The 57,671-nt window shown below is 43.3% G+C and carries 43 protein-coding genes and 1 pseudogene (2 of these 44 cut by a window edge); 22 read left to right on the top strand and 22 right to left on the bottom strand.

Features of this window, described 5'->3' with window-relative positions; all coding sequences use genetic code 11:
- From lpxH to GKR61_RS02840, 4 genes are all read left to right on the top strand, one after another.
- Positions 1–560: the 3' portion of a UDP-2,3-diacylglucosamine diphosphatase gene (lpxH, locus tag GKR61_RS02855; RefSeq protein WP_036952138.1), read on the top strand. 163 nt of this gene lie to the left of the window's left edge; 560 of the gene's 723 nt are visible here — the last part of the coding sequence; its start codon lies beyond the left edge, outside the window; the stop codon is at positions 558–560.
- Between the two features lie 169 nt (positions 561–729).
- On the top strand, positions 730–1,245 hold the full coding sequence (gene purE, locus GKR61_RS02850) for a 5-(carboxyamino)imidazole ribonucleotide mutase (protein ID WP_036952140.1): 516 nt from the start codon (positions 730–732) through the stop codon (positions 1,243–1,245).
- On the top strand, positions 1,245–2,330 hold the full coding sequence (gene purK, locus GKR61_RS02845) for a 5-(carboxyamino)imidazole ribonucleotide synthase (protein WP_154639533.1): 1,086 nt from the start codon (positions 1,245–1,247) through the stop codon (positions 2,328–2,330). Before purE ends, purK begins: the two co-directional genes overlap by 1 nt.
- Before the next feature lie 120 nt (positions 2,331–2,450).
- Positions 2,451–3,704, top strand: coding sequence for an MFS transporter (locus GKR61_RS02840; protein WP_036952144.1), 1,254 nt, complete (start codon positions 2,451–2,453; stop codon positions 3,702–3,704).
- Positions 3,705–3,812: 108 nt separating this feature from the next.
- Here the strand turns inward: GKR61_RS02840 and GKR61_RS02835 are convergent, their stop codons facing one another.
- The 3 genes from GKR61_RS02835 to ybbA all read right to left on the bottom strand — a co-directional run bounded on the left by GKR61_RS02835 (position 3,813) and on the right by ybbA (position 8,555).
- On the bottom strand, positions 3,813–5,192 hold the full coding sequence (locus GKR61_RS02835) for an esterase-like activity of phytase family protein (protein ID WP_154634145.1): 1,380 nt from the start codon (positions 5,190–5,192) through the stop codon (positions 3,813–3,815).
- Positions 5,193–5,424: 232 nt separating this feature from the next.
- A complete protein-coding gene (gene ybbP, locus GKR61_RS02830) occupies positions 5,425–7,872 on the bottom strand; it encodes a putative ABC transporter permease subunit YbbP (RefSeq protein WP_036952146.1) in 2,448 nt (815 codons plus the stop codon).
- Positions 7,869–8,555, bottom strand: coding sequence for a putative ABC transporter ATP-binding protein YbbA (gene ybbA, locus GKR61_RS02825; RefSeq protein ID WP_036952147.1), 687 nt, complete (start codon positions 8,553–8,555; stop codon positions 7,869–7,871). Before ybbA ends, ybbP begins: the two co-directional genes overlap by 4 nt.
- Here ybbA and tesA point away from each other — a divergent pair.
- The 5 genes from tesA to GKR61_RS02800 all read left to right on the top strand — a co-directional run bounded on the left by tesA (position 8,523) and on the right by GKR61_RS02800 (position 12,391).
- A complete protein-coding gene (gene tesA / locus GKR61_RS02820) occupies positions 8,523–9,158 on the top strand; it encodes a multifunctional acyl-CoA thioesterase I/protease I/lysophospholipase L1 (protein WP_036952149.1) in 636 nt (211 codons plus the stop codon). The two genes, ybbA and tesA, sit on opposite strands and share 33 nt — an antisense overlap.
- Positions 9,159–9,244: 86 nt before the next feature.
- Positions 9,245–10,030, top strand: coding sequence for an SDR family oxidoreductase (locus tag GKR61_RS02815; RefSeq protein ID WP_036952151.1), 786 nt, complete (start codon positions 9,245–9,247; stop codon positions 10,028–10,030).
- A gap of 63 nt (positions 10,031–10,093) precedes the next feature.
- Entirely contained in the window at positions 10,094–10,951 is an 858-nt protein-coding gene (locus GKR61_RS02810; protein WP_036952152.1) for a co-chaperone YbbN, read from the top strand.
- Positions 10,952–10,964: 13 nt separating this feature from the next.
- Positions 10,965–11,915, top strand: a complete 951-nt coding sequence (locus GKR61_RS02805; protein ID WP_036952154.1) for an SPFH domain-containing protein — start codon at positions 10,965–10,967, stop codon at positions 11,913–11,915.
- Positions 11,912–12,391: an NfeD family protein gene (locus GKR61_RS02800; RefSeq protein ID WP_108478322.1), complete on the top strand. Its 480-nt coding sequence runs from the start codon at positions 11,912–11,914 to the stop codon at positions 12,389–12,391. The genes GKR61_RS02805 and GKR61_RS02800 overlap by 4 nt, the downstream gene beginning before the upstream one ends.
- Here GKR61_RS02800 and cueR read toward each other — a convergent pair.
- Complete coding sequence (gene cueR / locus GKR61_RS02795; protein ID WP_154639532.1) at positions 12,345–12,755, bottom strand: Cu(I)-responsive transcriptional regulator; 411 nt, start codon at positions 12,753–12,755, stop codon at positions 12,345–12,347. The two genes, GKR61_RS02800 and cueR, sit on opposite strands and share 47 nt — an antisense overlap.
- Before the next feature lie 117 nt (positions 12,756–12,872).
- Here cueR and copA point away from each other — a divergent pair, with 117 nt between their 5' ends.
- From copA to ybaK, 4 genes are all read left to right on the top strand, one after another.
- Entirely contained in the window at positions 12,873–15,611 is a 2,739-nt protein-coding gene (gene copA, locus GKR61_RS02790; protein WP_154600094.1) for a copper-exporting P-type ATPase CopA, read from the top strand.
- 144 nt (positions 15,612–15,755) lie between these two features.
- On the top strand, positions 15,756–16,328 hold the full coding sequence (locus GKR61_RS02785; protein ID WP_036952163.1) for an HdeD family acid-resistance protein: 573 nt from the start codon (positions 15,756–15,758) through the stop codon (positions 16,326–16,328).
- A gap of 188 nt (positions 16,329–16,516) precedes the next feature.
- Positions 16,517–17,323: a TraB/GumN family protein gene (locus tag GKR61_RS02780; RefSeq protein ID WP_036952165.1), complete on the top strand. Its 807-nt coding sequence runs from the start codon at positions 16,517–16,519 to the stop codon at positions 17,321–17,323.
- Positions 17,324–17,358: 35 nt separating this feature from the next.
- On the top strand, positions 17,359–17,838 hold the full coding sequence (gene ybaK, locus GKR61_RS02775) for a Cys-tRNA(Pro)/Cys-tRNA(Cys) deacylase YbaK (RefSeq protein ID WP_036952167.1): 480 nt from the start codon (positions 17,359–17,361) through the stop codon (positions 17,836–17,838).
- A gap of 46 nt (positions 17,839–17,884) precedes the next feature.
- On the opposite strand, the gene ushA is transcribed toward ybaK, so the two are convergent.
- Entirely contained in the window at positions 17,885–19,555 is a 1,671-nt protein-coding gene (gene ushA / locus GKR61_RS02770; RefSeq protein WP_036952517.1) for a bifunctional UDP-sugar hydrolase/5'-nucleotidase UshA, read from the bottom strand.
- A gap of 283 nt (positions 19,556–19,838) precedes the next feature.
- On the opposite strand from ushA, the gene GKR61_RS02765 reads away from it, so the two are divergent.
- Positions 19,839–21,053 carry an MFS transporter gene (locus tag GKR61_RS02765; RefSeq protein ID WP_108478325.1) on the top strand — a complete coding sequence of 405 codons (1,215 nt, stop codon included), beginning with the start codon at positions 19,839–19,841 and terminating at the stop codon, positions 21,051–21,053.
- 296 nt (positions 21,054–21,349) lie between these two features.
- A complete protein-coding gene (gene ybaL, locus GKR61_RS02760; protein ID WP_036952523.1) occupies positions 21,350–23,098 on the top strand; it encodes a YbaL family putative K(+) efflux transporter in 1,749 nt (582 codons plus the stop codon).
- A gap of 74 nt (positions 23,099–23,172) precedes the next feature.
- Here the strand turns inward: ybaL and GKR61_RS02755 are convergent, their stop codons facing one another.
- From GKR61_RS02755 to GKR61_RS02740, 4 genes are all read right to left on the bottom strand, one after another.
- Positions 23,173–23,526, bottom strand: a complete 354-nt coding sequence (locus GKR61_RS02755) for a DUF1937 family protein (protein WP_036952526.1) — start codon at positions 23,524–23,526, stop codon at positions 23,173–23,175.
- A gap of 114 nt (positions 23,527–23,640) precedes the next feature.
- A complete protein-coding gene (locus GKR61_RS02750) occupies positions 23,641–24,417 on the bottom strand; it encodes a DeoR/GlpR family DNA-binding transcription regulator (protein ID WP_051422679.1) in 777 nt (258 codons plus the stop codon).
- A gap of 35 nt (positions 24,418–24,452) precedes the next feature.
- The gene (locus GKR61_RS02745) at positions 24,453–25,682 is read right to left on the bottom strand and encodes an NAD(P)/FAD-dependent oxidoreductase (RefSeq protein ID WP_154639531.1); all 1,230 of its coding nucleotides are present in this window, start codon (positions 25,680–25,682) and stop codon (positions 24,453–24,455) included.
- Positions 25,679–27,079 carry an NAD(P)/FAD-dependent oxidoreductase gene (locus tag GKR61_RS02740; RefSeq protein ID WP_036952532.1) on the bottom strand — a complete coding sequence of 467 codons (1,401 nt, stop codon included), beginning with the start codon at positions 27,077–27,079 and terminating at the stop codon, positions 25,679–25,681. Before GKR61_RS02740 ends, GKR61_RS02745 begins: the two co-directional genes overlap by 4 nt.
- A gap of 242 nt (positions 27,080–27,321) precedes the next feature.
- Between GKR61_RS02740 and GKR61_RS02735 the strand changes: the two genes are divergently transcribed.
- Together GKR61_RS02735 and eutH are read left to right on the top strand one after the other, a co-directional pair.
- Positions 27,322–28,761: an FGGY family carbohydrate kinase gene (locus tag GKR61_RS02735; protein ID WP_036952535.1), complete on the top strand. Its 1,440-nt coding sequence runs from the start codon at positions 27,322–27,324 to the stop codon at positions 28,759–28,761.
- 35 nt (positions 28,762–28,796) lie between these two features.
- Positions 28,797–30,047 (top strand): ethanolamine utilization protein EutH, encoded by a 1,251-nt coding sequence (gene eutH / locus GKR61_RS02730; RefSeq protein WP_154600096.1) that lies wholly within the window; start codon positions 28,797–28,799, stop codon positions 30,045–30,047.
- A 73-nt stretch (positions 30,048–30,120) separates the two neighbouring features.
- Here eutH and GKR61_RS02725 read toward each other — a convergent pair whose 3' ends face one another.
- The 9 genes from GKR61_RS02725 to apt all read right to left on the bottom strand — a co-directional run bounded on the left by GKR61_RS02725 (position 30,121) and on the right by apt (position 40,535).
- Entirely contained in the window at positions 30,121–31,434 is a 1,314-nt protein-coding gene (locus GKR61_RS02725; RefSeq protein ID WP_036952541.1) for an inosine/guanosine kinase, read from the bottom strand.
- Positions 31,435–31,542: 108 nt separating this feature from the next.
- Complete coding sequence (gene wzz(fepE) / locus GKR61_RS02720) at positions 31,543–32,670, bottom strand: LPS O-antigen length regulator Wzz(fepE) (protein ID WP_036952544.1); 1,128 nt, start codon at positions 32,668–32,670, stop codon at positions 31,543–31,545.
- 108 nt (positions 32,671–32,778) lie between these two features.
- Positions 32,779–33,756, bottom strand: coding sequence for a ferrochelatase (gene hemH / locus GKR61_RS02715; RefSeq protein WP_154600098.1), 978 nt, complete (start codon positions 33,754–33,756; stop codon positions 32,779–32,781).
- Positions 33,757–33,880: 124 nt separating this feature from the next.
- On the bottom strand, positions 33,881–34,525 hold the full coding sequence (gene adk, locus GKR61_RS02710; protein WP_036952549.1) for an adenylate kinase: 645 nt from the start codon (positions 34,523–34,525) through the stop codon (positions 33,881–33,883).
- Positions 34,526–34,717: 192 nt separating this feature from the next.
- Complete coding sequence (gene htpG / locus GKR61_RS02705; RefSeq protein ID WP_108478328.1) at positions 34,718–36,592, bottom strand: molecular chaperone HtpG; 1,875 nt, start codon at positions 36,590–36,592, stop codon at positions 34,718–34,720.
- Positions 36,593–36,946: 354 nt separating this feature from the next.
- On the bottom strand, positions 36,947–37,546 hold the full coding sequence (gene recR / locus GKR61_RS02700; protein WP_036952553.1) for a recombination mediator RecR: 600 nt from the start codon (positions 37,544–37,546) through the stop codon (positions 36,947–36,949).
- Entirely contained in the window at positions 37,546–37,875 is a 330-nt protein-coding gene (locus tag GKR61_RS02695; RefSeq protein WP_006659291.1) for a YbaB/EbfC family nucleoid-associated protein, read from the bottom strand. The genes recR and GKR61_RS02695 overlap by 1 nt, the downstream gene beginning before the upstream one ends.
- Before the next feature lie 43 nt (positions 37,876–37,918).
- The gene (gene dnaX, locus GKR61_RS02690) at positions 37,919–39,865 is read right to left on the bottom strand and encodes a DNA polymerase III subunit gamma/tau (protein ID WP_154600099.1); all 1,947 of its coding nucleotides are present in this window, start codon (positions 39,863–39,865) and stop codon (positions 37,919–37,921) included.
- Positions 39,866–39,983: 118 nt separating this feature from the next.
- A complete protein-coding gene (gene apt / locus GKR61_RS02685) occupies positions 39,984–40,535 on the bottom strand; it encodes an adenine phosphoribosyltransferase (protein ID WP_036952557.1) in 552 nt (183 codons plus the stop codon).
- Positions 40,536–40,678: 143 nt separating this feature from the next.
- Here apt and priC point away from each other — a divergent pair, with 143 nt between their 5' ends.
- Together priC and GKR61_RS02675 are read left to right on the top strand one after the other, a co-directional pair.
- Positions 40,679–41,227 (top strand): primosomal replication protein PriC, encoded by a 549-nt coding sequence (priC, locus tag GKR61_RS02680; RefSeq protein WP_036952559.1) that lies wholly within the window; start codon positions 40,679–40,681, stop codon positions 41,225–41,227.
- 10 nt (positions 41,228–41,237) lie between these two features.
- The gene (locus tag GKR61_RS02675) at positions 41,238–41,408 is read left to right on the top strand and encodes a DUF2496 domain-containing protein (protein ID WP_036952561.1); all 171 of its coding nucleotides are present in this window, start codon (positions 41,238–41,240) and stop codon (positions 41,406–41,408) included.
- Positions 41,409–41,414: 6 nt separating this feature from the next.
- On the opposite strand, the gene mscK is transcribed toward GKR61_RS02675, so the two are convergent.
- From mscK to acrR, 3 genes are all read right to left on the bottom strand, one after another.
- Positions 41,415–44,810: a mechanosensitive channel MscK gene (mscK, locus tag GKR61_RS02670; protein ID WP_154639530.1), complete on the bottom strand. Its 3,396-nt coding sequence runs from the start codon at positions 44,808–44,810 to the stop codon at positions 41,415–41,417.
- Between the two features lie 151 nt (positions 44,811–44,961).
- The gene (locus tag GKR61_RS02665; protein ID WP_036952565.1) at positions 44,962–45,315 is read right to left on the bottom strand and encodes a DsrE/DsrF/TusD sulfur relay family protein; all 354 of its coding nucleotides are present in this window, start codon (positions 45,313–45,315) and stop codon (positions 44,962–44,964) included.
- 12 nt (positions 45,316–45,327) lie between these two features.
- Positions 45,328–45,978, bottom strand: coding sequence for a multidrug efflux transporter transcriptional repressor AcrR (gene acrR, locus GKR61_RS02660; RefSeq protein WP_154639529.1), 651 nt, complete (start codon positions 45,976–45,978; stop codon positions 45,328–45,330).
- 134 nt (positions 45,979–46,112) lie between these two features.
- Here acrR and GKR61_RS02655 point away from each other — a divergent pair, with 134 nt between their 5' ends.
- Positions 46,113–47,303, top strand: a complete 1,191-nt coding sequence (locus GKR61_RS02655) for an efflux RND transporter periplasmic adaptor subunit (protein ID WP_036952569.1) — start codon at positions 46,113–46,115, stop codon at positions 47,301–47,303.
- A 15-nt stretch (positions 47,304–47,318) separates the two neighbouring features.
- A complete protein-coding gene (locus GKR61_RS02650; protein WP_036952571.1) occupies positions 47,319–50,477 on the top strand; it encodes an efflux RND transporter permease subunit in 3,159 nt (1,052 codons plus the stop codon).
- 68 nt (positions 50,478–50,545) lie between these two features.
- On the opposite strand, the pseudogene GKR61_RS02645 reads toward GKR61_RS02650, so the two are convergent.
- Positions 50,546–55,465, bottom strand: a pseudogene (locus GKR61_RS02645) (TcdA/TcdB pore-forming domain-containing protein).
- Positions 55,466–57,130: 1,665 nt separating this feature from the next.
- On the opposite strand from GKR61_RS02645, the gene GKR61_RS02640 reads away from it, so the two are divergent.
- Positions 57,131–57,671, top strand: the 5' portion of a protein-coding gene (locus GKR61_RS02640; RefSeq protein ID WP_036952573.1) for a hypothetical protein. It continues 86 nt past the right edge of the window; 541 of the gene's 627 nt are visible here — the first part of the coding sequence; it begins with the start codon at positions 57,131–57,133; its stop codon lies off the right edge, out of view.

Raw genomic sequence — 57,671 nt, 5'->3', positions numbered from 1 at the left:
TGCATCAGCAAGTGGCTCAGGCTCTAAAACAGCTGAGTGAACGCGGTATCCCTTGCTATTTCATTCATGGCAATCGCGATTTTTTATTGGGTCAACGTTATGCAAAACAGTGCGGCATGACCATTTTGCCCCAAGAAACCCTACTTGAACTATATGATAAGCGTATTTTAATTATGCACGGTGATACCTTATGCACCGACGATGCTGCTTATCAGAACTACCGTAAAAAGGTCCATACTCCTTGGATCCAACGGGTATTTTTACTGCTACCCCTCTTTATTCGCCGCCGCATCGCACAAAAAATGCGTCGCAATAGCCAATATGCCAGCAGTATGAAATCCGAAGCCATTATGGACGTCAATTCCGACGCGGTAGTTGATGCCTTAAACCGCCATCAAGCACAATGGATGATCCACGGACACACGCATCGCCCTGCTATCCACGAGATTAATCTCGGTGGTCAACTTCATTTTCGTGGCGTTTTAGGCGCATGGCACAGCGAAGGCTCAGCCTTTGTGATCAACGAAAACGGCGTTGAGCTTATTTTCTTTCCTTTTTAACATTCCTATCTTGATAAAGACACGCAGATAAATTGTTGGTCGTCAGTATGACTGTTTGCTTATTTTATAATCACGCAAACGTTTTCCTTACCTAATTACCGTGATATGATCGGGGCAATTCACATTCCCACCCTTAGGGTGATATTTTTCAATACAGGGATCACACCAAATGACTGCCCAAGTTCCTGCTCAATCTGCGGCAAAAATCGCCATTGTTATGGGTTCTAAAAGTGATTGGACAACCATGCAGCATGCCGCTGACGTGCTGACCGAACTGCAACTGCCTTTCCATGTTGAGATTGTTTCCGCACATCGCACGCCAGACAAACTATTTTCCTTTGCTGAAAATGCTAAACAAAATGGTTTTGATGTGATTATCGCTGGTGCCGGTGGTGCCGCCCATTTACCTGGAATGTTAGCCGCAAAAACGCTGGTTCCCGTCCTTGGTGTCCCTGTACAGAGCGCTGCATTAAGTGGTGTCGATAGCCTGTATTCTATCGTTCAGATGCCAAAAGGCATTCCTGTTGGCACACTTGCCATTGGGAAAGCGGGCTCAGCTAACGCCGCATTGCTAGCAGCACAAATTTTAGCCAATCATGACAGCGAGCTATTCAATCGCTTATCCACATGGCGTGAAGCACAAACCAACGACGTATTAAATAACCCAGATCCGAGGGAAGCGTAATGAAACCGGTTTGTGTCCTTGGTAACGGTCAATTAGGTCGCATGCTGCGCCAAGCAGGTGAACCGCTGGGCATTTCTGTTTTTCCTGTTGGATTAGATGCAGAGCCTGAAGCCGTTCCTTATCAGCAAAGTGTGATCACCGCTGAAATTGAACGTTGGCCTGAAACCCCATTAACCAAAGAGTTAGCGCGTCATAATGCGTTTATTAACCGTGATATTTTTCCACGTTTAGCTGACCGCTTCCCACAAAAAAGCCTGTTCGACTCATTAAATTTATCGACGGCACCTTGGGCGCGATTAGAATCGCCAGACCAGTGGCCAGAATTGTTCGCCACTCTTGGTGATTTTTTAATCGTCAAGCGTAGAACTGGTGGCTACGACGGTCGTGGTCAATGGCGTGTTCGCCCTGGTGATGAACAAGCACTCCCTGCGGAAATTTACGGTGAATGCATCGTCGAGCAAGGGATCCCATTTGATGCTGAAGTCTCCGTAATTGGCGCCCGTAGCCAATCCGGTGAATCAGTGTTCTACCCAATCACCCATAATCTTCACCAAGAAGGGATTTTACGCACCAGTGTGGCTTTTCCTGATGCAAACTCTGTCCAGCAACAACAAGCACAGACGATGCTCAGTGCCGTGATGGATGAGTTAGGCTATATCGGTGTGATGGCAATGGAGTGTTTTGTGGTTGGTGATAAACTGCTGATCAACGAAATCGCCCCTCGCGTTCATAATAGTGGGCATTGGACTCAAAACGGTGCTTCCATTAGCCAATTTGAGCTTCATTTACGCGCGATTTTAAATTTACCGATGCCGACACCAGAAGTTTTCAGCCCTGCGGTGATGGTCAATTTAATTGGCACTGATGTTAACCAAGAATGGTTAAATCTGCCTTTAGTCCATTTACATTGGTATGAGAAAGAAGTGCGCCCAGCACGTAAAGTGGGTCACTTAAATCTGACTCATAGCGATGTTCATCAACTCGAAAATACCCTCGATAGTTTGATCCCAATGCTGCCAAATGAGTATAAAAGTGGCATTGAGTGGGCAAAAACAAAATTAGGCTGGTACTCTCGCCAAAAATAGGGAAAATAGCGCTATTCGTGCCTGAGAGTGATATTTCGGGCATTGTGCTATTTTTGCCCTACTTTTATAGTGATTACTTGTGAGTGATGACTAACTCACTAGGGCGCCACTGGAGTGCATATGCCAGAAACACAAGCCTCACCGTTTAGTCCGTTATACCAATGGTCAATTCTTATTCTCCTCGGACTGGTTTATTTCCTTGCTACCGCCACCACATTTACCTCATTAGGCGTAGTATTACCGAGCATGATCGGCGAATTAAAATGGAGTTGGACTGAGGCAGGCTTTGGTTTTACTTTACTTGGTTTAACCTGCGGTTTAGCGAGCTTTTTACCCTCATTGCTGATACGTAAAGTCGGTGTTCGTCTCACGCTACTTTTAGGCATGCTCGTGTTCTGCTCTGGCTTTTATAGCCTCTACTCCACCGAAGCTATCAGCACCTATTTCTTAGGTACCGCTTTGATTGGTATTGGGTTTACGCTATTAGCGACCGTTCCGGGTACCTATGTACTTTCTCGCCTATTTGAAAAACAATCTCTGGCATTTGGATTGTATTTCACGATTGGTGGATTGGGTGGCGTTGCAGGTCCTTGGATTTACTTCTACGCATCGAATCAATTAGGCTCTTGGCGAATGCACTGGGTATTATGTGCAGTTTATCTTAGCATTGTCACAATCATCACTATCTTGGCATTACGTGAAGGGAAAAAAGAACAAGATCACGCCAAAAAAGTAATGCAAAAACAAGTTAGTCATGCGAATAAGCCTATTTATCGTACCGCTGAAGTTTGGACAGTTCGCCGCGCATTACGCACTTGGCAGTTCTATTTAATTGCTGCGACTTATACCTCTTTTTTATGGTGCGGTATTACAGTAAACAGTTTTGCAGTGGCGCACATTGAAGAGCGTGGATTTGGTATGACCATCGCGGTTTCTCTGCTAAGTACCATGGCGTTTGTAAATGCATTTTCGCGCTTCTTAGGCGGCGCGGCGGGTGAATGGTTGGAGCCGAAACGTTTACTGATTGGTAGCCTAATTATTATGGTGCTTGGCGTAGTGGCACTGAGTATCTCCACATCATGGTTCTGGCTGATTTTGTTCGTGATTTGCGTGGGTGTTGGCTACGGTATGACCTTCTTAGCGTCCAGTGTTTTACTGTCCAATTATTTTGGTCGCGGACCTTATTTAGAGTTGTTCTCCGTCGTCAATTTAATCTCAACCATTGCCTGTTTAGCGCCATTTATCGCAGGTGCAATTAAGGATATTACAGGCAGTTTTACCCCTGCATTTTTAACCATCGCAGCTCCTGTTATCGTGATCCTATTCTTTACTTTAATGATGAAGCCCCCTGCTTTAGAAGTAAAAAAAGATTAACCCCTAAAAAGAAAAACGCTCGGGGATAACCCGAGCAAATATCAAACCAAGGGAAAAACAAGGATCCATTTACACGTTCTACTTCTTACCGGTATAACTGATTACGCATTACTTCAATAATTCCGGTACTCTCAGCAAGATAAATTCATTATCATCCGCTTGATTAGGTTCACGACTGGAAGAGAATGGGTAGTTATTATCGTTACCGACAATAATATGTTCATTATCCACCACATCCACGTTTTCAATCGTAAAGAATGGGAAGGTAAATACCCCATCATTTAGAGGTTTTCTGGCTAGCTTGTTAGGGTCTTGGATGTTCATTAAGTCAACATAGGCTTGTTTATCCACTGCATCACCTACATTTTTATCTGAAAATTCAATGCGATAAATACGTTTGAATTTTGCTAAGTTGCTAAAGCAGTTTTCTTTGTTTTTTTCGCCTTCAGCGCATGCTTTATCCGCGGTGCCTTCCCCATTATCACGTTCGATAATCAAACCGTGAGTGTCATCAATCAGGTTAAAATCACCGATGGCATTTTGATTATCTTCAAAAACATATAACCAACTGCGCCCAGTCCAATCTTGCTTTTTCACATCAAATTCAAGAATACGTGCCGCTTTTTTGCCGTTCACATTCTCATAGTCTTGTTTATCTTCTTGCCACAAAGCCCCTTCCAACATCGGATAAAGTTTGGAGCCATCCGGCGATGATGCCATTCCCTCAAAACCTTTTGAGCGATTGACTTGGAAAATCACTTTATCCGCAGGTTTACCCGGCGTTGTCAGTGTGTAGTGGTCAGGGGAAACGACTTTCTTACCTTCAACTTGTGTTTCAAATAGCGCCAACACCTTGCCATTTAAATCCATTTTGATGAGATAAGGCCCAAATTCATCACCCACCCATAAGGCACCATCGGCAAATTGAAAACTTTCTGGATCAAAGTCACTTCCCGTCAAATAACGCTTTTCACTGCTTTCGTTAATAATATGAAAAGGAATAATTTTGTTGGGATCGTGGAAGAAAATTGTTTTCAACGGGTTGGCTTTCCCCGTTTTAAAATCAATATCATACTGAGTTAAATACAGCATAGAGTCAGGGGAATTCATTTTATTCCCAAAACCGTTATCTGTGAGCACCCAGTAGGTACCATCAGCCATACGCTTGATACCTGAATGACCTTGTAACGGTTGCCCCTTGATTGGAACAAACTTACCTGTTGGGCGCCCATCGGATTTTCCCTCCACTTTATTCAGTGTATCAACGCGGGTTCCTGTAGTGTATTTGCCACTATGTTGCATATCCGAAGGTGCATTTTCCGGCGTTGGTACTGTCGCATCCACCGATAAAATGGCATGCCCAGCAAGTGTGGCTGGCACTTGTTTCTGTGAAATTTGTTGAGCAACCCCTGCGGTGCTAAATGAGAGTAAACCAATTAATAAAGAAAGGGATGTTAGTTTGAAAGTTATTGGTGTAAGGCGAACCATTGTTATTTTCCTATTTCATACCATCAATAATTGATGGCGGAATCATAACCGTGGCGAATGAAGGTTTTGTGAAGGATTAGAGACAGTTCGTTTAACCAATCACACTAACAAAATAATATTTATTTGATGTCGGATACATCAACTTAAAAAATCTATACAGCGAAGCTCAAGCATCCGATTTTCATTTTTAAGTAGAATAGCCACCTTCGTGACTATTCTACTTTTTATACATTTAACCGTTCGATAATCGACGATGCTGATTGCCAGTGCCGATTAACCTCAGCCCCAGCCAACTGCCACACACCGATAACAAGAACCCAGCACAGAGCGGCAATAACACCCACAGGCGCCATTCTGGCTGCCACGGGAAATCAAAGACCTTAGTTTGCAGTAACCATAGTGCCACTTCAGCTCCAAATGCCGCGGCAAGCCCTGCCATTCCGCCGAGTAAGGCAAATTCACTCCATAAAGTACGGCGCATCAGTTTTTTGCTCGCACCTAGGGTACGATACACCACCAACTCACGCTCTCGTTGGCTCATACCCACTTGAATCTGTGCGAGTAACAATAATACGCCACAGAAAATCACCAAAACCACCATCACTTCTAAAGCTTGGCTTACCTGCTGTAAAATCTGCTGAATTTGCGTGATGATAGCGCCCGTATCCAACACATTAATAGTTGGGTACTGATGACTCAGCTGTGTTAACAACTGCCCATCGCCATCATAATGGAAGCTACTCAACCATGTTTCTGGCATTGGCGATAATGTTTCTTCCGCAAAAATAAAGTAGAAATTTGGGCGCAAACTTTCCCAATCCACTTTACGAATACTGCTCACTTTAGCCGTGAAAATCTGCGAGCCAGCATTGAACGTCAATTTATCGCCGATTTTTAGTCCTAACTCTTTAACGACAGTTTGCTCAATGGAAACTTCCCCCGCTTTTGGTGGCCAGCTCCCTTGCTCTAACTCGTTTGCAGGCGGCAATGTTGATTGCCACGTTAAGCTTAGCTCTCGCCTAACCGTATTATTATTGGGATCGCGAGCATCCGCCCACTCAATCGCAGACTGGTCATTAATTTCCGATAAACGCGCTAACACAACTGGATTAAACTCCGTTGGTGTAACCTCGTACTGTTTCAACAGCTGCGTAACAGGATCAAGCTGAGACTGAGTCATATTAATCAGAAAATAATTCGGGCTATCCGCCGGTAGCTGCTGTTGCCAGCGATCTAAAAGATCCCCTCGAACCAAAATCAACAATGCCAATAACATAAATGACAATGAAAATGCGCTCATCTGGGTAATAGTTTGCAATGGCTGACGCAATAAGCGGCTCACTGATAAACGCAGACTGAGCTGGCGAAACTGTACTTTTCTCAGCAACCACAACCCTAGCCAACCAATCAACGCAAGGAGCACCGCAACCACAACAATTCCCAGCAAGATTGACCATAATAGTGGGTTTACCCCTGCAAACAGGAATAACCCGCCGACCACTATCAACGTAACCACAGGCAGATAATAATACAGTGGCCAAATTGGTGATTTGGCATCTTCCCGTAATACACGAGAAGGTTGAGTACCCATCAATTGATAATAAGGACGGATCCCCACAATAATCGCGATAATAAACAGCGTTGCCACCGCCCAGATCCACGGCCAAAAACTGGCGCTCGGCAAGGCTTTAGGTAACATTGCCGACAATATCTGCATTAAAATGCCTTCAAAAGCCAGCCCCAGCAAAGACCCTAATAATGCCGCTGCCACTAAAATCACTAACCACTGACCAATGATCCACTTACGTAATGCACCTCGGTCTGCCCCCAAGGTCTTCAATACCGCTATCAGTTGGTGACGGCTTCGACAATAATGAGTCATCGACACCACCACCGCAGCAATCGCCAATAACAGCGTTAGCAGCACCGATAGCAGCAAAAACTGCTGAGCGCGCTTAAAGGTTTTCCCGACCGCACCGCTGTCATCATCCAAGGTATACCAGCGCTGATCGCTACGTAACTGAGCATCATATTTCTCTTTAAATGCATCAATCCCTTGGCGAGAACCCGCAAACATATCGCGATACGTTAAACGGCTTCCCACTTGAATAGCCCCAGTTAATGGCGCATCTTCAATCGAGATCAACACCCTTGGCGCAATTTGAAAGGGGTTAAAACCACTATCAGGTTCCTGAATTAACGTCCCTGAAATCGTAAACGTCCCATCGCCGATATCAATCTGTTCGCCAACCTTTAAGTTCAGTAATTCCAATAATCTCGGGGCGACGAGAATATGCCCTTTAGTGGGTTTTAACCCCGCAGGCTCGGTCACTAAGTCACCGTATAGTGGATAACTCGCATCCGCCGCTTTCACTAACACTAACTGCGGGCGCCCTTCTTCATCAGCGGTAGAATACGCCATAGTTGAAAATGAAATTTGCTGGCTCAATGTCAGGCCTGCTTGCTGCGCTGCGGCAAGCCATGTTGGCTCACTCGGATGGGAAGAACGCAACACCAAATCTCCCGCGAGTAGCTCTTGGCTCTGATAGCTCATGCTATTTTCAATGCGATCGCTGATCCGCCCTAACGCCAGCACACAGGCGACTGCCAAGGTTAATGCTAACCACACAATCAACAGAGACGGCGTTTTCCATTCACGCCAAAACCAGCGCCAAATCATGACTCTTCCCTCAATTGCCCATCAACTAACCGTAATCGACGTTGGCAACGGGCGGCTAACTCATTGTCATGGGTAACCAAAATCAGCGTAGTACCGTGCTCTTTATTCATCGCAAATAACAAATCGGCGATTTTATCTCCCGTATGGCGGTCAAGATTTCCTGTAGGTTCATCAGCAAATAAGATTTGAGGCTGACCATTAAACGCCCGAGCCAATGCCACACGCTGCTGCTCACCGCCTGAAAGCTGAGCTGGCATATGTTTTAAGCGATTTCCTAACCCTAAATCCGTCAGTAAGCTCACCGCCTGCTGATGACTCTTGGTTTCGGATTCACCGCGCAGTAAAGAAGGCAATTGGACATTTTCAAGGGCGTTCAGCGTTGGAATTAACATAAAAGATTGGAAAACAAAGCCGACACTTTGCGCCCGTAATCGCGCCCGAGCTTCTTCGTCCATGGTCGTTAAGTCTTGATCAAGCAACTTCACGGTGCCGCTAGAGCCATCATCCAACCCAGCAATAATGCCTAATAAGGTGGACTTTCCTGAACCTGACTCACCAATTAAAGCAATTGTCTGGCCAGACTCGACAATTAGCTCGACTCCTTGCAATATAGTCAGTTCATGTTCACCTTGACCAACACGTTTAATGAGATGATGAACTTCAAGAATATTTTGCGCCGACATATATTGGTTTTTCTCCTGTTAGTTACCGCTAGTGGACAAACACTCGCTGCAACGAAACTATTGATCCTCGGCGATAGTCTTAGTGCAGGCTATCGAATACCCGCCGAGCAAGCTTGGGCAACATTACTTGCCGAACGTTGGCAAAAAAAGTCGCCACCGATTTTAGTTATTAATGGCAGTATTAGTGGAAATACCGCCTCTCAAGGGTTAGAACGTCTCCCCACTCTTCTAGCCCAGCACAAACCTGACTGGGTGCTGATTGAGCTGGGAGCTAATGATGGTTTGCAAGGGCTATCTGTTGAACAGTTAGGTATAACATTACAACAGATTATCGACCAAATAGAGCAAAATGGTGCTAAACCGCTCTTAATGCAAATTCGTATCCCGCCAAACTATGGTAAACGCTACACATCCAGCTTCGAAAAAGTGTACCCAACGCTGGCTGAAAAAAATAACCTTCCGCTGATCCCATTTTTTATGGAAAGCGTGATCACCAAACCGGAATGGATCCAACCTGATGGTATTCATCCCACTGAGCAAGCCCAGCCCACGATTGCAGATTTTATGGAAAAACAGCTATCACCCTATTTATTAACCAAATAATGTTATTAGCCAAATAAATTTGCTAGGTAAATAAATTATAATGAACCAATATGATAGCGAACATTTAGCCCAGAGTAGGTAAAGTTATGCAAAAAACGGTATTAGTGACAGGGGCGTCAAGTGGCATAGGGTTGTGCGCTGCGCAGACTTTAAAACAGCGTGGTTATCATGTGATAGCCACCTGTCGAAAACAGGCTGATATTGAACGATTACAATCACTTGGCTTCGAAACCGTGACGTTAGATTTAGATGACCCGGTAAGTGTTGAGACCGCTGCTCAGCAGGTTCTGACGCTCTGTAATGGAAAACTTTTCGGATTATTCAATAACGCCGGATTCGGGGTATATGGCCCATTGAACACCGTGAGCCGCCAGCAATTGGAATCCCAATTCTCCAGTAATTTTTTCGGAGTTCACCAATTGACCTTCCTGCTGCTTCCCGCCATGCTGCCACACCATGAAGGTCGTATTGTGCAAACTAGCTCCGTGATGGGCATTATCTCAACGCCAGGTCGTGGAGCCTATGCCGCCAGTAAATACGCGTTGGAAGCTTGGTCAGATGCATTGCGTTTGGAATTACAAGGCTCTGGTATTCACGTCAGCTTAATTGAGCCCGGTCCCATCCACAGTGCCTTTACCCAAAATGTGGCGCAAACTCAGCAAGATAAGCCAGTTAAAAATCCGGGGATTGCCGCAAAATTTACGTTATATCCTGAAGATGTGGTCAAAAAATTGATTTTGGCATTAGAGAGTCCGCGTCCACATGTACGCTACTCTGTCACATTATTAACGGTTTTTGTGCGTATACTAAAACGTGTATTACCCGATAAGCTAATGGACAAAGTCCTCGCGGGTCAGGGCAAGAAAGATTGAAAAAACAGAACTAAGCCCCCATTTCATTGACATGATTAATAACGAATTTTAAAGAGACTGTTTATGTTAGCTAACGCACAAATTATTGATATTAACGAGACCAACCTACACCAGACCATCGAACAATCCATGAACATGCCTGTCATGTTCTACTTTTGGTCACCACGCAGCCCTCAAAGCTTAGAATTCACCAGCATGTTAGAGCGTATTGCTCAAGACTACGCAGGGCTATTTATCCTCGCAAAAGTTAACTGCGATGAAGAACAAATGATCGCCAGCCAGTTTGGCTTAAAAGGCGTTCCAACGGTTTATGTGCTGCAAAATGGTCGCCCAGTTGATGGCTTCGAAGGTCCACAGCCTGAAGAAGCTGTGCTGCAAATACTCTCTCGCGTATTACCAAGCCCAGAAGAGTTAAAAGCTGCGCAAGCCGCTGAATTAGTGGCGGAAGGCAAACTTCAAGAGGCTCTGCCATTACTGAAAGAAGCCAACCAACTTGCGCCTAAAAACAGCGATATCACGTTCTTATTAGCTGAAGTGCAAATTGGTCTACATTTAATTGATGATGCAGAAGCCTTGTTAGCTACCGTGCCAATGCAAGATAAAGACAGCCGTTATCAAGGATTAGTAGCTCAAATCGAATTAACCAAGCAAGCTGCGGATACCCCAGAAATTCAGCAGCTGATAAAAGAATTCAATCAAGATCAAGAAAATACTACGTTAGCCGTTCAACTGGCGTTAAAGCTTCACGAAGTCAATCGCAATGAAGAAGCGTTAGACATGCTGCTCACCTTCTTACGCAAAGACTTAAACGCAGGGGATGGCGCAATCAAAAAAACCATGATGGATATCATGTCAGCAATGGGAACAGGTGATGCACTTGCGAGCAAGTTCCGTCGCCAAGTTTATTCATTACTTTACTAGTTAAGGATTACCTATGGATTTGTTCGCGTCTGGTGCACTACCAGTTGTTATTCTTGTCATTATTGCTGTTGTTATCGTTACCACCTGCGTAAAAACGGTACCGCAAGGCTTCCAGTGGACAGTTGAGCGCTTTGGGCGTTATACCCGCACTTTACAGCCGGGTTTACACCTTTTAGTGCCATTTATGGATAAAATTGGTCGCCGTATCAATATGATGGAGCAAGTCCTTGATATTCCATCCCAAGAAGTTATCTCCCGTGATAATGCCAACGTGACCATTGATGCAGTCTGCTTTATTCAAGTAATTGACCCTGTGCGTGCGGCGTATGAAGTCAGCAATTTAGAATTATCCGTTCTGAACCTGATCATGACTAACATCCGTACGGTTCTTGGGGCGATGGAGCTGGATGAAATGCTCTCCCAGCGTGATTCTATCAATGGTCGCTTACTGCACGTAGTGGATGAAGCCACCAACCCGTGGGGCGTAAAAATCACCCGTATTGAAATTCGTGATGTCAAACCGCCAAAAGAACTGGTCAGTGCGATGAACGCCCAGATGAAAGCAGAACGAACCAAACGTGCCGATATTCTGGAAGCGGAAGGTATTCGTCAAGCGGCTATCTTAAAAGCGGAAGGTGAAAAGCAGTCGCAAATTTTGAAAGCGGAAGGTGAACGTCAATCTGCCTTCTTACAAGCAGAAGCGCGTGAGCGAGCGGCTGAAGCAGAAGCCAAAGCGACTCAAATGGTTTCTGAGGCGATCGCCGCCGGTGATATGCAGGCTATCAACTACTTTGTGGCACAAAAATACACTGACGCCCTTACTAGCATTGGCTCGGCAGAAAATAGCAAAGTGATCATGATGCCATTAGAAGCCAGCAACTTAATGGGCGCGATTGGTGGGATCACTGAACTCATTGGCGAAAGCAAAAAAATGGGTGCAAGCAAAAAGCAGGCTAAAGAATGATAGAATTTATCAGCACTCAACCCGTCTGGTTTTGGCTATGTCTTGGGGGATTACTGCTGATTGCTGAACTTCTTGGTACAGGTGGCTACCTACTTTGGTCCGGCATTGCCGCCGTCACCGTTGGGGTGCTCACCTTTGCATTGCCATTCCTCAGTTGGGAATGGCAAGGTATCTTATTTGCGGTATTTACCGTCGTTTCTGCGATTTTATGGCGAAAATGGCTCAGCCACCGCAAAGCCAGCCGTGCCGATGATGTCAACCAAATCAGCCACCAGCTGGTTGGTGTTAGGGCACGCTTGCTAACTGATACCGAAGAGGGGTTTAGCCGCGTGCGCCTCGCCGATGGCAGTTGGCGCATATACAGCGACGTCCCATTAAAAGCGGAAGCTGAAGTGGAAGTAACCGCCGTAGACGGAAACACCCTAAAAGTTAAGCCTTACCATGGTGACAACAGCCACGCGCCAGATGATCAATAATCGGGCAGTCTGCCCCTTCATCACCGGGGCAGACATCCACTAATTCTTGTAACGTATCCCGAATAGTCGACAGCTTTAAAATCGTCTGCTGAATTTCATCAATTTTCGCTATCGTCGCACTTTTCACATCCGCACTGTGGCGGCTTGGATTACGAAACAATCCCAGCAACTCCCCGCACTCGTCCAGCGTAAACCCCACATCTTTAGCTTGTTTTAAAAGCATCAGCTCATCGAGATGTCTGGCTTGATAATAGCGATAACTATTATCCCCGCGTTCCGGTGGTGTGATCAGCCCTTTATCTTCATAAAAGCGAATTGCTTTGGCAGTCAGACCGGTTTTTTTGGCAATTTCACTAATATTCATAATTCCCCTTGACCTTCCCCTTGTGGGAAGGTTTAACCTTAATTACATAGCGGATTATAGACTGATTTTGTGTACAAATTATAGCCCCTCGTTATGAGAAGGCCCGGAGAATCAAAAATGAAAATAATTCTATCCTTACAAGGTTTGAGCTGCATGCATTGCGTCGGCTCCGTGACAAAAGCACTGCAAGCACGCCCTGATGTTGAATCAGTCAACGTCACGATTGATTACGCGGTGATTGAAAGCAGCGCTAGCGTCGAATCCCTCATTCAAACCATTGTCGATGCAGGCTATGAAGCCACTGAAGCAACTGCGCCAAATGTAGAGTTACAACTCTCTGGCTTAAACTGTATGAAATGCGCAGGGAAAACTCAGCAAGCATTAGAAGCTGTTGAAGGCGTTGCTGCCGCGGTAGTAGATACTCAACAGGCTAAAGTTTATGGCACTGCCTCTACAACCGATTTAATCGCCGCGGTAGAAGGCGCAGGATTCCACGCAGAACTTGCCCAAGAAGGTGCTAGCTCCCCAAAAACTGAGCCGCTGAAAACATCAATTGAACAGCCGGAAACGGGTTCAGCGGCAGTTTGTGATATTCCGGCACAAGAGTCTGACCTTGGCGAACAGCCTGACATTGCCGTGACCGATGACAGCATTCAATTATTACTCGATGGCATGACCTGCGCCAGCTGCGTCAGTAAAGTGCAAAAGGCACTTAATAGCGTACCTGGCGTGGAAAATGCACGAGTGAACTTAGCGGAACGCAGTGCGTTAGTCACTGGAACCGCGAAGCCCGATGACCTCGTCGAAGCGGTCGTAAAAGCAGGTTATGGCGCTGAAATCATCCAAGATGAAGCTAAGCGTCGTGAACGCCAGCAAGAAGTGGCTCAAGCGAATATGCGCCGCTTCCGTTGGCAATCTGCGCTAGCCCTTGCTTTAGGTGTGCCCGTGATGATTTGGGGGATGATCGGCGACAACATGATGTTAAGCGCTGATAACCACAACATTTGGCTCACTATCGGGCTATTAACGCTGCTGGTGATGATTTTTGCCGGTGGGCATTTTTATCGCAGTGCATGGCAAAGCTTAAAAAATGGCAGTGCCACCATGGATACCTTGGTTGCCTTAGGTACTGGGGCAGCTTGGCTCTATTCGATTGTCGTCAATATTTGGCCTGAGATGTTCCCAGAACAAGCTCGCCATCTTTATTACGAAGCCAGCGCCATGATCATCGGTCTGATCAACTTAGGTCATGCCCTTGAGCAGCGCGCACGCCAGCGTTCCTCCAAAGCCTTAGAGCGATTATTGGATTTAACGCCGCCAACGGCCCGCGTTGTCACCGAGCAAGGGGAAGTTGATATGCCCCTTGCTCAAGTGAAACAAGGCATGGTTTTACGCTTAACCACAGGGGATCGTGTCCCTGTCGATGGTGAAATCATTGAAGGTGAAGTGTGGCTGGATGAAGCGATGCTAACGGGTGAGCCTATCCCGCAGCAAAAAAGCCGTGGCGATGCAGTACACGCAGGAACCGTTGTGCAAGACGGTACCGTGTTATTCCGCGCCGCCGCAGTGGGTAGCCAAACCACGTTAGCGCGTATTATTTACTTAGTACGCCAAGCGCAAAGCAGTAAACCGCAAATCGGGCAATTGGCTGACCGAATTTCGGCGGTGTTTGTCCCGGTGGTAGTGGCTATTGCAGTGATTTCAGGGGCTATTTGGTATTTCGTGGGTCCCGCTCCACAAATTACCTACGCGCTGGTTATCACGACCACGGTACTGATTATTGCCTGTCCGTGTGCTTTAGGTCTTGCAACGCCGATGTCGATTATATCCGGTGTCGGTCGCGCCGCAGAGTTTGGGGTATTGGTGCGTGATGCCGATGCCTTACAGCAAGCGAGCGAGCTCGATACCATCGTCTTTGACAAAACCGGTACCTTAACTGAGGGCATGCCACAAGTTACTGATATTCACCTGTTCAACGGTTTTAATGAGTCACAAGCTCTGCAATTTGCGGCGTCCCTCGAAAGTGGTTCTAACCACCCGCTGGCTCGTGCAATTGTTAGCCGTGCAAAAGGGCTGGATATTGTTGCCAATCAGCAATTTAGAACTTTGGCTGGATTAGGAGTCACCGCGGTTGTTGAAGGTAAAACAGTTTTACTTGGCAATCAAAAACTGCTGACTGAAAACCAAATTGATACCCGTGAAATCGATGAAACGCTCCATCAGCAAGCGTCTCTTGGGGTCACACCAGTGCTATTGGCAGTTGATGGTCAGATTGCAGCACTGCTGTCTATTCGCGACCCATTACGTGAAGACAGTGTCAGCGCCCTCGCCCGTCTGCATAAACAAGGCTTCCGCTTAGTAATGTTAACCGGGGATAACCCAGTCACAGCCAAAGCGATCGCCAAAGAGGCTGGCATTGACGAAGTGATTGCGGGAGTGATGCCAGACGGAAAATCTGCGGCGATTGAAGCTTTGCAAGCCAAAGGTCATAAAGTAGCAATGGTGGGTGATGGTATCAACGATGCTCCTGCTCTCGCTCGTGCTGATGTCGGGATTGCCATGGGGGGCGGCAGTGATATTGCGATTGAAACTGCGTCAATTACCTTAATGCGCCAAAGCCTACACGGCGTTGCCGATGCAGTGTCTATCTCCAAAGGGACTCTGCGTAATATGAAACAGAACTTGTTTGGAGCCTTCGTGTATAACTCGCTAGGTATTCCGATTGCCGCTGGTATTTTATACCCAATTACTGGCACGTTATTGAACCCTGTAGTGGCAGGAGCCGCCATGGCGCTCTCTTCCATTACCGTGGTCAGCAACGCCAACCGTTTATTACGTTTCAAACCTGAAAAATAGCCTTATCAAGCCACCTTTACACCTTAAGGGTGGCTTTTCCAACATTTTGACTCAACGCAATAAATCGCCCGAATACCTCAGTGCCTTCATCATTCCTGTTCTATAATTAAGTGATTCTAATTATTTTCACTGTTTGAGGGTTCCATGTTAAATATTAATCGCGAAAAGCTCACCAACTTAGCCAATGGTGACGTGAAAAAGCAACGTAATATTTTGGCGGTTCTCGCCGTGTTATTACTGCTAGGTGGTATCGCCTGTTTAGCTAATCCAGTTGCCTCTGGTATTGCCGTCAGTGCTATTGTGGGCGTGCTATTAATCTTAAGTGGCGTCGGTGCCATTGTGAGCATCCTGAGCACCACTATCTATACGGGCTGGTCTCGCCTCTTTGGGTTTGTCATCGGGATTATTTACTGCATCGTCGGTTATGCATTTATCAAAGAGCCTTTACAGGGCTTAATCGCCATGGCAATGGTGATTGCGGCGCTGTTTATTATTGGCGGGGTAATGCGCCTATATGCCGGTATCCAACAAATTAAATCTGCAGGTGGTTGGATGCAGATTATCATCGGGGTTCTGGACTTCTTTATTGCTTACTTATTAATTGGCAATGGTCCTATTACCTCGATTGCGCTGTTAACCGCATTAATCGGTATCGAATTAATTTTCAGTGCGTTTGGTTTATTCTCTCTATTAAGCCTATTAAAGCGCAAAGACTAATTTGCATAATGACTCACACAATATAATAAATAGCGCCTGATGATGAGGCGCTATTTTTTATCTGCAATTCGTCTGCTTAGTGATAGGCAATATTTTAGTCATAGACCGTATCGTGCGGTGTGATTCGCAAATTCCTACAAGATTGTTTACTCTGTTTATCTCAGTCGTTAAATCAGGATAAATATCAGATGGGAAAACTACTCGAAAACTTAAAAAGTTGGCTGCACCGGGGAGTGGCTCCGAATTATCCTTATCCAGCTGTTGATGTTCGCTTACCTAATAATATAAAGCTGCACATTGTCGGCAGTATTCATATGGGAACCGAAAATATGTTTCCCTTATCCGCAACCTTGCTCGATAAAATCAACCACGCAGATGGGCTGATTGTTGAGGCGGATATCACGCAAGCAAACTCACCTTTCCCTACGTCTACAGCCTTGATAGCACCGATTTCCCAGAGATTAACGGACGCTGAGTTTGCCCTGTTTTTACAATACTGCCAAGAGATACGTCAATCCCCCACTCAGTTTGACCATCTTCCCTCTTGGCAAGTCGCCCTGACGATGCAAGCCACACAAGCGCAGTTATTGGGTTTACGAGGTCACTATGGAATTGACTACCAACTGATCCATAACGCACTAGCCCAAAATAAGCCCATTATTGAGCTAGAAGGTGTAGACTCCCAAGTGCAATTACTGCTCGATTTACCCGATGATGGCTTGCCATTATTGCAAGATACCCTAATTCATTGGCGCGCCAATGCCCGCTCCTTGCAAACCATGATTAGCTGGTGGCTGGATTTTCAACCGGAAAATTGCGTTACATTACCGAATACCTTCAGCGAAGGGGTTTATAATGTGCTGATGACTCAACGCAATCAGGAATGGGCGAGAAAACTGAAAACCTTGCCTGCGGGTAATTATGTGGTCGCCGTAGGCGCACTGCACTTGTTTGGTGAACAGAGCTTAATTGATTATTTACGAAACGATAATTGATCAAATCCAGTCATTGAAAAAGAAAAGGAATAATTATGACTCCGGCAGTAAAATTACTGGAAAAACAAAAAATTAAATTCACGCTACACCCTTATGATCACGATCCCAATGAGAGTAATTTTGGTGATGAAGCCGTCCAAAAATTAGGCTTAGATGCCAAGCAAGTCTTCAAAACCTTATTAGTCGCGCTTAATGGCGATCAAAAAACCTTAGCGGTGGCTGTCACTCCAGTTTCTGGGCAGCTCGATCTCAAATCTGTTGCTAAGGTATTTAAAGTCAAAAAAGTCGAAATGGCCGATCCGCAAATTGCCCAAAAAACCACGGGGTATTTGCTAGGAGGGATCAGCCCATTAGGTCAGAAAAAACGCCTTCCGACCGTGATTGACAGCCAAGCTCAAGAATTTACGACTATGTTTATTTCCGGTGGCAAGCGCGGTTTGGATTTAGAACTCGCCCCAAGCGATCTGGCAAGTGTACTAAATGCCAGCTTTGCGGATATTAAAAAAGAATCGTAAAAAACAAAAAGCCCCAATTAAGGGGCTTTTTCACACTCATTACCGATTATTTATTTTTATAAACAATCTCGCCTTTTGGCTCGTAATCAGCGGCTTTTAATGGAGAATGTTTCTCAATATAGCCTTTGAGCACTTCCGCATCCACAAAACCGGTGTTGACGTAGTTTGGATGATTATCGATAGCTGGATAACCATCACCGCCAATCGCGTTAAAGTTTAATGTCGCCATACGGTAAGTTTTGTTCTTATCGACGGGTTTGCCATCAATCTTCACATCGCTGATTGTGCCGTCGGCATTCAGAGTCAGGCTCACATTATAGAACTGACCGTAAGCACCTGAGTCAGGTTTCATGTTAGCGACCGCTTGCAGATACGGCAGAACCTCTTCGCCTTTAAAGTCCACATAGACTAATTCGTTAGCAAATGGCTGAACTTTCAAGACATCTTTATAGGTAATATCGCCGCTTTCGATGGAATCACGCACGCCGCCGCCGCTCATGATGGCAAAATCAGCCCCTGCACGCTCTTTTTGAGCCGCCAGTAGTAAATGCCCCATATTGGTTTGCTCAAAGCGCACTTTATTACGGTCACCCACCAGCTTGCCTTCCACTGAACCGACTTTCACGCCTAATTGCTGGTCGCCTTTATCTTGATAAGGGGTTAGCAATTTTGTCATTTCAGGGTTATGCGCAATTTCCTGTGTGTAGTAGACGTAATCCGATGAACCGTCGTCTTTCTTCACTTTTTTCTTCAGGTTAATTGGGATCAGCTGATAGTGTTTTAAGGTGAATTTACCGTTTTTGAATTCAAAGTCGGCACGACCTACATATTTACCCCACTCATGGGCTTGAACAATCCAGGTGCCATTTTGGTTGTCTGGCGCACATGGGGTTCCTGGCACATAGTCTTCTTGTTTGTAGTTTTTGTTCTCTTGAGACATACAAACAGGGTCTTGTGAGTGACCACCCACTATCATATCTAAATAGCCCGCAGGTAAGCTGCGCGCCATTTCCACATCCCCCGGTGCGTTAGAACCGTGGTTGCCATCATCGTAGTGTCCCATATGGGTTGCCGCGATAATAATGTCTGGTTTCTCAGTCGCGCGTAGCTCTTCCACCACTTTTTTGGCTTCAGCAGCAGGGACGCGGAATTCAACATCAGGGAAGTTCGCAGGGTTACCGATTTTCGCGGTATCGTCAGTTGTTAAGCCTAAAACAGCAATTTTTACACCTTGCTTATCAAAGACTTGATAAGGTTTAAAGAGACGTTTACCTGTGCTGGTTTGATAAATGTTGGCAGATAAGAATGGGAACGTTGCCCACTTTTCTTGCTGCTTGAGGACTTCTAGCGGATTATCAAATTCGTGGTTACCGAGCGCCATCGCATCGTAGCCCACCAAATTCATCCCTTTAAAATCAGGCTCAGCATCTTGCAAATCAGACTCTGGTACACCAGTATTAATATCCCCACCAGAGAGTAATAAAACACTGCCGCCTTGCTTCGCCACTTCGTCACGAATTTCATCAACCACGGTTTTTTGTGCCGCTAATCCATACTCACCTTTTTCATTGTGCCAAAAATGACCATGATGATCGTTAGTATGCAAAATAGTGATGTTGTAGGTTTTATCTTTTTCCCACGCATTTGCCATCGCTGCGGGTAACAGCGCTAACGAGACAGTTAATGCGCATGCGGATGCCTTAAATGTCAGTTTCATACATTCTCCCTGCTGGTATAGAAATCTCTACCGATTACGTAGTTTTTTATGCGTAATAAGCTTATGAGTTAATAAGCCATGTGTTAATAGACTCAGTCTTATAGCATAAAAATGACGGCAAGATCTGAGCGGCTATGCACAAACAGAACGCTGTTACAAAGAAATGAGATCTGGATCGACTAATATTTTCCATCAATTTACCCATGCCACTCATATTGCCATTTAAATAATTTCTATATTAGTTATATTGGTTACAATTACGCAACAAACTAAAGTGATGATCATGAGTGAGCAAACAGCAGCGAATGGCGGCGCCAAACCCGCCAATAAAACGGGAAAAACCGTTTTCAGTATCCTGACGGCAATCAGTGTCTCTCATTTACTCAATGACATGATTCAGTCGCTAATATTAGCGATTTATCCCTTATTACAATCTGATTTTTCCCTTAGCTTCGCTCAAATTGGGATGATCACCCTCACTTACCAAGTCACGGCATCACTTTTACAGCCGATTATTGGTTATTACACGGATAAACACCCTCAACCCTATTCCTTACCGATAGGCATGAGCTTTACCTTGTCGGGTCTATTGCTATTAGCCATGGCAGAAACCTTCCCAACCATCTTAATCGCTGCCGCGTTAGTGGGGACTGGCTCTTCTGTCTTCCATCCTGAATCATCAAGAGTCGCACGGATGGCATCTGGTGGACGCCATGGTTTAGCCCAATCCTTTTTCCAAGTGGGCGGCAACCTCGGAGCATCATTAGGTCCTCTACTTGCCGCACTGATCATTGAACCTTATGGTAAAGGCAACATCGGTTGGTTCTCGTTCGCGGCACTACTCGCCATTATTATTCTTTTGCAAGTTAGCAGTTGGTATAAACAGCAGCATCGCGCTGCAAAGAAAAAGCCCGTCATTCACGGAGAAGTTAAAGTGCTGCCTCGCAAAGTCGTGGTTGGCTCACTCAGCGTTTTGTTAGTTTTAATTTTCTCAAAATATTTCTATTTAGCGAGCATTAGCAGTTACTACACTTTCTATTTAATCGATAAGTTTGGTGTTTCGGTACAAAACGCCCAAATTCACTTGTTTGTATTTTTATTCGCCGTTGCGGCGGGAACCATGATTGGTGGTCCTATTGGCGATAAAATTGGGCGTAAGTATGTTATCTGGTTTTCTATCCTTGGCGTTGCCCCATTTACGTTGATTTTACCTCACGCGTCACTCTTCTGGACGGGTGTCCTGACGGTGATTATCGGGATGATTTTAGCCTCAGCATTCTCGGCTATTTTGGTATACGCACAAGAATTGATCCCAGGTAAAACAGGGATGGTTTCAGGGCTATTCTTTGGTTTAGCCTTTGGTATGGGGGGCGTTGGTGCTGCTGTCTTGGGTCATATTGCAGACCAAACCAGCATTGAGCAAGTTTATCAATATTGTGCCTTTCTACCATTATTGGGTATTTTTACTGTATTGTTACCAAATATAAACAACAAATAGGCTTATTACCTTATTTTATCCATACTTATGTTTTTATAAGTATGGATAACCCTTCCTTTATTTCACAAAAGACTTCCATAAAAACGACTAAAATAAAAAGCTTGTAACGATTTAGCCCTATCAGCTCGATTTTTTTTTAGAAACTAGGCAATTTTTTAAAGAAATTTGTTTTCAAAACCGCTAAAATAGATAAACACGCAATTTGTATTTCAAAATGGTGATTAACGTCATCAACATTTTGAAAGCCAAAGGCATGTACCCACCTTTTTATTCATAAACAAACCAGAGGAGACTTAATGGAGCATTCAACGCCCTTAATTACAACCATTGTTGGTGGTCTCGCCCTTGCATATATATTAGGCATGCTCGCGCAGCGCTTAAAAATTTCGCCACTTGTCGGTTATCTTGCCGCGGGTGTATTAGCGGGTCCTTTTACCCCCGGTTTTGTTGCAGACACCACCCTAGCCCCTGAACTCGCTGAAATCGGGGTTATTCTTTTGATGTTTGGTGTTGGTCTACATTTCTCATTGAAAGATTTATTAGCCGTAAAAGCAATTGCCATCCCCGGCGCCATCGCTCAAATAGCCGTCGCGACTTTATTAGGTCTTGGCTTATCGATGTTATTCGGTTGGGGCGTATTTACGGGAATTGTCTTTGGTCTCTGTCTGTCAACAGCAAGTACCGTTGTATTACTACGTGCACTTGAAGAGCGGCAACTCATTGAAAGTCAACGCGGGCAAATCGCTATTGGCTGGTTAATCGTTGAAGATTTAGCCATGGTTCTCGCCTTAGTACTGTTACCTGCTGCCGCAGGGATCATGGATAGTAATGAAGCCAGTTTTGGCGAATTAGCCATGAGCCTTGGATGGACAATAGGTAAAGTCGTTGCCTTTATCGTCATTATGATTGTCATCGGGCGAAAAGTTATCCCATGGATTTTATCTCGCACAGCATCAACAGGTTCTCGTGAACTGTTTACGCTTGCGGTTTTAGCGCTTGCATTAGGTATCGCCTATGCTGCTGTCGCGATTTTTGACGCTTCCTTCGCATTAGGCGCATTCTTCGCAGGCATGGTGCTGAATGAATCAGAGCTGAGCCATCGTGCGGCTCAGGACACTTTACCGCTACGCGATGCGTTTGCAGTACTGTTCTTCGTGTCTGTCGGGATGTTATTCGACCCAGTGGTTCTCATTGAGCAACCGTTAGGGATCATCGCTGTTCTCGGTATCATTATTATTGGTAAATCTGCCGCCGCGCTGGTGCTCGTACGCATGTTTGGGCACTCACGCCGTACAGCATTAACCATTTCTGTCAGCTTGGCTCAAATTGGTGAGTTTGCCTTTATTTTGGCGGGAATGGGTCTGGCACTCGGGGTAATGGATAAAGACGCTCAAAACTTGGTATTAGCCGGTGCGATTGTCTCTATCATGCTAAACCCAGTGTTATTCAGCCTGTTGGATAAATATCTGGAAAAAACCGAGACCATCGAAGAGCAGCTTCTGGAAGAAACACTGGAAGAAGAGACTCAGATCCCAGTGGATATTTGTGGTCATGCAGTGATAGTTGGTTACGGTCGCGTTGGTGGTATGCTGGCTGATAAACTGCGTCGTCGTGAAATCCCACTGGTTGTGGTTGAAGATACCCGTGCACGCTTTGAAGAGCTGGCTGAAAATGGTTTCAGTGCCATCTTAGGTAATGGTGCCAGTAAAGATATCCTAAGCCTTGCCCGTATTGAATGTGCAAAATCCCTGTTACTAACCATTCCAAACGGTTATGAAGCAGGTGAAATTGTGGCTACCGCCAAAGAGCTGAATCCGAATATCACCGTGGTCGTACGCGCCCACTATGATGATGAAGTCAGCTTTATTAGAGAACGCGGTGCAGACCACATTATTATTGGTGAACATGAGATTGCAAAATCGATCACCACGTTAATGTGCAATGATGTGGCTGAATTTGGTTGTGCTATCCCAGATGATAAGGATAAAGATAATCACAACCCAGATGGAAAAAATTTGGATGAGTATCTAAAACCGAGCCACTAAGTTCAGTGTCAATTAAGTTCATTTTTAATTGAAAACAAAAAAGCCGTAACTGATTAACGTTACGGCTTTTTTTATTATGAATTCAACATTTGTTCAGCAAATTCACTGTCAGTCCACACAGGTAAACCTTTATCTTTGAAGAATTGAATTTCTGCGGCAACACCACCACTTTTTTCCCATCCCGCCAGCGTCAGAACAATCAAACCATCGCAACGCTTTAAAAATTCCATATCAATCGCTGACCATGCCACTTTTTGCCCTTGCGAAGCTAAGTACTGATTGATCGGGTGAGTCATGGTAATTTGGCTATAGGTTGCAATTCCTTTAAGCGCTAATTCCGCTGCATATTGGGTACAAGCTTGAAAACGCATTTCCACAACATTGCTATCAGGATCAGAATATGGGCACGCAATAAAATAAAGTTTCATTTTAATTCCTAGTGTCGTATTTAACGAATTTTGAGCAAAGTAATCCTATGAAAAATAAATGAATTATTTTCCATAGGGTATAAATTAAATGGGTAATGCTTTGATTTTTATGGCTTACAGAATATCTGCAATAATAATTTTGGTTTTCGGGCGTTTTTTATTTTCAGCTAATTTAAAGTCTTTAGTGGTAGTAATGAGATAATCAATATTATCCCACCCAGCCACAAAGTTAATCGCATGCTTATGGGCTTTTGTTCCATCAGCTAACACCATCAGCTTATCACTGTTTTCCTGCATTTTTTGTGCAATGGCAGCCTCATCAACGTGTTGATCCATCACACCATGCTGAGGATGAAAAGCGCCAGCGCCGATAACCGCATAATCTGCGAAAAATTCCGTAATATTCTTTAATGCGATTGCGCCTAAGCAGGCATTTTGTGCCGCATTAAATTGCCCACCAATCAAAATCGTTTCGATGGTAGGGTTTTCCTGCAATGTGCTAGCTAATAACGGTGAGTTTGTTATCACCGTTATATTATCAATCGACTTAATGCGTTGGCTAAACTCGAAGGTCGTCGTGCCAAAATCAATAAACAGTGTGTCTCCAGGCTTAATTAACTCCGCCGCTTTTGCTGCTATCGCTTTCTTTTCATCAACAGCCGCTTGCGCTCGTTCTGTAAAATTACGCTCAAATTTGGACTGAATATTGACAGCCCCACCGTGAACTTTCTTTAATAATTTTTGAGTTTCAAGCTTGCTCAGATCACGGCGGATAGTTTCTTGCGCCACATTAAAATGCGTTGCAAGCTCCTGTACATACACCTGACCTTGAGTCGATAACATCTCAATGATGGTTTGGTGTCGTACTTTTGAGGAGCGTCCCTCACACATAGTTTAATCCTTCTGACCATTTAACATTTCCAGCACTATACAACAGTGACAGTAATTTCAGTAGCACTCGCTTGGATTTTTGTTAAATCGATATTTTTCAGCAAAATACGACGAGTTGGTAAGCAGCGACGACGCTTTTCATACAGCACGGTATTACCTGCCATCACACGGATTGTTCCCGTTATCGCCGTGTTGACTTGAATGTTGAAATCCACATTTTTCGCAGTATTTTCGGACATATTGATACATGCAGGTACTGTAAAACGAATTGGCTCAGCAAATCGAATCGGCAATCTATTCCCTTGCTGTACATCCGTTTGATGGTGATTGGCTAATAAATCATCTGCAATATATCCGCCGGTGATCTCACCTTCTTGGTAGCACTGATCCCCCATATCCGCAGGGTGCAGCATGTTACCCGCCGCGTAATAGCAGCCATCAGAACAGCGGCTACGTTGGTCAGTGACGGGTTTGCCTGTACTAGCCTCAAAACTCAAGTGGCTTTTACGAATTAACGTATTTTCACCCACAAAACCCCCGGTAAAAATCACAGAGTCGCACTCAATTTTGCGTATTTGCCCTGCGGTTTCCACCATCACATATTCGACTCTTTCTAAGCCGCCAATTTCCGTGATTTTGCTATTCACATACACCGGGGTTCCCATGGCTGTAGCAAACAATGAAGCTGGTTTGAATGCCAGAATTCGTTCGCCACTTTCAATCATGGCTTTCGCTTTTACGCCCGCATTTTTTAATGTCCATAATGCAGAGAAACTGACTAACTCACTGCCAACGATCACTGGGTTCAAACACGGTTTTTGCCCTTTTAAATAGACAAATTGTTGTAGCGCACCCGCAGTTAAAATACCTTGAGGACGCAAGCCAGAAACTAAGCGTGGGTGACGTGGTGTTTCGCGAACGCCTGTTGCAATCAAAATGCGTTTACCGCGCATCTCAACCACGCCATCAGGAGTTGTGACTGTTAAAGTGCCATTAGGTTGTAATTGCGTCACAGTACAACGCGTTAGTATTGGTGTATCCCCTAAATTATTAACAATTTTTTCCGCAAACTGGTTGCCTTTCATTGGGCGTTTAAACACTAACAAACCGAAAGTGGGATGTTGGCAATGACGAGGAACACCACCTGCATGGGCTTCACGCTCTAAAATCGCAATATTATGAATACCACGGCGACGTAATGTTTGTGCTGCCGCGATACCCGCCGGCCCTGAGCCAATAATGATCACATCGTAATTTAAGCTCATTTCACTGCCTCCACCGCTAAGGTATTGTCAAAGCGACCGTTAATAATTTCAGCGACCTGACTACTACAATAAAAACCGTTACAACGCCCCATCATGACGCGAGTTCGGCGACGAAGTGCGCCTAAACATTCTGGTGGAATGTCAGAATCAAACGCGGCTTCAATTTCTCGTTGAGTCACTAATTCACAATGGCACACAATGCCGCCATTATTTTTACATTGGTAATCACGTTCATCATATTCAGAGAGCATCGGCATCTTAGGCCAAATTAATTCAGTTGGCGGTGATAGCTCAAATAATGCGTCAAAATTCTCTTGGTAAAGTTTCCCTAAGTGATTGGCGACCCCCAACGCTGCCGTTAAGCCCGTTGAGCGAATTCCCCCAGCACATATCCACTGCTTTTCGGGGTAATCATTAATTCGATAATATTTTTCTTCCGTGGCTGGGCGTAATCCAGCATAGGTGGCCGTCACACTGTAATTATGCAGTGATGGCAACATGCGAGAACCTTGGTCGATTAAATCTTGCAAGACTTCTTGCTTCACTTCCGCTTTCCAGCGGTCTTGTTGTTCTTCCGCTGTCGGGCCTAACAATAAGTTACCGAAAATGGTTTTCGATAGCAGAACACCTTTCGTAATCGCGGTGGGTACTGGCAAAATGATCGCATTGATATCTGCCGCTGCTGCTTTGTCGTATACCAAAAATTGACCTTTACGCGGTTTAATCTCAAATGGTGATGGGTGGCAGATAGATTCCACGATATCCCCATTAATCCCGGCACAGTTAATCACTAATCGGGCAGAAAATTCACCTTTTGATGTGGATAATGTCCAAATTCCCGCATTTAGCTCACCCTCAGTCACTTCACAATGAAATTGGTACTCTGCACCGTGTTTTACGGCTTGAGTTAAATACGCCAGTGGCGTGCTCCATGGATCAATCACCGATTCACCCGGAACTTCAACCGCTGCCAGCGCACCCTCCGCTAAATGAGGTTCTCGACGATAAAGCTCTTCTTTATCTATTATTCCCACATCCATGACGTTGTTAGTGTGTGCTTGCTCTACAATACCCGGCAGCTTATTGAGCTGCTCTTCGTTCCAAGCCACGACTAACGCGCCTGTTTTGAGTAACGGTAAATTCATTTTTTCTCTAATATCAATGAATTCCTGATACCCATCTTGCATGCATTCCAATTCTAATGTCCCTGGTGTGGCATCAAAACCGGTATGTAACAACGCGCTATTTGCTTTACTTGCTCCTGATAAAATATCGCCACCACGCTCTAACAGCAGTGTTTTAGCGCCCATCAATGTGAATTTTCGGGTTACTGCACAGCCAATGACACCCCCACCGATGACAATGACATCCCACATTTTTTTATTATTAGCATTCATGGCTGAAATCCTTAATATAAAACTTGGACACATAAAACCACACAATTCCCACAATCTCAATATATAAAACAACACAAATCACAATAACACTCCAAAAACTTCTCACATTGTTATCTTATTGTGACAGTTCTCACATTCACAGAAGTTATTGTGAGTTTTTTGTGGATTTTATTTCCGATTAAACGATAGTAAGCAAAAAAACAAACCTATTTACAACATTTATAACACTGGGAAATTCAGCGATGCTCAATCAACGTTATGCCGCTATCGATCAGGGAACAACGGGAACCCGGGTCGTCGTCTTTGAAGAAGGCGGCCATTACCATTCCCCGATGAGTATTCCACACAAGCAAATCACCTTAAACAGTGGTTGGGTTGAGCACGATCCTGAAGAGATCCTAACGAACATCATCAAGTGTCTGAATAGTTGTGAAGTCGTTGATGCTATTGGTATTTGTCATCAAGGCGAAAGTATTGTTGCGTGGGATGCTCAGACCAAGCGCCCCCTTTATAACGCGATTGTTTGGCAAGATCTGCGTACTGAAAAAACCATCCAGCAACTTAAAGATGCGGGGCTTGAGCCGCTTGTCCAATCAAAATCGGGACTGCCCTTAGATCCTTATTTCTCAGCCAGTAAAATGGGATGGATTCTGGAGAATGTGGTGGGTGCCAAATCCCTTGCGGATAAAAACCGCCTACGCATAGGCACTATGGATGCATTTTTCCTTGACCGTTTATGCGATGTTTTTGTGACGGATTATAACTCCGCATCACGTACCTCTTTACTCAACATTCATACCCTCGAGTGGGATCCACAGCTGTGTGAGATTTTTGGGGTGCCGATCCACTGCTTGCCGCCGCTGCGCGACAATATCGGTGACTTTGGCGCCGTCAATCTCGACGGACATCTCACGCCAGTCACCGCCATTATTGTCGACCAATTTGCGGGAACATTTGGTCATGGTTGCCGCCAAAAAGGGGATGCCAAAATTACCTTTGGTACTGGCGCTTTCTTGCAAGCCTTGACGGGGAGCGATATCCCACAAACTCATCAAAGCGGGTTGTTACCCACACTTTGCTGGAAATTCCCGGGTGAGGCCCCTGTTTTCGGCTTAGATGGTGGCGTGTATAACGCTGCCTCAGCAATCAACTGGGCACGTAAAATCGGCCTATTTGAGGATTTTGATGAACTTTCAGATTTTCGTGATGAACCCGCGATTAAACGTGGTTTAGCGTTTGTACCTGCACTCTCAGGTTTAGGCTGTCCTTATTGGGATCGCAGCGCTGCCGGCTTATGGGCGGGACTCTCATTAGATACCGATAAGAAAGATATGATGCAGTCGGTCTTAGAAGGAATAGCCGCCCGCTCCGCCGAAGTTATTTTCGCAATGGAGAAAATCTCTCCATTAGGTCAGTCCATTTCAGTCGATGGAGGGTTATCGTCAAATCAGTACTTTAAGCAGTTTTTAGCCAATTTATTACAAAAAAATATTGAAGCACCAGCAAATCGTGAAGTCACAGCACTCGGGGCTGCCTTGCTTGCTCGTAAAGGTTTGGGAATAAGCCATGAAATGGCGATACGACGCAACACCAGTGTCACGCGCCCAGACGGCACCAACATGCAAGGCGTAATGGAACAGTATCGCGACATTATTGCCCGTTCTCGCCAGCTAAGAAATTAATTCTTCCAACAATAAAAAAGAAAGGAAACCCTACTATGGCCGAATTCGGAAACTATATTATCTACTTAATCATGTGCGGCGCCGTGATTGGCGCTGTTGCATCGATTGTCAGACCTGCCAGCGACCTCGGAAAAGAGTTTGTAAACGGTATTTTTTCTATTGGTCCCGTGTTTCTCGCTCAAGCAGGGATCATGGCTGCCGTTCCGCTACTTTCACAATTGATATCTTACATCTTAGGACCAGTATTTAGCTCTGTTGGCTCTGATGTTTCTATCGCAGCACTATCCATTATCGCGGTAGATATGGGCGGATATCAGTTAGCAGACGCCTTAACGACGAATCGCGATATGTGGATCACTGCGATGTTGATCGGTTATACATCTGGGGCAACCATTGTGTATCTGATCCCCGTTGGTTTAACGATGTTAAATCGTAAAGATCACAAATATTTAGCCTTAGGGGCAATGGCAGGATTGATCTCAATCCCATTCGGGGTATTGGCTTCATTGCTGTTGATCACACTGAATAATATCCCTGTTCGCGATATTATTTCGACGAACTCCCCAGCGACTCATCAACTCACTCTTGATTTCTTGACGATGCTGCAATATTTAATGCCGCTATTCGTTTTCTGTTTCTTGCTGGCTGCGGGATTAAAATATCGTCCAATGCTAATGGTTACGGGCTTTCTGATCTTCGGTAAAATCATGGATGCATTCGTGAAATTAGTATTAGCCTTCTCCATTGTGGAACATTTTACCGGCGTATTTAGTAAAGTCTTTGGGGCTTGGGGATTCGATCCACTATTTGCCGATCAAAATGAGTTATTCCGTGCGATCGAGATTGCAGGTTATATCGGGATCATGCTCGCAGGTACATTCCCTATCTGTTACCTGTTCCAACGTTACTGCAAGCCACTAGTCAGCGCACTCAGCCGCCGATTAAAACTGAGCGATACAGGTTCTCTGGGTTTCATCATGGTGATGGCAAATATCATTGCAACTTACCACTTATTCAAAGAAATGCGTGCAAGGGATAAAGTGTTGTGCGTAGCCTTTGGGGTCTGTGCTCAAGCGACGATTGGCGACCACTTAGCCTTTACCGCAAACTTCCAACCCACATTGGTGCTACCAATTCTGTTAGGTAAATTAGTGGGCGGTTTCTTAGCGGTATTTATTGCGATTAAAATCTCTGTTCCACAAGCGATGTGCTATGAACAAGAAGATGAGAAAGCGGTTGAGGCGGTTAAAGCTGAGCACCCTGCGGGGATCGCCAAAGAAGCGTAATAGTTAGCGTCATGATAAAAACAAAAACACCTCATTCGAGGTGTTTTTTTATTTCAGCATTACTTATTCCAAGTTAGCGATCCCAATAGGACTCTTCTAAGCTATCTTCTTTTTCTGGTAGCCCGCGAGTTAAGCGCGGTGAATGCTGAGAAAGCACTTGATAACTTACACGGTTCGCATACTTACACACCTGTGCCAGTGAGGAATAAGTGAGATATTGACGCTCGTGCTTACTGGAATTAGGCACATTTGAACGGTGATATGAATTCGCCGTAATATCATGCAGTAACGCAGATAATGCACCATCACCCGCACCATTGGTATTCATGATTTTTTCGGGACCGCCCATATACGGCTCAATATGGGAGAAGATACGACGAGGTTGTTTACAATCTTGCATGCGCATCGCGCGGCTAAATTCATACAGGTTAAATTCAGCAATTGCTCCCGGCAGTAATGGGTGCTGAGTTTTACGTTTATATTCTTCTTCCGTAAAGCCTGCCATATACAGCCCTGAAGGTCCTGCTGTACACAGAACAAGGTCAACCCAATCCAGCGCCATATTAGATGCCAATAGGGGATCGCTAAAGCCAGTTAATTCCAAGGCTTCATCTTCGTTCATGGCGACTACTGATACATGATCTTTAAGGAAATCACGCCAGAATTGCGGATCTTGAGCGATAACAAACTTGGTTCCCAATGTCAGTACCACGGGAACATTATGTTTTTTCGCATAATGGATAGCTTGCATCGTCGCATCCGGCATCGTTTCCCCCGGCTTACAACGCACTAAATAAGCCGTTAATACCAACGCTGATGCGCCTGCAATAATCTCTTCAGGTATGCTATCAGGGTGCAAGCGGTTCATATGTCCAGGGCTAATTGCAAACGTACGTTCACCGTTATCAGTGACGAGCGTAAAACAGCGCCCAATAGGACCATCGACCCCTTGTAGGTAGTTTAGATCCATTCGGCTTGAAGTATGGCAGAGGTAGCGATAAGCATAACTACCAATCTGAATATTGTTGCACATCGTGCCCAATAAGACGGAGCGGTCATCGGCTAAGACAGAGTAATTGTGAAGCGTATTTCCTATCGTACCGCCTGCAAATTCATGGGTGATCAGTTTCTTATCGGTGAGCTCTTTGTAGAGCGCTTCAGCCGCATCATCTTCGATGACTAAAGAGTGACCTTTACTTAATTGATAACGTTCAATAAATTCATCATCAATTTTGGCTTCGATATCGACGAGTGTTTGGTCGATACCCACAATATACGATTTGCAGTTTTCATCATCAGAGAGCATCTCTTTCATCGGTTGTAAAAGAGGATCTCTGAGGGAGACGGGAAAGTAATGTTTAGATTTGCGTTGACCGGGGAATTTCATATTGGGAACATTAAAAAAGGAACATTTCCGTATTCTAACACGATAAAACAAAACCAGCACCCTTCGATAAAAAGGTGCCGGTTAGGTATTTATAATGCTTTAGAGTGATTACTTACGGCGAGTATTTTGCTGATTATAGTTACGGTACAGGTCACGACCTAGTACAAACGCACAGCTCATAATAAAGCCAAGAATAGCGCCTAATGCCACGATAAGCATCGATTTAGGGGAATCTTTAGTAATCGGTAAATCTGGAGTCAGAATAAATCTGATAGGCTCAAAATCTAATTCTTTAGTTGTGAGTGAGTTTAAGTTTTCAATATAGACTTTTGCATTTTGCAGTTTTTCACTGATCAGCGCTAAGTCGCGGTTCTTTAACTCAATCCCCAATTTTTCTTCTAACGCTTCTGAACCTAATGCAATTGGATAATCAGGGTCATCATTAATGGCCACTGAATCTCTTGCGATAGGACGCGTAATTCCAGCGGCTTTCGCGATAGTAATAGCGCGTTTTAAACGCTCAATTTTAACGTCATAAGAAATCTGGATTTTGTTGGTATCTTGTTTTAATGCTTCAACGCTATAAATCAGTTGGCGTGAAATTGCATTATCCACTTCTGTTTTCATTCTTTTACGGACAATACTCGCTGTATAACGAATATACCCATCCATTAAATCTTGCGCTTCAACCGCTGTTGGCGCGGTAAATGACAGAACAATGTCGCTATCATCACTGTCTTTTTCTTTACCGTTGTATTTAAGTTTAATCGAATCCGCAATAATGCGATTCACTAAGCGTTGAACCTCGAGCGGATCATTTTTATTCTCAAGCTTATCAAGCAGTGTTTTAAAATAATCGGTGCTTTTAACGAAGGCTTCTTGGTTAACTTTAGAGCGGTATTGAACAATAAATTCGTTGTAAATACGCTGAGAACTTAAGTCGACTTCCATGCCTAATGCATTTAAGTGCGCTGAAAATTCATTAGCTTCTTTTACCTCTTCAGACGTTGGCGGGATAATAATCGCTTCACTCGTCCATTTCTGAGGTAACATTTTGACAACCCCAATACTCAGTGCGGTAACAATGACTGTTGCAATAATAATCAATAATTTATTCTTGAACAGAACCGCTATCAACGCCATGAGATCTATTTCATCATTGTGCTGCAATTTATATTGCGGATCTTGCTCTAGCTGTTTTTTTAATTCTGGAGATAAATTGGTTTTTTCAGTCATGTTAATTCCAAACAACGCACTCTAAATTGTACCATTGAATATTGAGGTCATAATTATAGTCAAAATTTAAGTTTTGGATATAACCATTAACCTTCTTTATGAAATTACCTATGAAATCACTCTTTCTAAGTGATTTTTCAGAATTAACTGAATCATATTAATGCTGATATCGCTGTCATTCAGTGCAGGAATATAACGATATTGCTCACCACCATTATGTAAGAAAAATTCTTTATTTTGCTCGCTAATTTCTTCTAATGTTTCTAAACAGTCCACCGAAAACCCTGGGCAAACCACTTGCACTGACTTAACCCCCTCTGACGGTAGCTTTTTCATCGTCTGATCCGTGTATGGGCTTAACCACGGTTCACGACCAAATCGAGATTGGTAAGTCATTAACACTCGGTCACTTGGGAATTTCAGGGCTTGCTTTAATAATTCGGTGGTTTGCTCACACTCTTTATCATAAATATCCCCTGAGTCGCAGTAACGCTGCGGGATACCGTGGAAAGAGAGGATCAACCTATCTGGTTCACCGTGTTTAGCAAAACTGGCTTCGATGGATTCCGCTAAGGCTTGAATATACGCAGGATGAGTGGCGTAACTACGGATAAATTGCACCGACGGGATAGTCCGCATAGGTTTAAAAGCGCGAGTGATAGCCTCATAGACGGCAGCCGTCGTGGTGCAGGAATATTGTGGATACAGCGGTAAAACCACTAATTCCGTCACATCTTGCGCAATCAAGCTGTCGATAGCACTCTTTATTGACGGCGAGCCGTAAGTCATTCCCAGCTCAATCGGTGTATTAGGAAAAAATGCAGATAATTTTTCTTTTTGACGCTGTGAATAAACTAATAATGGCGAGCCTTCATCCATCCAAATTGAGCCATAAAGTTTTGCCACTTTGGAAGCGCGGATTGGCAAAATAGCACCATATAAAATAGGCTTCCAAATCAATGGGGAAACATCAATAACACGCGGGTCAGTTAAGAATTCAGCTAAATAGCGTTTAACGGCTGTTGTTGTTGGGGCATCGGGCGTTCCCAAATTTACCAATAGAATTCCATATTTTTTTTCTAACATTAGAACAGCTCCTAATTGATAATTATTCCCAACAATAACAGATTTTAATAACTAATTTTGCCAACTTGTGGCACAAAAAGAAAGGCAGCGATTAACGCTGCCTTTTTATATGATGCGTTAAAAATTAGCCTAAAATTTTTGCTAACTCTGCGCTCACTTCAGTCACTTTACGAGTACCGTCTAACTTGAAGTACTGAGTGCTGCTCGCTTTCGCTTCATTTTGATAGTAAGCGATTAATGGCGCAGTCAGTGCATGATATTCAACTAAACGTTTACGAACCGTGTCTTCTTGGTCGTCTTTACGGATAGTTAATTCATCGCCAGTTACGTCATCTTTGTTTTCAACTTTAGGTGGGTTGAAAGTGACGTGATAAACACGACCTGAAGGTGCGTGAACACGGCGACCAATGATACGTTCAACAATGATTTCGTCAGGAACATCGAATTCTAAAACGTAATCAACGTTGATGCCTGCTTCTTTCATTGCATCCGCTTGAGGAATGGTACGCGGGAACCCATCCAACAAGAAGCCATTGCGACAGTCATCTTGTTTGATGCGCTCTTTCACTAATGCGATAACCAGTTCATCAGTCACTAATTTGCCGTTATCCATCAGCTCTTTAGCTTGTAAACCTAATTCGCTCCCTGATTTTACCGCGGCACGTAGCATGTCGCCGGTTGAAATCTGAGGGATCCCAAACTTCTCCATAATAAATTGAGCTTGAGTGCCCTTACCAGCGCCTGGAGCGCCAAGCAGAATGATACGCATTGCGTAAACCCCTTGCTATTTAGTTTTTTATAATTTGAAAAGAAAACGCTCTACCATACCATTAGCATGGCATCTGACTCAAGAAGACACGTAAACGTTTTCCCATTTATCTTTTTTCGCAAAAGAAAAAAACCACGCAAAAAATCGCTTTTTTACGTGGTTTATGTTCGAAAACGAAAATACCTTAATAGACTACTTTAAAAGTAATTCGTTGATTTTTTTAATAAATAAGTTTGGATCTTCCAGCGTACCACGCTCTGCCAGTAGGGCTTGGTCGAGTAGTACATCCACCCAATCTGCAAACATGCTCTCATCTTCCACTTCAGACGCTTTTTTCACCAATGCATGGTTCGGGTTTAGCTCGAAGTTATATTTCACTTCTGGCGCCGCTTGACCCGCAGCAGCGAATAATTTCGCCATTTGGGTGCTCATTTCATCCGCATCGGTGGTCACAATGGCTGGTGTATCGGTTAAACGGTGAGTCAATTTAACCTCTTTCACACGGTCGCCCAAGAAGGTTTTCACGCGCTCAACAAATGGCTCTAACTGCTTCTCTGCTTCTTCTTGTTCCGCTTTATTTTCATCCGCTAACTTGTCTAATGACTCGTCGGCTTTGCTCACAGATTGGAACTGTTTACCATCAAACTCAGAGAGATAGTTCATCATCCATTCGTCAATGCGATCAGATAACAGCAGAACCTCGATGCCTTTCTTACGGAACAGCTCTAAATGCGGGCTGCTTTTCGCAGCGGCGTAACTATCGGCAGTAATAAAGTAAATCTTATCCTGACCTTCCACCATGCGGCTTACGTAGTCTTCCAGCGAAACATTTTGTACGCTACTGTCGTTATGGGTGGTCGCAAAGCGCAGCAGTTTTGCAATCGCTTCACCGTTCCCCATATCTTCCGCAGGACCTTCTTTCATGACCAGACCGAATTGCTGCCAGAAAGTTTGGTATTTCTCTGCATCGTTTTTCGCCAGTTTTTCCAGTGTTTGCAGAACACGTTTTGTCAGTGCACTGCGCAAGTTACGCGTCAGAGCGCTGTCTTGCAGAATTTCACGGGAAACGTTCAACGGTAAATCGTTAGAATCCAATACCCCACGAACGAAACGCAGGTAATTAGGCATAAATTGCTCAGCATCATCCATAATAAAGACGCGTTGAACATACAGTTTTAAACCATGGCGCTGGTCGCGGTTCCACATATCAAATGGCGCTTGAGATGGAATATACAGCAGGCTGGTATATTCTTGCTTCCCTTCCACACGGTTATGCGCCCAAGTTAGTGGGTCTGCGTAGTCGTGGGAGATATGCTTGTAGAATTCCACATATTCTTCATCCGAAATTTCAGATTTACTGCGAGTCCACAGCGCTTTTGCTTGGTTAATTTTTTCCCAAGTAACCGTGCCGTCTTCTTCGTTTTTCTCTTCGATTTCAACGGGCAGTGCAATATGGTCAGAATACTTGCTGATAACAGAACGTAAGCGCCAGTTATCTAAAAACTCTTTTTCGTCATCACGTAGATGTAAGGTGATTTCGGTTCCGCGATCGGCTTTTTCGATATCTGCGATAGTGTATTCACCTTCGCCAGCAGATTCCCAGAATACCCCTTCGCTCGCTTCAGCACCTGCGGCGCGGCTACGAACGGTGACTTTATCCGCGACAATAAACGCAGAATAGAAACCCACACCAAACTGACCGATCATTTGGCTATCTTTAACTTGATCGCTGCCTAATGATTCTAAAAATGATTTAGTGCCTGATTTAGCGATGGTTCCTAAGTTTTCAATCACTTCTTCACGGCTCATACCGATGCCGTTGTCACTGATAGTGAGAGTACCTTTGTCTTTGTCTGCGCTAATACGCACACGCAGTTCGCCATCATTTTCATACAGTTCAGGCTTAGATAATGCACGAAAACGCAGTTTATCCGCCGCATCGGATGCGTTGGAAATTAGCTCACGCAGAAAAATTTCTTTGTTTGAGTAAAGAGAGTGGATCATCAACTGGAGCAGTTGTTTGACTTCTGATTGAAACCCACGAGTTTCTTGTCCTTTCATACTCATTAATCGCCTCTATATCATCAATCTAATAGTTAGTTTTGACTTATCGATGGAAACTAATTTGGGGACAAAAAAATAGAATTCAACCACTAACCACAAATTAGCAGCCAAATTAATATGAACAAAAGGAAATGACCAAAAACTACGATGCTTTTGCTTGGAAGGTTTTGCTTTAATATTTTTGCTTTGAGGGGTTTGCCTTTAAATTTTAAAATCAACTCCCCACCATCATCCTCTAAATAGTTCAAAGTTGTAGGCAGGCGGCAAGCAAGCTTATCCCTAGGAGCATACTGAAGTATGTGACTAGGGTGAGGTTGTGCAGCCAACACCCCTACAATTTGAAATATGACGAGGATGCTACAATTTCGAGCGGCCTGACAACGAATGAGAAAGCGTCGTGCTGTCGACCATTTCTAACTCTCCGCCGACAGGCACCCCATGAGCAATCCGGCTCGCCGCCACCCCATACTGCGCACACATCTGCCCAATATAGTTCGCCGTCGCCTCCCCTTCTACTGTCGGGTTGGTCGCCAAAATCACTTCAGTGATGTTTTCCGATGCCAGTCGTTCTTCGAGCCTATCCAGCCCGATATCCATCGGTCCAATGCCGTCTAATGGCGACAAATGCCCCATGAGTACGAAATAGCGCCCCGAGAATTGCCCGGTTTGCTCGATAGCGTAGATATCTGCGGGACTTTCCACTACGCAAATCAGCCCATTTTGCTGACGACGCGGGTTATCGCAGATATTGCAGGTGTCTTGCTCAGTAAATGTGCGGCAGTCGCGGCAATGCCCGATTTCGGACATTGCACGAGTCAGCGACTGAGCCAAACGCATTCCGCCACTACGGTCACGTTGCAGAAGTTGGAAAGCCATTCGCTGCGCTGACTTGGGTCCCACACCGGGGAGACAGCGCAGCGCTTCCATCAATGATTCAAGAAGCGGACTCGTTTGCATTAGAATGGCATCTTAAAGCCTGGTGGCAGTTGCATACCGCTAGATACGCTAGCCATTTTTTCTTTTTGCGTTTCTTCGATACGACGAGCTGCGTCGTTGAATGCCGCAGCAATCAAGTCTTCCAGCATATCTTTGTCGTCTTCTAACAGGCTAGGATCGATTTCAACACGGCGGCAGTTATGTGAACCATTGATGGTCACTTTGACTAAGCCAGCACCAGATTCGCCAGTAGCTTCGAGTTGAGCGATTTCTTCCTGAACTTTCTGCATTTTATCTTGCATTTGCTGGGCCTGTTTCATCAGGTTACCCAATCCACCTTTACCAAACATAGTTTTCTCTCACAACTGAGGCTACAGATTCGCAACTGTAGCGTTAAACGGGGCGAATACTCTCTTCATCCAACTGCGCATCAAACATGGCACGCAATTTTTGAATTGTTTTATCCGCAATAATAGACTGACGGGCTTGCGCCAGTTTCTCTTCATAAATCGCCTGACGCCATTCCAACGGCGTTTTCACCGCCGTATTATCATCGTGAACGATTTTCAGTTCAACAGGGCGACCATAATGTTCACTCAGCGCATCTTGTAACGCTTTTAGAGCGCTAGGTTTATCAAGATGGCGTTGAGCGGAGCGCAAGTGCAATACAATTTGCGACTCGTTCAATTCTTCTTTATATGAATTCAAAGCCAATTGTTCAACTAGCTTCGGAATATTTAATTGCGCGATTTCCCCCGACCAACTATCACGTTCACGCCCTTCTTCGGTGATTTTTATTGCTAATTCAGGGGTTTTTTCATATTCCAACGCCTCTTTGATCTCAGTAGGCGTCGTCACTGCGTCTTTTGCGTCGAGAACCTCACCATTTTGAGGCTTCCACTGGTATGGCTTCGGCTTCGCAGGCTTTGTTTTCTGTGACGCTTTTTCCATCACATTTTGCTGATGTTTGCTGGTTACCGCGGCCAGCCGCTCAAGTGCTGAAACCGCCGGCTTAGCCCTTTCGGACGTCACCGGATGAGTCTTTTTTGGACTCGGATCCTCACTTTGTGGCGTTTGTAGTGCCTGTCTGGCTTTCAATAGCTGCAATGTTGGGCTATTTTCTGGTAAGTTCTCTGCGCTTGCCGGTTGCGGGGCTGGGCGCCTTACCGTTGATGGTGCAGGTTCCGGCTGAAAAGCAGGAGCTGGCACGCTTGAAACTAATTTCGGCGGCAATTCCACTTCTTCAATAATGCTCTTTGGATGGAAGGCTAACGCTCTTAATAATGCCATTTCCACGCCCATGCGTCTTTCAGGCGCGAATGTCAGTTCTTTGCGCCCCACCAGCAAGGTTTGATAAAAAAGTTGAAGATCCGCTGGGGAAATTAATCGTGCCACTTGTCTTAGGCGCCCTTCCGTAGAGGAAGGATCCGTTTCTTGTTCCGCGGGCAGCAGCTGGATCATCGCGATACGATGAAGCTGAGAGAGTATTTCAACCAGTAGGTTTTCCCAATCAGCGCCACGGGAAGCGGCTTGCTCCACTTGAGCCATCACGCCAAGACCATCTGCACGAACGAGGGCTTCAATAATGGCAAGAGGCTGCTCATCGTCAAGCGTGCCCAACATTTGGCTCACGATATCCGCAGTGACCTTACCTTGCCCCATAGCTATCGCTTGGTCAGTCAAGCTCAGCGCATCACGCAAACTGCCGTCAGCGGCGCGGGCAATCAACTGACGAGCACGAGTATCGTGCTCAATATTTTCCGCATTCAGGATCAACTCGAGCTGTACACTGATTTGTGGGACATCCAGCGCTTTCAGGTGGAACTGTAAACAGCGGGATAAAATCGTGACAGGCAGTTTTTGCGGATCGGTCGTGGCAAGTAAAAATTTGACGTGTTCCGGTGGCTCTTCGAGTGTTTTAAGCAGCGCATTGAAACTGTGGCGCGACAACATGTGAACTTCGTCTATTAGGTAGACTTTAAAGCGACCACGCGCTGGCGCATACTGAACGTTATCCAGTAACTCTCGCGTATCTTCGACTTTAGTGCGTGATGCCGCATCAATCTCAATCAGGTCAACAAATCGCCCCTGTTCAATTTCCAAACAGTTGGCGCATTTTCCGCAAGGCGTTGCCGTGATCCCCGTTTCGCAGTTTAACCCTTTGGCAAACAAACGGGCGATCGTGGTTTTCCCGACACCGCGGGTACCCGAGAAAAGATAAGCGTGATGAAGCCGTTGGTGCTCAAGCCCATTAGCAAGTGCAGTCAACACATGCTGCTGACCAACAACGTCTGAAAATTTTTGGGGGCGCCACTTACGGGCAAGTACCTGATAGCTCATGGATTCCACTGTTATTCAACATGGGACATTGATAAATATAATAATAGTACCATGCTACCACAGCCTCAACCCATTGGGCGAGACTGCAGTAAAAATAGTAAGAAGAGTGCGGAGCAGATTAGTGGCCTGGGAACTCAACAAGACTGTAGGACGTAACGCCTTCTTTAGCTAAACGCTCAACACCGCCTAAATCTGGCAGTCCGATAACGAAAGCAGCATCCACCACTTTTGCGCCTAGCTGTTTGATCATTTTCACGGTTGCTTCGACAGTACCACCGGTTGCTAATAGGTCATCTACCACCAGTACGTTGTCTTGTGCGGTAATGCTGTCTTTGTGGATTTCCAGTGTGTCGGTGCCGTATTCCAGATCATACGTCATACTTAAAACTTCACGCGGTAATTTGCCTTTTTTACGCACAGGCACAAAACCTACGCCTAAGCGTAATGCAACAGGAGCGCCGAATAGGAAACCACGGGCTTCAGTACCAACAATTTTGGTCACACCTTTGTTTTGATAATGCTCAACCAGCATATCGATTGTCGCTTGATAAGCCGCCGGGTCATTTAACAGTGTGGTAATATCGCGAAACAGCACCCCCTCTTTTGGATAGTTAGGGATAGTAGCGATACTTTCTTTAATCAATTGCAGTTGTTGCTCTTTAGCGGTCATAATAAAAACCAATATAGTAAATACGAAAGGGTAGAATCTATGCAAACTACCATCAAAATGCAATAAGAAGCCGTCTATTTGCTGTAAGTTTTATTGTTGGATATCAATATTCCGCCACTTTTCACATTTATTGAGAATAAAAAATGAAAACACAGGCTCTGTTAGAGGCATTGAAAAAGCAGATTGATGAATTAGCGGAGCGCGTGGCTCCCATCAAAGACCATGAGTTTTCACACTCCCGATTTGATATGCAGCTATTTAGCCATAAATCCACCAAGTTAGGGGATTGCCAGAAAGAGCTCAATACCTTGTATCAGCAATTGTGTAATAGCGTTGCCCTTAACCATGCCCAGCAAGTGAATTTTTTAACCGAAAAAATCGTGCATCAAATGCAAGCTATCTCCCGAGAACTGTCTACACAAGGGCTACGGGAAAAAGAAGATTCTTTTCGGTCGAAAAAGGAACAGGTTGATTTATATGAACGTTTATCACAACATCAAGATTATGAACGCCGTTTACAAGCAATGGTGAGCGAAAAAGAGCTCTATTTAAGTGGCTTAACTGACTCACATTTACAGCACCAGTGCCAAAAAGAACTCGCCGCGTTGGCTGGTCGTTTATATCGCTGTAGACAAGCATTAATGCGTATTGAAAAAGCCATCGAACACCAAGAAAACCAATTTTTTGATTAAAGGATCGCGAATGGAAACACTGGACACTGCACCACTCGAAACCCAACTCGCGGTAGATTTAATTTACTTGTTAGAATCGGCTGAAGTTGATACCAACACAGTCCTAAAAGCATTAGAGATGGTTAAGCAGGATTACCTCAACAAACAGGCCGCCGAAGCAGCCTGTCAGAATGATAATTAACGCAGGTTATTTTTCATCGCCATTTTTATCATTATCTTTATCTTTGATAATCTTGGTCACTTCCTGCACTTCATCCCCTTGATTGTTATGCAAATGCACTTCCAATTGATTGAAGGCGATATTGATATCGTTTTCACGACATAACCGGTCAATTTCACGGTTCACTTCATCACTGGTGATAGTACGCTCACCGATTTGGCGCACATAAAAACGTAATTCGTGATCCAATGTGCTGGCACCAAAACTTAAGAAATATGCCGCTGGCGCAGGATCCGTCATCACTTTACTGTTAGAGGTGGCTGCTTGCAGTAATACGCGCTTCACTTTTTCCAAATCTGAACCATACGCGACACCTAAAGAGATCGTAATTCGCGTGACCGTGTCTGAGAGCGACCAGTTGATTAAACGCTCAGTAACGAATGCTTTGTTCGGAATGATCACCTCTTTGCGATCGAAATCCACAATCGTGGTAGCACGAATACGGATCTTACTGATTGTTCCCGAGTAAGTCCCGATGGTGACGGTATCCCCAATGCGAATCGGTCTTTCGAACAGTAAAATAATCCCCGAAACGAAGTTCGCAAAAATTTCCTGTAAACCAAAACCGAGACCAACGGTTAAGGCAGCAGCTAACCATTGCAACTGATTCCACGTGACCCCTATCATCCCAAGGGATGCAATTGCCCCGATACTGACAATCACATAGGTCAGCATGGTGGTGATGGCATAGGTGGAACCTTGGCGCAGTTTGAGCCGCGATAATACCAACACTTCCAGTAACCCTGGTAGGTTGCGTGTCATGATCCACGCCACTACCACAATCACCACCGCTAAAATCAAGTTCGCTAAGGTCACATGCTGCATGATATTCGCCCCTTCCGCTGATGTGGCGGTATAGCTCCAGAGTTGGACACTATCGAGGAAGGAGAAAATCGTAATAAAATCAGACCAAATGGCGTAAAACGCAAACGCAAAAATAATAAACAGCACCATTGTGGTTAAGCGCAGAGACTGCTGGCTAATCAACTCAATGGTCATTGGTGGCTCTTTGATAGGCTCGTTTTCAGTATCTTCTTGCTGTTTTGACTGCGCTCGGCGCTCAAGCGCACGCTTATACGCCAGTTTTCTTGCGCCTAAACTTAACCCACGTAAACAAACATTATATGTGATGTACCAAAGCACCAGCAGGTACAAGCTATCTAACCAACGGTTGGCTAAACGGAGTGTGGTGTAATAGTATCCCGCAATCATCAAGCCGATTAAAATCAGCGGAGAGAATGTCAGTAACGTAATCAAAATCGAGCGAGTTAAGTGGCTCCCCGTTTCCTTCCACACCTGTTTACAGAACGGGATAGTAAAAATACACAATAATAATAAACAGATAGAAACCACTAGCTGCCCAATCACATCCTCAGACACCTTCAGCGGGTTAATCATTCCATAAGTGGAAAAGAAGATAAGCGGGATCAGCGGTACTGATAAACGCACCATTCGACGGCGCATACGCTGAGCATTTTCATGTTCAATATTAAAATGTTTCTCTGCAATACCTTGAGGTTTTAACACCCTGAACGTTAATTCAAATAGCGCCCAGAAAATAGCGAGTTGCAAGAAATAAGACCAAATAAACTCCCCTTGCAGGTTACCGGTTTTTAAGAACCAGTAACCAATGGCGATAACCACTAATGAGATTGGGATGGTTTGTAGCAACGTGAGAAACAGCGCCAACGGTGTATTCAATACGCTGTCGTTACGCAGACTGGATAAACGCAGGTCAATATCATGTAGACGTTGAGTGATTTTTCGATTCAACCAGATAAAGATCAGTGCCGCCAATAATAAAGGGATCGTCACCCACAGCGAGCTCAGCAAGCCTTTTTTCAGGCTAGAGAATGAAAAATCAAAATCGAGGTGAGTTAATTGATTTGTGGCCGCTTCTGGAAACGCTTTTAACCACTCGATATCCATCGGTTTATTACTGTTTACCCAGAAAATCTGCTGAGCCAAAGTATGCTCAAGCGAGCTGACCACACTCAATAATTGGTTTTGATCCAGTTGCAAATTAATGGCTTGGGAAATTTGCCCACCTAGCTGTAAATTCAATTCATCCAATAATTCACGGCGAACATCCAAGATTTTTACCAGTGCCGCTTTATCTTCTGGGGTAAACAAGCGAGCATTTTCTTGCTCTCCAACCTTAACCGCTTGCTCATGCTCCAGAGTATTAATGTAGTCAGTAGGTTGGTATAACGCATCACGCTGCTGGTTAATATCAAATTGCTCCAAACGCAGGTCGGCGATGGTGACAGGTAAGTTTTTGGTTAAGATATCAGCGGGTAAATCAATTTGTTGCTGAAAAAGAATTCGCGATAGCAGCAAACTTCCGCGTAATACGTTGATTTGCTCTTTTAAGTTTCGTTCTGACTGTGTGGCACGTTCTAACCAAGTTTTTACTCGGATGCCATTTTGCACCATTTTGTTGCCGTCTTGAGTCACTTCAATCAAGCGGTTGCTCAGTTTGTTATTGATCTCCACCTCTTTTTGAATAATCGGATTTTGCTGTACGCTATCATCCGTAGAGGTGTTTTGTGCTTCACGGACTGTCGATTGGGAATCACTGAGACGCTCTTTGCTAATCGCTTCTTGGATCACCTGAATTCGCGCATCGAGTTGCTCAATGTACGCCGCCGTGTAATCACGCTGTTTCTGTAAAACATCTTGGAGTTGCGTATTGGCTTGAAGAACGCGCTTTTGAAATTCGTTTTGCTGCTGTAGAAGGTATTGCTCCAGTTGCAGCATATTCACTTGTGAGGGGCGAAGCTTGTTGGAGTCAGTCAATGTGCTGTTAAGCTCATTGCGGATCTCTTGCAGCCTTCTCGCATTATCCAACATGATAGCTTGGGCGCGCTCAGGTTGAGTTTGCAAACCGATCAGTTGGCTGTTGTACGTGGCGAGATCATTTTGCTCCGCTTGCAGGTTATCCAAATGGGTTGCCAACATGGACTCTAATTGTTGCAGGCTGCTATTTTCAATTTGATGCTGAAAGTTAATATCAGGATTTTCATTCTGATTTTTTATTTGCAATAAACCTTGAACCGCTTTTTTTGACTCTTCACCGGAGTGACTTAATTTTTTTTGCAGTTCGTCTGAACGCTGATCGAGTTTTTCCAGCTCATCATAATAATTTAATGACTTTTCCAAATCGGCAATAGTGAATTTATCTTCTTGCCCCGCATTGTTTTTTTTATTTAGCGAATTGAGCTCTGTTTTTATCTCGTTTTTGCTGGGAAGGTTATTAATTGTTGCAGCGGAAATTTGAAAAGAGAAAAAGGTGATGGCAAATACCAAAAATATTCTGATTGAATATAACCACACTTTTCTATATTGCATCAGTGAGCCCATGATATCTCGTTGTCATCCTACTATTATTTAGTATTTAGCACTTAAATTGTTTAGCGCTAATACCAATTAGTTCTAACTTGCTATTTGAGCTGCAATTTTGGCAAACCGCAGCTCAATTCTCAAAAAGCTTTTTTAATCAATAGCGATAAAATTAAAAGGTGAGAACTTTTTCGGCGTCTAATGTCCACGCAGCTAAATCAACCAGTGTACCGATTTCGACGCCATCAATTAATGGCAGCTCACTGATACCACGAGCATCAGTACAGGTCTTGCATAATTTAACAGGTACGTTTTGCGCGGTTAAAATCTCTAACATTTGCTGAAGGTTATACCCTTCTTTCGGTTTTTGTGCAGTGATCCCTGCAGTGACGGCATCGGACATTAGGAAAATTTTCAGGTCGGTTTGAGGGTGTTGCTCTTTTATTGTGATAGCTAAGCGCAGAGAGTTAAACAACATTTCACTTCCGTAAGGTGCGCCATTCGCAATGATCAAAATGGATGACATGGTTTTCTCCGATTATTCGTTTGGCGTCGGTTTGACTCGCAGCGAAACGCTATTTTTGAGCGTTTCTAATAGAGCATCAACTAACGTCGTTGTATGTGCGTCTATAATAAAACGCTCTGGCTGTAATAACCAGTTTTCAAGTAAGCCCGACATCAGTGCGCGGATCATAACCGCACTACACGCTAAATCTAAATCGGCAGGAAGTTGCCCTGCATCCACACAGTCACGTAAATTCTTAATAATCCGCTGTTCGCTTGCCAGATAATTTTCACGTTTAAAATCAACGACAGAAGCCATTTCTCCGACGAGCTCACATTTTAAGAAAAAGATTTCCATTAACGCGCGGTTTTTAGGAGTACTAATAAAATCGGTAAGAATATATATTAGCAATTCTCTTAGTATTAAAAGTGGATCATTGGTATATTTCGAACGATAATAATCCTCAGCTTGAGTAATTTGATTATCGCTAAATTCGCAGGCTTGATGGAACAGATCCACCTTATTTTTAAAATGCCAATATATAGCTCCACGGGTAACGCCCGCAGCTTTGGCTATATCGGCTAATGATGTGGCTGTTACTCCTCGTTCAGAAAATGTTTTGATGGCTGCATCTAATATTTCCTGACGGGTTTCTTCAGCCTGTTGTTTAGTTTTTCGTGCCATTGACGCTCGTTTTTATCGAAAGCTGATTTACATACATTAGTGTATGTTTGTACTATAGCATAGTGATAAATCATATAATTTGCTTTTTTTCTTAATTTTGTTTTGAACTCATATCGATTAATTGAGGTTAACTTATGCGAAAAAACAGAGGGGTGTTACCTCTGGCTCTGTTGGTCCTTTCAGGCGGCTTAGCGTTATCTGGTTGTAACGAAGAACAGAAAGGTGGCGGTGAACGCCCGGCGCCTGATGTAGGAATTGTTACGCTGAAAGCTGAACCTCTGACCATTAAGACCGAACTCCCAGGCCGTACATCTGCATTTCGTATTGCAGAGGTTCGCCCACAAGTAAGTGGCATCATCCTAAAACGTAACTACAAAGAAGGTAGCGATGTTGAGGCTGGCGTATCGTTATATCAAATCGACCCGGCACCTTTCCAAGCAACCTACAATAGTGCTAAAGCAGAATTAGCCAAAGCGCAAGCAAATGCTAATCTCGCCGCATTAACTGTTAAACGTTATAAGCCACTGCTTGGCACGAATTACATTAGCCGACAAGAATACGATCAAGCGAACTCAACGTATGCTCAATCACTGGCTGCAGTAAAAGCGGCTGAAGCGGCAGTTGAAACAGCACGTATTAATTTGAATTACACCAAAGTCACTGCCCCTATCAGTGGACGTACTGGTAAATCCAACGTGACTGAAGGTGCTTTAGTTTCAGCTGGTCAAGCAACTGAACTGATGCGCGTTCAACAGTTAGATCCTATCTACGTGGATGTCACTCAGTCGAGCGAAGATTTCTTACGTTTAAAAGCTGAAATCGAAAATGGTGCTCTGCAAAAAGAACCGGGTAAAGCGCCTGTTAGCTTAGTCATTAATGGCGGGCAAGAATACGCGCAGAAAGGGCAATTAGAGTTTTCTGACGTTACTGTCGATGAAACCACAGGTTCCATCACGATGCGTGCAGTATTCCCTAACCCAAACAAAGAGCTGATGCCGGGTATGTTTGTTCGCGCTATTTTAGAAGATGGTGTGAAAGAAAACGCGATTTTAGTCCCACAACAAGGTGTTGCACGTACTCCGCAAGGTGATGCGCAAGTGATGGTTGTTGGCGCTGAAAACAAAGTTGAAGTACGCAAAGTACAAGTCGCACAAGCGATTGGCAACAACTGGTTAGTAACTGAAGGCATGAAAGATGGCGACCGTGTCATTGTGATTGGCTTACAGAAAATCAAACCAGGTATGGTTGTTGTGCCGAAGCAAGCAAACTTAGAAACCCAATCCATTGTAGACACTCAGGCAAAACCTGAAACCGCGTCTAAATAAGGGAGCGATTGATTAATGCCTAAGTTTTTTATAGATAGACCAATTTTTGCGTGGGTAATTGCGATTATCACCATGCTTGCGGGTCTGCTGGCAATTATCAAGTTACCTGTCGCTCAGTATCCGACGATTGCACCGCCGGCTGTTTCCATTTCAGCTAACTACCCAGGGGCGGATGCGTCAACGGTACAAAATACGGTGACCCAAGTTATCGAACAGAATATGAACGGTATCGATAACTTGGTGTATATGTCATCAACCAGTGATTCATCAGGTTCAGCAAGTATTACGCTGACTTTTGAAGCGGGTACTGATGGCGATATCGCCCAAGTACAGGTACAGAATAAGCTGCAATTGGCTATGCCACTTTTACCTCAAGAAGTACAGCAACAAGGTATTAGTGTGGATAAGTCAACCAGCTCATTCTTAATGGTTGCAGGCTTTATTTCTAAAGACGGTTCAATGGGTCAATACGACATTGCCGACTACGTAGGTTCGAATATTAAAGACCCTCTTAGTCGTGTTAATGGTGTTGGTGAAACCCAGCTGTTTGGTACCCAATATGCAATGCGTATTTGGTTAAAACCAGAGCAACTTGTTAAGTACAACATGGCAACTTCGGATGTCATTAATGCGATTCGTGTACAGAACAACCAAGTTGCAGCCGGTCAATTAGGGGGAACTCCTCCTGTTGGCGGCCAGCGTTTGAACGTATCAATTATTGCTCAAACTCGCTTAAGCAACGTTGAAGAGTTTTCTAACATCTTATTACGCGTGAACCAAGATGGTTCTCAAGTTCGTTTGAAAGATGTCGCTACTGTTCAATTAGGTGCGGAAAACTACAGTACAATTGCTCGTTTTAACGGCATGCCAGCTGCGGGTATTGGTATTAAACTCGCAACGGGCGCAAACGCACTGGATACGGCAAATAACGTCCGTGCAGCATTAGCTGATATGGAACCGTTCTTCCCTGAAGGACTAGAAGTTGTTTACCCGTACGATACAACGCCATTCGTTAAGATTTCAATTAACGAAGTAGTTAAAACGCTGGTCGAAGCAATTATGTTGGTTGTTGTGGTTATGTATCTGTTCTTGCAGAACATCCGTGCAACATTGATCCCAACAATCGCGGTACCAGTGGTGCTGTTAGGTACCTTTGCTATCTTGTCAGCCTTTGGCTACTCGATAAACACCTTAACCATGTTCGCGATGGTACTTGCCATCGGTCTTCTCGTGGATGACGCCATCGTTGTGGTTGAAAACGTTGAGCGTGTAATGCAAGAAGAAGGTCTGCCACCAAAAGAGGCGACCAAAAAATCCATGGGGCAAATTCAAGGTGCTCTGGTCGGTATTGCAATGGTGCTGTCTGCGGTATTTATCCCAATGGCCTTCTTCGGCGGGTCTACAGGGGCAATTTACCGTCAGTTCTCTATCACCATCGTTTCATCGATGCTGCTATCAGTATTAGTTGCGATGATCCTGACCCCTGCACTGTGTGCAACCATGTTGAAGCCAATTGAAAAAGGCAGCCATGGTTCCACAAAAGGGTTCTTTGGATGGTTTAACCGCGTATTTGAAAAGCAAGCTCACCATTACACAGACAGCGTAAGCCGTATGTTGAATGGTACAGGTCGTTACCTTGTGATCTACGTTTTACTGGTAGTGGGTATGGCATTTATGTTCGTTCGTCTGCCATCATCATTCTTACCAGCAGAAGACCAAGGGGTGTTCTTATCCATGGTGCAGTTACCACCAGGATCAACTCAAGAGCAAACCGAGGTCATCTTGGATGAAGTGAGTAATTACTTCAGAGTAGATGAAGGTAAAAACGTTGAGTCTGTATTTACTGTTGGTGGCTTTAGCTTTGCAGGTGCAGGGCAAAACATGGGTCTTGCGTTCGTCGTTCTGAAAAACTGGGATGAGCGTAAAGGTGACGAAAACCATGTGGATGCGATTGTTGCACGTGCAAACGCAGCACTATCCAAAAAACAAGGCGCCTTCATTTATGCCTTTAACTTACCAGCAATCGTCGAATTAGGAACATCAAACGGTTTTGACTTTGAGTTGGTAGATAAAGCAGGTTTAGGTCATGAAAAACTGATGGAAGCACGTAATCAGTTACTTGGACTAGCCGCTCAGCACCCTGAAATTTTGCAAGGCGTACGCCCGAATGGTCAAGATGATACCTCACAGTATCGAATCTACATTGACCAGCAAAAAGCACAGGCGCAAGGCGTTGCGATCAGCGATATCAACGCAACTCTCAGCTCCGTGTTTGGTGGATCGTACGTCAATGACTTTATCGACCGTGGTCGTGTGAAGAAAGTTTACGTACAAGGTGACGCGGAAAGCCGTATGTTGCCGTCAGATATCAGCAACCTGTATGTTCGTAATAACCAAGGAAAAATGGTGCCATTCTCGGCATTCTTAGATACATCTAAAGATCCTTGGAAATACGGTTCACCACGTTTAGAACGTTATAACGGTGTTCCAGCGATGAACATTCAAGGTCAAGCAACAGAAGGTCAAAGTACCGGTGCTGCAATGTTGATGATGGAAAAACTGACCACCGAAAACCTACCTGCGGGTATCGGTTATGAGTGGACAGGTATGTCGTATCAAGAGCGTTTGTCTGGTAACCAGGCACCTGCCCTGTATGCGATTTCCCTGATTGTTGTATTCCTGTGTCTGGCTGCACTGTATGAAAGCTGGTCTGTACCGTTCTCGGTTATGTTAGTGGTTCCACTTGGGGTTATCGGTGCGTTACTCTTCACCTCAGTCCGAGGCTTAGATAACGACGTTTACTTCAAAGTAGGTCTGTTAACCACCATTGGGTTATCGGCGAAGAACGCAATCTTGATTGTTGAATTCGCCAAAGACTTGATGGAGAAAGAAGGTAAAGGATTGATTGAAGCAACATTAGATGCAGTTAAAATGCGTCTAAGACCAATCCTGATGACATCACTGGCATTTATGCTGGGTGTTATCCCTCTGGTATTCAGTAATGGTGCAGGTTCTGCAGCACAGAACTCCGTCGGTACAGGCGTACTAGGTGGTATGTTCGCAGCAACATCATTGGCTATCTTCTTCGTTCCGGTATTCTTTGTGGTGATCCGTCGCCGCTTTGCAAAGGCACCAGAACACGTTGATAACAATCAGCCACCAGCAGCTCATTAATCGCTAGTGCGTTAAAAAAGCCCCCTTAATTGGGGGCTTTTTATTTATATGACTGCCATCAATAGCATTTAGTGTGTTTTATATTGAATCATATCTATAGAAGAAATCTCTGGGCCTCGCGTATTCATCTGTACATTATCATATTGTAAATAACTAAAATCTTTGTTTAATGTTATTTGGCTACAACTTTCAGCTAAAAAAGCCAGCTCTTCATTACATCGTGGCTTCTCTTCAAAATAGCTTAATAAATACATGGCACCACGATGGTCGGTAACCGCTTCTGCAAGTTCACTGATATTTAAAATGCCATCATTAAAATGAATCATTAAATGTCGGCTATTTGATGAATTATCTCCATAAATATTATGCAAAATTAGTGAAGTCTGATTAATGGAGTCCGTAAAAATTAAATCATTATTCAGTCGATTAACAAAAATTGCATTGTTCTTCGCATTGATTGGTATAGCAAGATAATCCATTTGCTTATCTTGTGATTGATTATCAATAACAATAGTCTCATGGTTTTGCCAATCTTCTATTTTCAAGTGATAAATATCTTTACCTTCCCCACCACTCAATATTAATGTCTTAACCGTATTTAACTGTCTTGGTGCAAGAACATCATCATTATTTGTTCCTTTAATAATAAAGGATGAGCCTAATGGTTCACTTTTTGATAATGGATGAAAAATAATTTGACGTTCTCGAGAAGATAACATTAACCCCCCATTTATTTTCTGAACATGTTCAAGAGAGACATCTGGATATAATTCAATATATTCTGGTAAATGTTCCGAAGGCTTTAAAGATTTATCATCATCAAACATAGTCGCTAGCAGCACACTAGAGATTGCCTTTTGTTGATATAATTTTTTGGCTTGTGTATCAAAAATAATTCCACTGTCATTATGTAAGTCAAAACCCAAAAACTGTAATGTATTTTCAGATGGTAAAGACTCACTAATAATCACTTTGCCTTTGAAATACCACGCTGATAAAGATTGTTTTCCATCTTTTACTTTTAAACCAAACAGTGTGATTGGATGAGGCTCATTAATAAAACCGCTTAAATTTTCCCAATTAAAGGATTCATTTTCAAACCAGTTTTTATTTATTGCAACAGTATCTGCACTACCATTAACATTAAGTTGTTTCACCACTCCGCTTTTTTGGATAACTAATAAATTACCATGCCAATCAAAAACTGTTTCTATTTCATTAAAGCTTAATCGCTTAGCGGTTGGATTCTTAAGATCAATATCCTTTTGCCCTAGCCCTTCTTGACGAAAAATTGTATCTGACTCTTTGCTATAAAAGAAAAAGACCTCGCCTCCATTATCATCAAATAGACTACCTACCAATGTGAGATCGGTTGGCGGTTTCCAGTTCCAAGTATCCGTGAGCGGATCAAATTTTTCAAAGCATGCCCCCACTATTTTTATTAATGTAGGCTCTGTATTTGCCACCCTAAATCGCTCTTCAACACCTAACAATATCCATTTGTTTGTAAAACCAGCATAAGTAGGATCTAATACATCCTTGAAAGGTTCACCATTTGCAAGCCTACGATTCATATAAGCTAATTCGTCAGGGTTAGTAGAAAACCAGTGCATTGTTTGAGATATGTTATCAATTTCCTTTTGATCATGATCATCTGGTCTGGCTAAATTAGGTTTTATTAATACGCCGTCACGAGTACGTAGCCAATAAACAGACTGGAAACCTAAATAGTTTGTATTTTTTATCATCACAGTTGGAGCGAGGTTTGGCGAAGGGGCTGTTATTAATGATGTTATTTGTGATGCATTTTTATCCTCCTTACTCGCTCTAATATAGTTATCATTAACTAAATAATCATGATTTAAAAAATATTTTTTCTGCTGTGGTGACATTACTGGATTTATTTTGGCTAATTTTTCCATTAAAATAAAGTCATTTGAAATATTCGCCAATTTCAATTTATTATCCACTAAATAATAAACGACATTCACTTCACTACGTCTATTTCTATTTTTTAACTCAACAATAATCACATTGTTTTTTATCGATATATTTTCAACGCTTGAGTTATTACCTAAAATATCAAAAAAATCAAATCTCCCATATAACTCGCCATTATTAGCGTTAGTTGACCAGATTATATTCTCAGCTTTAGAATAAAAATATGCCGTGTCATCAATAATCGTAATCAACATTGCAGATTGGTTTTCTTTATTAGATGAGTTGGTATGTAGCATGCGCTGGTTAGCGACATCATAAAATGCCCTGCCAACATTCATTCCGTTAACTTGATAATTATCGATAATGACATATTGTTTATGTAACTAATTTTTATTATCTAAATCATCAAGATAGGATTTAATGCTGCTTTTTTCCGAATCCCACAGCTTACCATTCAGACGAACGATATCTATAGTTTTATTATTAAAATCAACTTCTCTGATCTCATGCTGACTATTTATAATCTGAAATTTATTGGACTTAGCCGTACCATCAATATAAATAACTGTATTGCCAATTTTAATATCATTATCATTAATTTTAATTGGCAGATCTTTATTACCATCAATATAACTAGTATCAATAATCCACGTAGACTGGCCAGTCGTAAGAGGAGATTGTTTCAGTCTTAAAGAAGCGCCTTGATTTATTGTAATCTGATATTCCCCTCCGCCCCCTGTAATTGCATGCTCTATATAGCCATGCCAAGATTCTGGAAGCATAGGAACAATTAAATGTTTATTTTTAGAATCTAAAAAAACTGAAATAGGCGTGAAAACATACTCAGGTCTTAATTCTGATATAGCAGATTCTAGAGCACAATAAAAATAGTCAAAATAAAACTGATAATCCTCCTCTATTTTTCTAAGAACCGAAAAACCATAGTCGTTACGACTTGTAACACCCAAAAAAGAGGAATACTTGTAACTTAAATAGCATTCTGGTATTACAGGTAATACCAGAATATTCGATTGAAAGGGATTAAATTCCACCTCATTTTGCGAAACACCAACTGCTTCTCTAATATTGATCGCTTCATCTTTATTGATATCAGCTCGTGGACGTGATTGAAAATCGTGTAAAACACTATGTCCAAAAATCCATGTTCTTTTTTCACCTCGATAAATATAGTGACTACCTAGCGTAAAGCTCCCATCAAGAAAGTTAATTTCCTTAATAACAATGCCTTCTGTTGGAATTAATAATTTTTTCTCCTCATCATAACTGATAGCTGCATTCTGATAGTGATCTTTATATTGAGCAAAAATAATCCCAACTTCTAGCGTTTCTTGTGCATGACGCTCATTAATTTTGACTAATTCAGTGATACCAATTCCAAGACCCGTTAAAGGCACAGCTAATGGCATAGCGACACCAGCAGCAGTTTCAGCTCCCAATAGCGAAGCCCCATACCCCATAACGCTTGTCGCCAGCGCTGCAGAATCAAATGCCAACTGAGTCCCAATAATAGTTTTCTGAGGTTCATTTTCTGCATTTGCAAGTTCATAAATATCAAACCCGACCATTACCCCTTGAAAAACCGTACCAACCCCTTCATTTGCTGTTCGTAAAATTGATGATGAAAAGCTATTCATTTCTGTTTTTACAACCTCAGCCCCCTCTTTCCAAAGTGCCCCCGCTAAACGCACAACCCGTGATACATCATTTAGCGCCCCATGAGCCATCATTGTATAACTCACATATGCATGGATTTTCAAAGCACTTTCTAAGTTAGAAGGATTACCCGAAGCAACCGACTGACGATTGCGATTTGCTGACCATTCAATCAATGCCTTAATACCAATGGCTGAATTAAGCCCATCCACATGTTCAGTACCAGAAAGACACTCTTCATGTTGTAACTCTAAATCATTAAATGTGTAATGATCACTAAAATAACGCATTGATTCATAAGAATATTGTTTAAATTCAAAAAACGTTTTGTCATAGGTTTCAATCCAACGGGAAGATCCTTCGTTGTCTTTATGAACAAACTGAATTTGATACCGCCCATCCTCTAATTTATCCGTGCTAGCAAAAACAGGTAGCCAGTGTTCATCTAATTGATGCTCTTGCGTGATTTTATCAAGTGATGATTCTAAGCGGCCTCCCCATTGCTCCGCTTTTAAAATACTCAAAGACGATTTTATTTGCCTATCTTTTGCCAATAACCTTTGATTTTCAATAAAGTTTATTGTTTCTTGGCGCCTCGGAATAACCTCAGATAACTCAGAGGAAGACACTAAATCTTCGACTTTTAACCCTGAGCCAACATCTACGTTTGCCATTTGCTCTACATCAATCGATACGAGATCAAAAACAGGCACAGACTCTTCCATTAACACATCGTATTGATATACCATTTTTTCTTTGATCAAAAAGTTATTTAATGAATTAAATAATTTTTTAGGGTTATCAAAAACGTAAAGACCAAAATTTGGATCATAAAAATAGTAATGAGTTTTACCATTATAATTTTTTTTCCCTATTAGCATTGAATGGCTTCGGGTATTTAAGGCATACATCTGAGTCCCATTAGATTCAATGAATAGTTTTTTTATCTCCTTTAAATTAAGTAGACCAATTGAAGAGGAAGCTCCTACAGCTTGCGTATTAAAATGTAAGTTTTGCAGTGATGATCTCAATAAAACTGAGTTTCTATCTTCCGGTGATGCCGCTGCAGTAAATAGCTTATTGAAAAGTTCATCAGAACCATAAGTACCATCATGTAGCGCTAATGCAACAGACATGGATCTAACGAGAGGATAGCAGCGCCCTCCTTCATCATCCCCCATTAATTGTAAATAGAAATCTTGAGGAGCAAGGCGCTGATAAATGCTTCCTCCATCCTGAAATAGGGTATTTGTTTTTAATGTGAAATTTAAAACATTTTCTATGTATTCAGACTCTTCCTTTATTTTAATATATTGAGATAGAGCACCACGCTCATTAGCATTTAACCCACTCTTAATATAAAGCTCTCGCATTTCTGATGAAGACATTTTATCATCGAAACCGCGGATACTTTCTTTTTCATATTGTTGAATCCCATTATTAAAATCACTATTATTTTTCCATATATCATTACTTAATAGGACATTATATTTTTTTCTATCTCTGGTATTTTCAGATTGAACACCTGATTTAATAGTCGCTTGATTTACGTTAATCACAGTATCTTCACCATGATTGTTTTTTATTTGCAACCATAGCCAACTACGTTCTACAGATAAACTTTCAGATAGAATAGAGTTATACTTTTGCTTATAATATTCTTTCAACCTCTGATTAAATTCAATGATTTTATTTAATTCATCTATTCTAACTTTATCTTCATGTGTGATTTCTTTTTGATTTAACTCGATTCTTTTATTTTGTAAGCTACTAAGTTCCTTTTTTGCATCCTCTATTTTTACATCTATTTTTTCTCTCTCAATATTGAGATGTTTTTTTATTTCATTTCGAAGATTTACCCAAGGAAGAATCGCAGGATGTTGTGATGAAAAGTCACCGCCCTCATAAACACCATCTTCAATATGCCCCGTATCAATATTAAAATCTCGAGCAAGATTCACTAATTCTTGGTGAGTATCACTACGGTATCGATTAAATTTCTCTAGATTTGATTGAGATAATTCTTCATCTGGATATAACTGACTTATTGTTTCACCTTGTGTTCGTCGTTGTGGTGTGGGAATGCCATTAATAACCTCATATTGCTGACGCTGTAAAATTAACTCCCATTGACCTTCATTAAACCGCATATAAACCATTGCCAAACCTTCATCTGTCCCGGCAACTTGGTAATCAATAAAATCAAATGCCATGACCACATTGTCATATAATATCGAACTATTAACTCTTCCATCATGGTACACACGATACGTCGTATCATTATGTTTTGTAACGATAACTGAGCATCCCGTTAAAGACCCAGTAAAGAGAAAGCTTTCTTCCGCTGCCTGTATAGGTATATCAACATAAGCTGGTTTTGTACTTGATTGATTAGCGCCGTTATACCCTAAAAAGTAAGCATTAACGATTAGCTCTGGGCTAAGATTTGAAGCGCTGGAGATGGGTTCAATGGTGTAAGTATTTGGTGATTTCTGAGTCAATTTCACAAAACCTTGTGAGGGGAGTTTCCCCGCTCTTGTCATGCTATCAGCACTAATTGTATTGGTATTAGAGAACGATATCGCATTCTCCTTAAATAGCTTAATATCTTGACTTGCAGAAGTTTCTTGAGCTGATCTATTCCACCAAAAAGGTGATCGTAACGCCAAATCACGTAATGCCTGAGATATGATTCTAGGGTTAATGTTATTTTTTTTAGAATAAAAAGCAGATGAACAATGAAAATCAATTTTCATTTCTATAACTCCAATTATTTAATAAAAAAATGTAATAATTAAAAAATTATTCTAATTTTAATTATTGCACAATAGTTTTAAATAAATAACAAAATCCATCTGTGAAATTAAATTTAAGATCAAATATAAAACCATACCAATTCATTTTCATTAAAAATAGAGGTATTAAATAGCATTGGTGTTTTTAATAGCTCTCTCTTATTTTTTGATAACGTCAGAATAGAAAATTAGCGTTATAGTCATCTGCGTTAAGGACATTTAATAGCAAGGAACTTATAACAGATGATTCACACAATAATGCTAACGAACCCCTTTCTGCTCAGTTGGAACATTCTTTCAACAATAGTCATTGAGCATAATTTTTTCTTGAGTAATGAGAATCATGGTCAGCGGAGTTTGACCATTCAAATCGCCAAGATGATGTGGGCGAAAATACCCAAAATGGAGAACCACTTTCCAAAACAACGAGTCATAAAGCTAGTTAATTCAAGTTCATCTAGCCAATCTTCATTATCCTCATCTTTTCAATTAGCAAAACCTGTCTTGTTTGCTAATCGCTTCAGTCATCAAAACACCCCTTTTATCACTTCTTCGAAACAACACAACTTCAATCCATCAAACACTCTATTCACTCCCCTTCATGACGGTATTTTGAGTGCAGCTCGTTATATGAAAATCGAGACTTTTCATCAACAAGCACACCATCTTGTGACAGACAAGGACGTCACGATTTTCGGTAATATCCGCCCTCTTGAAAGCCATCAAACATTATGCAAAGCATGTCTTCTTTGCCCGCAAAATATAATTGATATTAAAGGATTCA

Origin of the sequence: Providencia sp. wls1916 (genome assembly GCF_009706585.1) — a bacterium.
Taxonomy (GTDB): Bacteria; Pseudomonadota; Gammaproteobacteria; order Enterobacterales; family Enterobacteriaceae; genus Providencia; species Providencia lanzhouensis.
The sequence above is the reverse complement of the archived record's forward strand: the minus strand, read 5'-3'. Positions and strand labels throughout refer to the sequence as shown.

Bases quoted from the DNA above. Each gene is read 5' to 3' on its own strand.
- purE (WP_036952140.1), top strand. From the start codon at position 730: ATGACTGCCCAAGTTCCTGCTCAATCTGCGGCAAAAATCGCCATTGTT.
- purK (WP_154639533.1), top strand. From the start codon at position 1,245: ATGAAACCGGTTTGTGTCCTTGGTAACGGTCAATTAGGTCGCATGCTG.
- GKR61_RS02840 (WP_036952144.1), top strand. From the start codon at position 2,451: ATGCCAGAAACACAAGCCTCACCGTTTAGTCCGTTATACCAATGGTCA.
- GKR61_RS02835 (WP_154634145.1), bottom strand. From the start codon at position 5,192: ATGGTTCGCCTTACACCAATAACTTTCAAACTAACATCCCTTTCTTTA.
- ybbP (WP_036952146.1), bottom strand. From the start codon at position 7,872: ATGATTTGGCGCTGGTTTTGGCGTGAATGGAAAACGCCGTCTCTGTTG.
- tesA (WP_036952149.1), top strand. From the start codon at position 8,523: ATGATGAACTTCAAGAATATTTTGCGCCGACATATATTGGTTTTTCTC.
- ybbA (WP_036952147.1), bottom strand. From the start codon at position 8,555: ATGTCGGCGCAAAATATTCTTGAAGTTCATCATCTCATTAAACGTGTT.
- GKR61_RS02815 (WP_036952151.1), top strand. From the start codon at position 9,245: ATGCAAAAAACGGTATTAGTGACAGGGGCGTCAAGTGGCATAGGGTTG.
- GKR61_RS02810 (WP_036952152.1), top strand. From the start codon at position 10,094: ATGTTAGCTAACGCACAAATTATTGATATTAACGAGACCAACCTACAC.
- GKR61_RS02805 (WP_036952154.1), top strand. From the start codon at position 10,965: ATGGATTTGTTCGCGTCTGGTGCACTACCAGTTGTTATTCTTGTCATT.
- GKR61_RS02800 (WP_108478322.1), top strand. From the start codon at position 11,912: ATGATAGAATTTATCAGCACTCAACCCGTCTGGTTTTGGCTATGTCTT.
- cueR (WP_154639532.1), bottom strand. From the start codon at position 12,755: ATGAATATTAGTGAAATTGCCAAAAAAACCGGTCTGACTGCCAAAGCA.
- copA (WP_154600094.1), top strand. From the start codon at position 12,873: ATGAAAATAATTCTATCCTTACAAGGTTTGAGCTGCATGCATTGCGTC.
- GKR61_RS02785 (WP_036952163.1), top strand. From the start codon at position 15,756: ATGTTAAATATTAATCGCGAAAAGCTCACCAACTTAGCCAATGGTGAC.
- GKR61_RS02780 (WP_036952165.1), top strand. From the start codon at position 16,517: ATGGGAAAACTACTCGAAAACTTAAAAAGTTGGCTGCACCGGGGAGTG.
- ybaK (WP_036952167.1), top strand. From the start codon at position 17,359: ATGACTCCGGCAGTAAAATTACTGGAAAAACAAAAAATTAAATTCACG.
- ushA (WP_036952517.1), bottom strand. From the start codon at position 19,555: ATGAAACTGACATTTAAGGCATCCGCATGCGCATTAACTGTCTCGTTA.
- GKR61_RS02765 (WP_108478325.1), top strand. From the start codon at position 19,839: ATGAGTGAGCAAACAGCAGCGAATGGCGGCGCCAAACCCGCCAATAAA.
- ybaL (WP_036952523.1), top strand. From the start codon at position 21,350: ATGGAGCATTCAACGCCCTTAATTACAACCATTGTTGGTGGTCTCGCC.
- GKR61_RS02755 (WP_036952526.1), bottom strand. From the start codon at position 23,526: ATGAAACTTTATTTTATTGCGTGCCCATATTCTGATCCTGATAGCAAT.
- GKR61_RS02750 (WP_051422679.1), bottom strand. From the start codon at position 24,417: ATGTGTGAGGGACGCTCCTCAAAAGTACGACACCAAACCATCATTGAG.
- GKR61_RS02745 (WP_154639531.1), bottom strand. From the start codon at position 25,682: ATGAGCTTAAATTACGATGTGATCATTATTGGCTCAGGGCCGGCGGGT.
- GKR61_RS02740 (WP_036952532.1), bottom strand. From the start codon at position 27,079: ATGAATGCTAATAATAAAAAAATGTGGGATGTCATTGTCATCGGTGGG.
- GKR61_RS02735 (WP_036952535.1), top strand. From the start codon at position 27,322: ATGCTCAATCAACGTTATGCCGCTATCGATCAGGGAACAACGGGAACC.
- eutH (WP_154600096.1), top strand. From the start codon at position 28,797: ATGGCCGAATTCGGAAACTATATTATCTACTTAATCATGTGCGGCGCC.
- GKR61_RS02725 (WP_036952541.1), bottom strand. From the start codon at position 31,434: ATGAAATTCCCCGGTCAACGCAAATCTAAACATTACTTTCCCGTCTCC.
- hemH (WP_154600098.1), bottom strand. From the start codon at position 33,756: ATGTTAGAAAAAAAATATGGAATTCTATTGGTAAATTTGGGAACGCCC.
- adk (WP_036952549.1), bottom strand. From the start codon at position 34,525: ATGCGTATCATTCTGCTTGGCGCTCCAGGCGCTGGTAAGGGCACTCAA.
- htpG (WP_108478328.1), bottom strand. From the start codon at position 36,592: ATGAGTATGAAAGGACAAGAAACTCGTGGGTTTCAATCAGAAGTCAAA.
- recR (WP_036952553.1), bottom strand. From the start codon at position 37,546: ATGCAAACGAGTCCGCTTCTTGAATCATTGATGGAAGCGCTGCGCTGT.
- GKR61_RS02695 (WP_006659291.1), bottom strand. From the start codon at position 37,875: ATGTTTGGTAAAGGTGGATTGGGTAACCTGATGAAACAGGCCCAGCAA.
- dnaX (WP_154600099.1), bottom strand. From the start codon at position 39,865: ATGAGCTATCAGGTACTTGCCCGTAAGTGGCGCCCCCAAAAATTTTCA.
- apt (WP_036952557.1), bottom strand. From the start codon at position 40,535: ATGACCGCTAAAGAGCAACAACTGCAATTGATTAAAGAAAGTATCGCT.
- priC (WP_036952559.1), top strand. From the start codon at position 40,679: ATGAAAACACAGGCTCTGTTAGAGGCATTGAAAAAGCAGATTGATGAA.
- GKR61_RS02675 (WP_036952561.1), top strand. From the start codon at position 41,238: ATGGAAACACTGGACACTGCACCACTCGAAACCCAACTCGCGGTAGAT.
- mscK (WP_154639530.1), bottom strand. From the start codon at position 44,810: ATGGGCTCACTGATGCAATATAGAAAAGTGTGGTTATATTCAATCAGA.
- GKR61_RS02665 (WP_036952565.1), bottom strand. From the start codon at position 45,315: ATGTCATCCATTTTGATCATTGCGAATGGCGCACCTTACGGAAGTGAA.
- acrR (WP_154639529.1), bottom strand. From the start codon at position 45,978: ATGGCACGAAAAACTAAACAACAGGCTGAAGAAACCCGTCAGGAAATA.
- GKR61_RS02655 (WP_036952569.1), top strand. From the start codon at position 46,113: ATGCGAAAAAACAGAGGGGTGTTACCTCTGGCTCTGTTGGTCCTTTCA.
- GKR61_RS02650 (WP_036952571.1), top strand. From the start codon at position 47,319: ATGCCTAAGTTTTTTATAGATAGACCAATTTTTGCGTGGGTAATTGCG.